Raw genomic sequence first — 50,467 nt, forward strand, 5'->3', positions numbered from 1 at the left:
GGAGAAAACTCGGAACTTGACCAAGGCCTGACCAGCCCAACATCGTCAAAGCCGGGTCAGTTCTTGATGGAAATCCTGGGTCAGCTCTCAGTGGAAATCAACACCTTCGCGTTGATCCGGCTCGGCGATCTCTATCGCGACGGTACCGCTCTTGCTGCGGACGGCGCAAAGGCTCTCGGCTATTATGATCAGGCCGGCGAACGGGGTGAGGCCATGGCCTTCTTGCGCATCGCCGAGATGTACCGCGATGGCACTCGGGTAAAGCGCAACACTGCCCGCTCGATCGAGAATTACGAAAAGGCCGCAGCTGCAGGCATGGTGCGGGCGCGCGTGCTGCTCGGAGAGAATTTCGCTTATGGTCGCTACGGCGGTCGTTCCAACCGGAGCCGTGGCTTTCATTTGGTCGACGAGGCCGCCAAGGGGGGCGAGACCACCGCGATCCCGTCGCTGGCCAATCTCTATCTGTCGGGCGCCGGCACCAAGCGCGATCCCGCTCGCGCTGTCGATCTCCTCCGTCAGGCGGCTAGGGATGGCAATGCCCAGGCTGCCACGACGCTCATCTCCTATTACCGCGACGGGCGGGGCTCTGCCGTTCCCCGCAGCGCAAAGCTCGCCCGCAGGGCGTTCTCGAACTATGGACATGTCATCGCCCCGGCGGAGCGCAAACGACAGGAACTCCTGCTGGATGTCAGCACCGCGGGAAGCACGACCGCCTATGCCGAGGTGGCCCGTGGGCTGGCCGGTATACCCGATGCGCAATGGGTGCAGACGATCAACGACATGCGCGCGGCCAACCCCAACGCCTATGTCTACGTGCTCCAGACGAAGCTGGCGGAGAAGGGCCTCTACAAGGGCTCGGCGAACGGCCTCTTGGGCGCGGGCACGAGCCGCGCCCTCGCATCCCTCTGCCGTCAGACCGGTGCGGCCTTGCGGTGTGCCTATGGTCCCTTAAGCAGTCAGACGACGAAATTCATCGCGCCCTTCCTGCGTTGAGCGTGGGTGCTTCGAAGTGGTGATGAAGCGGGCGTGGTCGTGGAAGATACCGCCAGGACGGCTGATCCGGGATTGTAATGAGTGCGATCCGCTCAAGCATCGACGAAATAGGCGACTCCCTCGTAGCGGAAGAGCGACAGGGTGCTTTCGATCGTCGCCTTCTCGGTGGTGCTGGTCGTGTAGAAGTGGGTTCCCGTCGTCGTCTGCAGGAAGCGATGAACGGCAAGATGCTCGCCGCCGGCGCCGGCGCCGGCATCGGCATAGGCCTTGAAGGCCGCACCCTCGTATTTCCAAGGAGATGCCTCGGCCTGCACCTTGTCGCGCTCTGCGGTGCTGGCGGTGTAGAAATGGGTGTTGGTCGAGCTGTCGAAGAAGCGGAAGACGCTCAAGGCAGCGTCCTTGGCGCCTTCGCCCGGCACCTTGAAGGCGGTTCCTTCGAAGAGCAGCTTCGACGGCGAGGCGAGGATCTGATCCCGCTCGATCGCCGAGTTCGTATAGAAATGAAGCTTGGTCTCGGTGTTGTAGAAGCGGAAGACGTCGCTTGGCGCGCTTGCCGCGACGCTTGACGTGACCGCCGGATGGGCGGCGCCGTAGATCTCCCGGACATGGGCGATGTCGTCGGCCGAAAGGGCCGCGACATTGGTCTGGTAGGCGTACATGATCGAGGAGCGTTCCTCGACATGGGCGAGGCCGATCGCGTGGCCGATCTCATGGACGGCGGTGGCGAAGAAATTGGCGGTGCCGCCACCACCCGATTGGGGTTGCCAGCGGTCGTGGAGATCGAAGCGGATCTCGGCCTCGGTGATCTCCGTGCCCACATAGCGCCAGTTGGCGGTGGCGAGCGTCGCGCCGGCCTGATCGATATAGGACCAGCCGAGCCGGATGCCGTTGGCGAGACTGTCGGCGGCTTCGACGAAATCGATGTCGGCGACGCTCTCCCAGGTGGCGAAGGCCTTGCGGACCGCGCTCTGATAGGCTGGGTCGGCGATCGAGGATGCGAAGGCGATGAGCTCGCCCGGCAGGGTCGCAAAGCTCCAAGTCACGCGCGGCGTGCCGCCGGTGCCCCAGTGGGAGCCCGTATAGGGGGATGTGGCCATCGCTTCCACCTCGTCGCCGTCGAAGCCGTTCTGCCGGACGGCCCGGACCTTTCCGAAAGACCCTACGGGATCAAAGGTTAAGGGCCGGCGACGCCAATGCCTCGACTTGATGGCGAAGGCGAGGCGTCAGCCGATCTTCGACCAGTCGACGTCGAGGCTCTGGCCGAAGGCGAAGCCGCCGCCGAAGGCCGGCTCGGCGGGCGCGGTCGCGGCGGCGACCTCGGCGCTGCGGCGGCGCTCGGCCTCGTCGCGGGCGGCGCGGGCATGGGCTTCGGCGAGCTCGCCGAGCTTCGTGAAATGGCCGGTGGAGAGCATCTGCGCATAGACGAGGGCGAGGACGCCGCTGCGGCGCAGGCGCGAAAAGGCCGCGTCGTCCAGCGCGCCGAGCTTCTCCTCGCCGATGCGGTGAAGCCCCTCGACATTGCGCGTCGCCTCGCCGTCCTTCAATGCGATCGGCCAGGGCTCGATGAGGCCCGCTTCGGCGATGAGCGCCGAGGCCGCGGAGAGCTGCGCCTCGCCCTTGGCGACTTCGAGCAGGAAGGACCAGATGCCGGCGAGCGAGGCGCCGATTTCGCCGCCGTCCGTGAAGAACGGCTCGCCGCCGCCCTCGACGAGAAGCCCGCTCGCCTCGTCGATGCAGAGAACGGCCTCCTCCGTGCCGGCGGGGCGCCCGATGCGGAACGGGTAGGAGCGCAGCGTCGCCGGCGTATAGCCGCCGAGCCAGCGCCCGTCGGGGGCGACGAAGAGATTCTGCCCGGGTTCGAGGCCGAGCACTGCCCCGAGCTTCCAGGCGCCGTTCTCGGGATAGAAGGCAAGCGGCAGGTGGAGCGCGGCCTTGGTCACCTCCGGGGCGGCGAGCGAGGCGAGCGCGACCGGGCGGGCGAAGCCGTAATGGGTGAAGCGCTGCCAGCCCATGCCCTTGTGGCGCTCGCGCGACAGGGGATGGATCGCGGTGGTGGTGCTCATCGCGGAGTGCTCGCTCTCTTCAGGACGGGCGGGAACGGAAACCTTCGATCCCGCCGCCGATCAGGATTCCCATTCGGGACCGAGGCTCCGGGCCAAGACGTCGGGTCAGAGCTCCGGGCCGGACTCTGGCCCGGATTTTAACCCCGGATTCTGGGAAGACCGGTCAGAGCCCGCCGGAACGATCGTCGGCCGACGTCATGGACTGGCGGATGGGGGCGATGTCGATAATTTCGAGGCTGCGCCCAACGGGCAGGACCAGGGTGCCGTCGTCATTGCGATCGAGTTCGCCGAGGCTCTGATGGCCGGAGGCGGGCGCCAGGGCGGCCGCGATCATCCGGTCCCGCTCGCCATCCTCCACATCGGTCTCGGCGGCCAGGGCGGAGCCTGCCGCACGCGGGCCCCGGACGAGCGGAGCGGAGGCCGGCGCGCTCACCAGAGTCGCGCCCCGCGGGGCGGGGGATGCTGCGCCCGAGGGAGCGGCGGGCGGCAGCGGCAGGGCGCCTCCGGTCCGCGCGGCCTCCGGCGCTGGCGGCAGCGGCTCCACGGCGACGAGCCCCGGCGCGCTCGCGAGAACGCCCGGCTGTGGGTTGGCATATCCGAAGAGATCCTCCGGTCCGCTCAGGGTCGAACAGCCCGAGAGGAGCGCGGTCGCGGCGAGAATGAAGGCGAGGCGTCGGATCATCGGGCTCTTTCGAAACGGCGGCGGCGCGAAGTCTAACGCGGCGCTCCCTGCGCATTCGTTACGGATGCGCCAGGGACGCCTTGGAATCAAGGGCTTCCGGTTCAGGGCTCGTGCGGGAGGCAATTTGAATAAGGGATGTTTGAATCGATTCATCCAATTCAAACAGAAGGAGTGATGCCGTCTCCGCTGCCGCAAATGCTGAATACTCTTTGCAGCATTGCCCTAAAAAACAAAATCGATGTCAGAAAGCGCAGACGCAAGTTCAGAGCATTTCTTCCTGCCCCCGCATAACCAAACAGCACTCTAGAATCCGATGAAATGCTAGAGAAATGGCAATATCTTTTGATATTTCCTTTGCGACTATCTCAAGACTCTGGTGCATGTGAGGCATTCGCAATGCCTTACAAGGTCGGACACATCAGTGTCTTCGGCCGTTGACATTCACAATCATGGCTCCCGCAATAGAAATTGCGGGAGCCATGAAGCTTTGTGACTTAAGCGGACTTGAGGAGTCTGATTAAGATATTAGATCAGCATCAGACCAGAGTGATGACACCACCGGCGATCGTGGAGGTCGACAGATCAAAGGTTCCAACGAGTTCGATCACTGTGTCCGCACCATTCTGGAACGTCGCTGCTGCAGATGTGTCTTCAACGATGTAGGTGTTGCCGCCAAATTGGAACCACTTGATGATTGTGTTAGCGGTGTTGCCATCGCCAGCAGTTGTCGCATCAAGGTAGTTCGCAAAATTGGATGCACCTCCCAAGGTGACCTTGGCTCCCATAGTGGTCTGTGCGGAAACAGCTGCAGCTGTGCCAATGACTGCAGACAGGTTGACGACGTCGCCCGCCGTCATTCCGGTCACGGAGGTGTAGTAACCCGAAGCCGTCTGGATGCCGTCGAGAATGACGGTGTCCGTACCTGTACCCACATTGACTGTATTCAGTCCAGCCGCTGCGCCGATACGGACGACGTCATTTCCAGCGCCTGCAACGATGGCGTTGCTGCCGGTGCCGACGGTAATGGTGTCCACACCCGCACCACCCGTGATGGTGTTGTTGCCGGCGCCGGTGCTTGTGAAGCTGTTGGCTCCGTCACCGAGGCTGACGACATTGTTCAGCCCGTTGGAGCCCGTGATGACGTCGGCACCGGTACCGCCCGTGTAGGTCACGAAAGTACCGGCTGTGTTGGCGGCCGAGAAGATCACGGTGTTGGTGCCCGCGGCCGAGCCCTTGATGTCCGACGAAGCGGCCAGCGCACCGGCCGTCCAGGTCAGACCGCCGAAAGCACCGGCAGCGGTCAGGCCGGAAGCATCCAGCGACGTCAGAGTGGTGTGGGTCAGGCCACCGATGAAGCTGATCCCCATATTGCCGGCAACCGTCACAGCCGAAGCAGACGTAGCGGTCAAGGGAGTCACGATCACAGCGGTCTGCGCCGTGGTGTCGGCGTCCGTCGTGGTGATGGTCAGACGCTCGACATTGGCAATGGTGAATGCGGCGCTGCTGGTGAAGCCGTCAGCTGCCGAATAAACGAGATTGACGTTGTCGGACGTGCCGACATCGGATGCCAAGGAAACGCTCGAGGCAGATGACGTCAAGGCGCGCTGGGTCAGCGTGAAGTTGGCTGCCGCATTGGTCACCGCCAAGGCGCCGACGGTGGCACCGGCGATGGACAGGCTGTTGATGCCATCGGCATTGGCCATGTTGATGGCAGCCGCAGCACCGGTGGCTGCCGAGAAACGCAGAACCTCGAGGTTGGACACCGTGCCCGCGAAGGTCGCGGAGCCCGTGGCCGTCACGGCCTGGGCCGCCGTCATCGTCAGGGTGTCGATGCCCTCGCCGCCGTCGAGGGAGCCGCCGGCTCCCAATGCGCCGGCATAGGTGATCGCATCGTTGCCTGCGCCTGTTGCGACGGCCTTCGTGCCTGTGGCCGACAGAGTGATGGTGTCGACGCCGGTACCGCCCGTGTAGGACTGGCCTGCCAGAAGCGCGCCCGTGACGGTGACAGCGCCGGTGCTCGTGCTGGTGATGGCTGCGGCGGCGTCCAAGGTGTGCGCGGCGATAACGACAGCGGAATCACCGGAAATCGCGACCTTGGTCGCCAAGCCTGCGGTCAAGGCATCGAGCTGTAGGTTCTCGTCCGCTGCGATGGTGACGGTCGTCGCCTTCGCGGCATTCAGCGTGACGTCCCAAGACGCGCCGCCGGTGGACGAGACAGCAACGGACGTGGCTTCGCCGTCCACGAAGGTGATGGTGCCGCCCGTGGCTGCGCCATCGGCCGAGTCGTCGACGCGATTCAGGATCAGATCGAGCGTGTGAGCTTTGTCCAGGTCGACATTTGTGATCGACACGCCGGCTGTGACCAGATTGGCGGCGGTGATCGACGTGACGCCGCCGCCAGAAATATCGACGCTACCCGTATTGCCGTCGATCGACACGGACTTCAGCTTGGTGCCGTCGTTCTGAGCCGTCGTGGCATTGTCATGAATTTCGATCGTCGTGCCACCGACGAAGACCGCGCTCGTGTAAGCGTTCGCGACGGCGGTCGCGCCCACTTGAATAGAGCCGGCCCCCGTCGTCACAGAAAGGGATTCGCCGCCGCCGACGATGTCGACATCGCTGGCGCCCGTCGCGGACAGCGTAATATCCGTTGTCGCGGCGGTTGTCAGAGTAACTTGACCTGCCGTAGCACCCGTCACATTCAGCGCGGTGAGACCGGTGTAGCCGGTGGTGTTGATGGCGTAGCCCGCACCACTCGTGTTGACGTTCAGAGTTTCCAGCCCTGTCACGCTTAGGCCATTGGGAGCGGTGGTTTTATCCGTCAGCACCGTCATGGTGTCGACGCCTGCACCCGCACCGATGACATCGAAGGCACTGAAGGAATTGAGAATTCCACCGTTGATGGTGTCGTTGCCCGAAGTGCCCTTTATCGCGTCCGCACCGATCGTGAGCGCGAAGGTCGAACCCGTCGACGGTGTGCCGCCGCTCGTGCCGCCATTGATGAACGGGCCGGTGATCGGCGTCACGACGCCGCCGGCGCCCGTGACGAAGCCGGTGCGGCCCTCGAACTGGCCGAAGAGGACATAGTGCTGGTAGGCCGTCATCTGGCCTGCCGTGACCGCGGCTCCGACGTCCGTGTAGAGATCGGTATAGGCCTTGGCGTTGAAATCGTTGGCGATGTTGTCGTTGTTGACGTCGACCGTGCCGTCGATGTTGGAATTGGGCAGGCGGCCTTCTTTGGCGCCGTTGGCCAGGAAGTGGTCGAGCGGGTTGATGCGGGCATTGCGAACATCCGCATAGCGCAGGAGATATTCCGTCGTGTTGAAATACTGGTTGGGGTTGCGCTGCTCCTGCCAGCCGAAGCGGTTGAAGTGCTCCAGGGCCGTGATCTGGCCGCGTAGAACGGCGCTGAGGACGTCCGGATAGGTCGTGAGGTAGAAGGTTTCGTTGAACGCGAGGTTCGACATCGGGAAATCTCCATGGGCTTCAACCAAGGACGGCACCCGCCGTCCTCGTTGGCTTCGCGAATTCTCGGCCGCCATGTCACGGTTTCGCGCAGCCGCGCCGCCAAACCGTCACAAGGGGGTCGCCTGTCCCGCGCGGGTCATGCCCGGCGAAAGGTCTTTGGCCCGGTATCGTCCATCATGAACAGACGATTCCCAGGGACCGAAGAAATGTCTCCGACGGAACCAGACTTCGATCGTCAGACATGCTTCTCGATGAAGCTGCAAACCTTCAATGATCTCTTGATATTTGCTCGATGATTCCCCGATCAGACTGCCGATCGGCAGTCCGCAGCCGTAAAGCAATCGCTATACCATTGTGCAGGGGTGTCCTATGGCGCTGCGTCCGGCTTTATATGCGGAGCGTCCGACGCAGGGTTCGCGCCATCTTCGCCGGAGGGCTGTTGTCGAAGTGCGACATTGGAAGGCCGAAGCGGGCCCCGGGGCCTTCTCTCCAAGGTGGGGGCCTTCTCTCCAGGGTGGAATGGGCCGGTGGCCTCAGCTCAGTGCCTGGACCCAATCGGCGAAGGGAGAGCCGGGCGCGGGCGTCGAAGCCGGCGCCGCCATGAGCCGGCGCCGGAACTGGCCCGGCGGCAGGCCGAACGTCTCGCGGAAGGCGCGGATGGCGTGGCTCTCGTCGCGCAGGCCCGCCATGTGCGAGATCTCCGCGATCGTCCGGTGGGCCTGGTCCTCGTGCCGCAGCAACCGGCGGAACAGGAGGAGACGCCGCTGCTGGAGATAGCGGGCGACTCCGCCCTGCGGCTTGAACAGCTCGTAGAGCCGGCTGCGCGAGACTCCCGCCTGCTGGGCGATCAGCTCCGGCGTCAGGTCCGGCAGGGCGAGCCCCGCCTCGATCACCAGCTGCGCGCGCAGGAGCGCGTCGTTCGACGCCTGGGCGGCGAAGGGCTCGGCATCGAGGGCGAGCGCCAGCAGCTCGCGGAAGATGCGCACCTGCCGCTCGCCCTGCGCCGCGCCGATCGCCCCGGCATGCTGGACCATGCTCCCCATCGTATCGCCGAGCAGCGCCGCCGAGCCCGAGGAGAGAACCAGCCCATGCAGGCCATGTCCCAGCGGACGCGCCGCCTCCACCAGCTCGCGGGCGACGGAAAAGGTGAGGATATGGGCGCCTCTCGCCTCGATGCGCTGGGGATGGCGCGTGTCGAAGAGCACGATCTCGCCCGGGCGCACGGTTCCGGAACCGAACGGCGTGCGGAACGCCAACTCGCCTTCGCGATTGGCGAGGATCGTGAAATGTTCGAACCCGTCGCGATGCACGCGCTCGGACGTCCGCTCATGCGCGACATCGTTCAGGTGCCGCTCGAGCATCGCGACCTGCGGAAGCGCGTGCCCCTGGAACCGGGCGCGAAACGCCGGTCCGATCGTCTCCACGTCGCACCCGGCGGAATGGAGGTCCCGATAGGATCCGAACGCTTCGCCCGCGTGCAGCTTCAGGCTGTCGAAGCTGAAGTGAGCCGATTCCATATCGTCGTCTGCCGTATGATGTCACCAATCGCCTGCCGTAGAGGCATCCAAAGGTTGTATTTCATAGAGCAGTTTCTGTATGCGACGGGTTTGTACTTATGAGCTGGACGCTCATGCTGCAGTCGTGGATTCCTATCTCTTGACTATCGAGAATATAGAAATAAAACGATAATATAGATGAGGATTAACTCTATTCTTATAGTGGATGCCCGCGGCATGACGATGCCCCCGCCATATCGAGGCGGACCGCGAAACAGGCGGGCGGACGAGGGTCCGTCGAGCGGTCACGGGGATCGAGAGCGCCGCGGACGGACTCCCGCCATCTCCAGGAAAGAACCGGCGGCCCGACGCTCTCCGATCAGGCGACCTGGAGGCTCTTCAGCACGGGCAGGATCTTCTCGGCGAAGCTCTCCGCGCGCTGGTTCAGCTCCGCGAGGTTTTCCTCGGGCGTGGCGAGGGGCTTGCCGTCCTTGACGATGGCCTGGTTCTGGGCACGCAGCACGTCCCAGGCGAAGGCGGCCCAGTCCTTCGGACCTTTCCGGTCGGCGGAAAGGGCGAGAAGGAAGAGTTGGGAAAAGCGGTCCACCGCGATGCCGCCGCCGGTGACGGGCGAGGCGAGGAAACCGAGATCGGCCCCGTCCTCGGCCCGCGCGCAGACCGCCGCGTTGAAGGCGCGCGTCGCCTTGGCGCGCTTGGCCTCGTCCTTGGGGGGAAGGCAGGGCTGGAGATGGCCAGCGCCGACGAGAACGGTCAGCGCCTGCGTCAGCTTCGCCCAACCGAGCGCATCCACGGCCTTGTCCGAAACGAGCGCGCGCAGTGTCTTCGGCCCGCTCGCGAAACCGTCGAGGATCGGCCCGTAGACGTCGGCCTGGAGGCTCGCCTCGCCGAGCGCGCCCTTGACGGTGAGGGGCACGTCGCCGCGCGGCACGGACAGGGCGAAGCGCTGGTCCAGCCACGCTTCGCGAAGCTGGCGCTGGGGCAGCGCCAGCGGTCCCTTGACGAAGACGTCCCTCCGGAACTGCTGGTTGATCATGTAGTCCTTGACCGTCTCGCGCTGCGAGGCATCGCCGATCTCGGACAGGATCGCGCCCTGCGCCGGCGTGAGGTTCACCGCGTCGACGCTTTCGAGCAGCGCGGCCGAGCCGAGGAAGCCGAGCTTGGCGCTGGAGAGATCGGCTGCGACGTCGGCGTGGTAAAAGGGGGTCCAGTCGCGGTTGAAATATTCGTGCGCGAGATAGTTGCGGTTCTGGCCCTTGATGCGGTCGAACCGCTCGGACTGCCCGGGATTGGCCCGGAAATAGGCGGCGCCTGCTTCCTTCAGCCGATCCACGAAGCCGAGCGCGCCCTCGATCCGGGCGCCGAGCGGCCCGCTGGCGACGCTCGCCCGGTCGACGAAGAGCCGGCGCAGCGGCATGCCCGCGGACCATCCGGGCAAAGCGTTGTAGGAGATGTAGACGAGCCCGCCGACCTTCAGCTTCCGAGCGATGAAGTCGACGATGGCGGCACGGTTCTCCGCGCTGATCCAGGAATAGATGCCGTGGAGCGCGATGACGTCGAAGCTCTCGGGCAGTGCCGGCTCATCGGCGAACGCCGCGAAGGGCGTGTCGAAGAACTGGATGTTGGAGAGCCCCGCCTCGGCCGCGAGCGCCCGAGCGCCTGCGATCTGGGACGGGTTGAAGTCGGTGGCGAAGAACTGCCCCTGCGGGTTGGCCGCGGCGAGGAGATTCATGGAAAAGCCCTGTCCGCAACCGAGCTCGCAGAACCGGAAGGGAGCCTTGCCGTCGAACGGGGCCATGGACGCGCCGAGCGCCACGAAGGACAAGAGCTGCGGCGTCAACTCGCGATAGAAGCCATGGGTGTAGCCGATGTCGGCGACATAGCCCGCCGTCCAGTTCTCGTTCGCGACCATGGGACTCCCGTTTCGTCGAAGAGCGCGGCCATCGCCGGATCGACGGCTCGATATGTCTTGCGACCTATCAACTGGGCGTGGGAGCGGCAATGGCAAAGGAAAGCCGCACGGCGTCCGTCAGGGACACCCTGCCTGTCCCGGATCGCCCGCCCTTGCGCTTTCAGGTCGTCGCGGACGCTGCGCTGTGATGCGTCACGACGAGGGGATCGATGAGAACGCCGACGAGCCGCACCAGGCCCGTGTCGGCATCGCCGAGCAGGAGGTCGTTGCCGTCCTGCGAAGCCTTGGACGAAAGGCGGTCGCCCGCACCCTCCCCGAAGGACAGGATATCCTCGCCGAATACGAAGCCTTCGATCGTGAGTTTCGAGCCGAGCGTATAGTGGATCGTATCGATCCGTCCCGCGACGAGCTTGCCGAGATGACCGTCGGCATCGACATGGAGGTCCGCGGATGCCGCCACGCTCGCCGGCGCGACGGGCTTCGGAATCGAGTCGAGATCCTTGGCCGCGTCTTTCACGGGGTCCTTGGCCGCGCCGATTTCCAGCGAGATCCCGATGCCGGGCTTGTCCGGAAGGCCTGCCTTCTCCCCCGTTCCGATCTTCGTGTCGCCCAGGTCGGTGGAGGCCGCCACGGTGGTCTTGCCAGCGGTTCCGACGGTGCTGTCCGTGACGTCGATCTTCGTGACGTCGGTTTTGGTGGCGTCGGTCTTGGTGCTGGGGGTGATAGAGGTCTTCGCCGCGGCATCGGCTACGGCCGCGCCGAGCTTCAGGGTCGTGTCGATCGCGAGCGTGCTCTTCTTGACGAGTTGGGAGACCACCCAGCCGAGATCGATGCCGTCGGCCGCCGTTTCCTTGGCGGACGTCGCAACCGTCGGCGCCATTGTGGCCGAGGCGGGGGATGCGGGCGTTGTGGAGATCGGTGCCGTCGTCGAAGCCGGAGCCGAGGCCGTCGCGGAACTCGTCGGCGCAGGCGCCGTCGCGGAAGCGCTCTGCGCGGCGGTGTCGGTGCCGTGGGATGCGACCGCGGCGGACGAGGCGGATGCGACTTCGCCGCTGGAGCTCGCGGGCGCGGCGGGCGAAGACATGGGAGCCGACGTCGCGGGTGCCGGCAGGCTCTTGTCCGGCAGGACGGCGGACCTGTGCAGTTCGGTCGTCGCGAAGACCATCACCTCCGGCGTGACCTCGGCCGCGGCCTTCACGCTGAACGCATGCGCAAGTTCCTCGCCCGTGAGGCTCGGAGCGTCGATGCGCGCGGTCAGTGCGGGATCGCTTCCGCCGACATCGGACGTGCCGGTCGCGAGCGCGAAATCCGAGGCATCACCGCCCGCGGAGGCCTGCGTCTCCCGGATCTGCGGAGCCTCGCCCGAAACGAAGGCGGTGAAGAGGGCGGAAACCTCGCTGCCGAAGCCGGTGCCGCCTTGTCCCCCGGCCTCTTCGTTGGCGAAGACGCGCAGGAGCTCTGCGGCAAACATGCCCGCCGTCAGGGCGAAGCTTGCCCCGCTGCCCGGCAGGTCCACCACATAGCCGCCATGTCCGCTGCCGGCGGACGCAACGGATGCGTTCAGCTGAACCGCAGTGCTGGGAGCGCCGGAGGCTTGCGAGACAGGACCTTCCTTGCCGAGCCGACGATGAGCCGTGCCGTCGCCCTCGCCCTGCGCGGCCTCGCTCGGCTCGCCCGCCGGCTCCGGTGCCCCAGGTCCATGAGGCCCGGCGCCGTCCATGCCGTGGATCGACGCGTCGTGCCCGATGCCATGCGCATGCACCGGTGCGTCGCCGCCCTCGGCGGCCTCCGCCCGGCCATGCTGGATCAGGTCCACCAGCATGATCGCCGCCGCCACGAAAGCGGTCAGGAAGGCGCTGGGGTGAAGGACGACGTTCGACGAGCGATGAAGCCGGTTGCCGAGCGCCAGCGGGGCATCTTCCAGCATCCGGTCCGAGACGTCTCGAAAGCTCTTGCCGACATAGGCATGGCCGGTGACGCAGTTGATGACGTGGATCTCGTCATCGATGCGGGCGATGTGAACGACGACATTGTCCGTTCCAGCCTGCTGGTAGACGAACCAGGGATCGCCCTCGTCCGTGACGCCACCTTCGACCTCGACATCGAGACCCGCGGCGCAGAGACGGTCGCGCACCCGGTAGAGCTCGGCGAGATCCTGGTTCTGCCAGGGCATCTTCGAGGGCAGGGGTATCGATTGGGAATTGCGACGACCGAACGAGAGGATTGCTGCTGTCACGATACCGACCCGCTTTTGCCACCCGCCTCGTCATAACCCACGACTGCGCAAGCGCAGAAGGCGTCCCGAGCCGAGCATATCAATGGCTGTGCCTCGCGCGATGCGCAAGGGAACGAACGGTTATGTCTTCGACGGATCGCCGAAGAGGATTTCATAGGTCGTGGGCTCGTAATAGGCCATGATCCGGCGCACGAAGTCCCGCGCGTCCATGTCCAGTGCGCTGGCCCAGATGCTGTAGCGCTCCGAAGGGATGCGGCCGCGACCGGCCTCGATCTGGGAGACGAACGTGTAGTACCCGACCTCGACGCGCTCGGCGAGTTCGCGCTGCGACAGACCCGCGGCTTCGCGACGCTGCCGAAGCCATGCGCCGCCTTCCTTGCGCAGGCGCAGGCGCACCATATCGTCAGCCAGGACTGTCTGCGTCGCCATTACTCGACCCTTTGCCCGCTCATTCCGTGAGCCGGCGGCGATGTGAAACCGAACCTTCGGCACCACACCATCGCCAGACCGCAATGTACGGGAAAGCCGATCTATTTTCCAGAGATCACAAGCGGTTCCCGCTGGGTGCGTCGAAAAAAGTACAGCAAGCACTTTATCTCAAACGTGCTCAGTTGCGCGGAACTCGCTTATCCAGATGGAGAGCAAGGCTTTTCAGCGTCTGGACCGCCGCCTCGCGTCCGAGAGTCATGTCGAGAAGGTCGGCATAGGCCGTCGATGCCGCGCTGATCACTTCGGTGAAGGGCGCCTTGGCGCGGGCCTCCTCGACAGCCTTCTGCAGGGCGGGAACGAAGACGTTCTTCGTCAGGTCCATCACCCGTTCCGTGTTCTCCGGCGGCAGCTTGAATTCGGTCGTGTTGCTCATCGTCGTCTCCATGGTCGCCAAGCCTGGTTACTGCTCGTTCATGCCCCGCATGATCTGGTCGGTGAGCGGCTTGGTCAGGTAGTTCATCAAGGTGCGTTCCTGCGTCTGGATCAGCACCTCAGCCGGCATGCCCGCCTGGAGCGGACGCCCCTGAAGCTTGGCCATTTCCTCGGGCGGCGTCTCGACCTGGACACGGAAATACGGCGCGCGGTTGTTCTGCTCGATCCGGTCGCCCGAACGCGAGATCACCTTGCCCATCACGACCGGCGTCGTGCGCAGGTCGAGCGCGGAAAAGCGCACCTCCGCCGGCTGGCCGAGCGTGACGCTGTCGATGTCGAGCGGCGAGACCTGCGCCTCGACCAGGAAATCGCCGTCCTTCGGCGCGATCTCCATCAGGATCTCGCCCGGCGCGATGACGCCGCCGATGGTGCTGACGACGAGGTTCTGCACGGTCCCGCTCTGCGGCGCGAGGATGTCGAGCCGCTTGGAGATGTCGTCGGCGACGAGAAGCTGCTGGCGCAGATCGGCCGCGCGCGACTCCGCGTTGCGCAGCTGGGCCACGACGTCCTCGCGGAACTGCTGGCGCGTCTGAATGATCTGCATCTCCGCTTCGGAGATCTGCTGCTGCGAGCGCCCGATCTGCGCGCTGATCTCGCCGATCTCGCCGCCGAGCTGCGCGGAGCCGCGCTGGAGCTCGAGGACGCGCGACTTGTTCGTCAGGCCCTTGCGAAGCAGGCTTTCCAGCGAGTCGAGCTCCTCTCGGATCAACGTGACCTGCTGTTCCTTCGATCTCTTCTGCGCGCCCAATCCGTCGATCGTCTGCTTGAGCTGGGTGATCTTCTGGTTGAGAAGATCGACCGTGCCGACCAGCGTCTTCTGCCGCTCGTCGAATTCCTGGCGCTGACCGGCCAGGATCTCCTCGACCTTGGTATCCGTTGCGCGATCGAGAAGTTCGGGCGGAAACTCGACCGCCTCGGCGCCGCTCTGCTCGCCGCTGAGGCGGGCTTCGAGCGCGAGCTGGGTGTCGAGCTGGGTGCGCAGCCGATTGACGGTGGCGCGCGCCTGCGTCTCGTCGAGCGTGATGAGCACGTCGCCGACCTGCACCTCCTGACCCTCCCGGACGTGAAGCTTGGCGATGATGCCGCCCTCCAGATGCTGGATGGCCCGGCGCTTGCCCGCGAAGATCACCGTGCCGGGGGCGGCGACCGCGCTCGCCAGCGGCGCGGTCGCCGCCCAGACGCCGGCGCCGAAGAAGGTGACGAGGACGATGACGAGGCCCGTCACGATCGAGCCGCGTGCCGACACCGGCGCGCGGGTGACGTCGGGCTCCTGGAGTTCGCGGATCTCGTCCAGCTGCGCCTTGCTCTTCAGCGCGTTGGGCATGAGCTTGGCGATCTGCGTCCGGGGCGCAGGGGTGCCGATGGCTTCATCGCTCATAATGTCTGCCTTTCCTTCGTCGCGCCGTGCAGAGGGGCCCGGGATGACGATCCGGAACGAACCGGACCGGTCGCGTGCCGCGTCAGCTGCTCGCCCGCGACATGTGCGTGACCTGGCCCATGGGCTGCGGCGCGGGCACGGCGGTCGCCGGCGTCGCGGTCGCGCGGGGATTGAGGCGCTCCATCACCTCGCGGGTCGGGCCGTACATCGTCAGCGTTCCGCCCGTGAAGACGGCGAGCTTGTCGACCTCATTGAGGAGGGACGCGCGGTGGCTGATGACGAGAATGGTGCGTCCCTCGCTCTTGGCCGTCCTGAGAGCCTGGGCGAGGGCGGCCTCGCCATGGCTGTCCAGGCTGGAATTGGGCTCGTCGAGGATGATGATCTTCGGGTCGCCGTAGAGCGCGCGCGCCAGCCCGATCCGCTGGCGCTGGCCGCCGGACAGGGAGCGGCCACCCTCGCCGATCTTGGTGTTGAAGCCTTCCGGCAATTGCAGGATCATCTCGTGGACGCCCGCCTTCTGCGCGGCCTTCACGACCTCGTCGGGGTCGACCGTCGCAAAGCGCGAGATGTTCTCCGCGATCGTGCCGGAGAAGAGCTCCACGTCCTGCGGCAGGTATCCCATATGCGGGCCGAGCAGCTCGGAATGCCAGTTGTCGATATCGGCGCCGTCGAGGCGAACATGCCCCGACAGGGGGGGCCACACGCCGGTCAGGGCCCGGGCGAAGGTCGATTTGCCGGCGCCGGAGGGACCGATGACGCCGATCACCTCGCCCGGCTGGATCTGCATGTTGACGCTCTTCAGCGTGGCGACGCGCGAGCCGGGAGGGGCGACGATCAGCTGTTCGAGGCTGATTGCGCCCGTCGGCGCGGGAAGCGGCATGCGCTCGGGCTCGGACGCGTTGTCCTGGAAGAGCTTGGACAACCGGTCATAGGCGCCCCGGGTCGCGACGAAGCCCTTCCACTGGGCGACGGCGCCTTCGACCGGTGCCAGCGCGCGGCCCATCATGATCGAGGAGGCGATCATGGCACCGCCGGTGACCTCCGATTCCAGAACGAGATAGGCGCCGACGCCGAGGATCGCGATCTGCAGCACCGTGCGCACGAACTTCGAGACGGCGAGGATCGATCCCGCGCGGTCGCTGGCCTTGGCCTGGAGACCGAGCGCCCGGTCGTGGAGCTGCTCCCAGCGATGGCTGATGGAGCCCATCATGCCGAGCGCATGGATGATCTCGGCATTGCGCAGCGTCGTCGAGACATATTGGTTCGCGCCGATCGAGGCCGCGGAAGCGTCCTTCAGGTGCCGGCGCGTCATCAGCTCGTTGGCGAGCGCGAGGGCGAAGATCGTGATCGCGCCGATCGTCGCCACGACCCCGATCCAGAAATGGATCATGTAGCAGACGGTCAGGAAGATCGGCATCCAGGGCGCGTCGCAGAAGGTGATGATGCCGCCGCCGGTCAGGAACTCGCGCACCGTATCGAGATCCCGGATCGGCTGCGAATAGCCGCCGCCGGGCGAGCGCAGATGGCCGCGGAACGAGGTCTTGAAGACCGTCTGGCCGATGAACTTGTCGAAACGTGCGCCGGTTCTGACGAGGATGCGCGAGCGGATGGATTCCAGGGCCGCGTAGACGACCAGGAGAGCCACGGCCAGGATCGTCACCATGACGAGCGTGACTTCGTTCCGGCTGGCGAGGACCCGGTCGTAGACCTGGATCATGTAGAGGGGGCTGACGAACAGCAGGAGGTTGATGAAGAAGCTGAAAAGAACGACGAAAAGAAAATTGCTTTTGCAGACGGCGAAGGCTCTTCGCAGCATCGGCTGCTTCAGCGTATCGGATGCCATAATGGATTCCCTGCCCCGATTGAAACGGAAGGCTTTTGCTTCGAGACGTGTGGAACGCTATCGGGCGAGAAGCTGCGGTGCCGACGGCATGTCCACAGGTTTCAGAGGTCTGAGCTGCCGTTCACGCCGTGTGAATCCCAAAGGGATCATGATCTCATCGCTTTCCTCTTTCGCGTTTCGCACCCGATGGGTCTGCAACGCGAACGACGTTGGTTAAGGCGCTTACCACAAGAAGGCCTCCGTCAGGAAGTGAGCCGCCGGGGATACCCGGGCCGGTCTCGGCTCCGATCAGGCCGACGACGCATGGCAGCCAAGGGATTTCCGACGTCGTCGCCGTGCCTGCCCCTTAAATTCTGTCTTAAAAAAGACGATGGCCTCCTTTCCAGGAAACATTTCCGGTCGCCTACCAAGAGGAACCGGGCAGAACCTCAAGTCTCGGCACCGCACGGTGCTTCGACATCTACCGCGCCGACCCTCGAACGGTGCTCGATGGTGGCTCGGTCTTCATCCCGCGGATGATTGATGTTAAGCGACCGCGCGCCCTCGACGGCCTCGACCGCCATCCTGCGATCGAGGCCGGCGCTTTCCGGCGGGCCAGGAGCCGCCGGATCCTGTCTGGAGTCATCGACGCATGTTCCAATTCATCGCGTCCGCTTGGATCAATCGGGCGCTGATCCTGCGCTTGGCCAGGCGGGAAGTGGAAGCGCGCTACAAGGGCTCGATGCTCGGCCTTTTCTGGGCGGCGCTCCTGCCGCTGATCATGATCGGCATCTACTCCTTCGTCTTCAGCTCGGTGATGAAGAGCCGCTGGGTGATGGCGCCGACGCAGACGGAGATGCCCTACAATTTCGCGATGCTCCTCTTCGCCGGCTTCATCCTGTTCACGCTGTTCTCGGAAACGGTGAGCCGGGCGCCAGGCCTCATGCTGGAGAACCCGGCCTACATCAAGAAGATCCTGTTCCCCCTGGACACCCTACCCTGGATCGCGGCGATCGGCGCCTTGATCAGCGCCGGCATCTCGTTCTGCGTCTTCATGGTTCTTTATCTCGCCCTCTACGGGTTCCCCCCCGCGACGATCCTGCTGCTGCCCCTGATCGTCGTGCCGATCTTCTTCCTGACGCTCGGCACGACCTACATCCTCGCCGCGCTCGGCGTCTTCCTGCGCGATCTCCGGCAGCTGACCCCGCTCGTCACGACGGCCATGCTCTTCCTGTCGCCGGTGCTCTATCCGCTCGAGGCGGTGCCGGAGGCCTACCGCAGCCTCATCAATCTCAATCCGATGACCATCGGCGTGGTGCAGGCCCGGCAGGTAATCTTCTGGGGCGAAGTCCCGAATTTGGGCATTCTCGCCGTCTACACCCTGTGCACCTTCGCCCTCGCCTCGATCGGCTGCATGTTCTTCAACCGCGTGAAGAAGGCTTTCGCCGATGTCGTCTGATCTCACGATCGAAACCGCCGGCCTCGGCAAGGCCTATCTCATCTACGACAGGCCCGAGGACCGCCTGAAGCAGATGATCTGGCGCAAGCGCAAAAAGTTCTTCCAGGAATATTGGGCTTTCCAGAACATCGACCTCTCGATCGCCCGCAAGGAAGCCGTCGGCATCATCGGCCGAAACGGATCGGGCAAGTCGACGCTCCTGCAGGTGCTGGCGGGAACGCTGCATCCCTCGACTGGCACGGTGAACGTCCGGGGCCGGATCGCGCCGCTGCTGGAGCTCGGCGCGGGCTTCAATCCCGAATTCACCGGGCGCGAGAACGTCCGCCTCGCCGCCTCGCTCCTCGGGCTTCAGAAGCACGAGATCGAGGAGCGCTTCGAGGACATCCTCGCCTTCGCCGGCATCGGCGACTTCGTCGACCAGCCGGTCAAGACCTATTCCTCCGGCATGTATGCGCGCCTCGCCTTCGCGGTCTGCGCCCATGTCGACGCCGACATCCTGATCGTCGACGAGATCCTGTCGGTCGGCGACGCCGCCTTCCATCAGAAATGCATGCGCTTCGTCCACCAGTTCAAGGAGAAGGGCACCCTCCTCTTCGTCTCGCACGACACGGCCGCGGTGAACGCCATCTGCGACCGCGCCGTCTGGATGGACAAGGGACAGATGCGCGCCGACGGTTCGACCGAGGAGGTCGGCTTCGCCTATCAGGCGGCCCTGCGCGAGGAGCTCGACGGCGGCGGCTTCCAGATCACGGGGCGGCGGCGCCAGGAAAAGCGCCAGATCGAAAGCGTCCGGGATTTCCGGCACGAGATCATCGCACAGTCCGACAAGCGCAACACGCTCGAGGTCTTCGCCTTCGACAAGGATGCCCCGGCTTACGGCGTGCGCGGCGGCGAAGTGGTGGATGTCAACTTCCGCGGTGGTGACGGCGAGAAGCTCCCGGTCATGGAAGGCGGGGAGCACGTGACGCTGGAGGTGCGCTGCCGCGCGTCGTCCACCCTCACCTCGCCGATCATCGGCTTCTTCGTCCGCGACCGCCTGGGACAGAACCTCTTCGGCGACAACACCTATCTGACCTATGCCGACCGGCCTCTCGTCATGCAGCCCGGCACCGAGTTCACCGGCCTCTTCAAGTTCCGCATGCCCTATCTCCCCGCGGGCGACTTCTCGGTCACGGTGGCGCTGGCGGAGGGCAGCCAGAGCGAGCACGTCCAGCATCACTGGGTCGACGAGGCGCTCATCTTCCATTGTTCGGGCAGCCATCTCGCCGGCGGCCTGATCGGCCTTCCCATGGAAGACATCCGGATCGCATGAGCATCCAGCGTCCCGGCGGATGGCCGCCCGGCTTCGGGCCGTCGGCCACGGCCCGGTCTCGACAGGGCACTATGCGCCTTTTATCAACCCCACGAACCCGAGGGGAACCGCTCCGCCCATGACGACCGACCATTCTTCGCCAGACATGAGCCTGGCATCATCCCTCGGTGCGATCGACGTGGATCCCCTGTTCTGGGTCCCGACGCGGCTCGGGCAGATGAGCGCCTGGTGGGGCCATGTGCCCTTCGCGCACTGGCTGGTCGCGACGACGAAGCCCGACATGATCGTCGAGCTCGGCACCCACAACGGCGTGTCCTACTCGGCCTTCTGCGAGGCGGCGCAGCGCACCGGCGCGGCGAGCCGCGCCTATGCCGTCGACACCTGGCAGGGCGACGAGCATGCCGGCCTCTACGACGACAGCGTCTTCCAGAACTTCAGCGCCTTCAACAAGACACACTATGCGAGCTTTTCCGAGCTGATGCGCATGACGTTCGACGAGGCCGCCCTGTATTTCGCGGACGGCTCGATCGACCTCCTCCACATCGACGGGCTCCACACCTACGAGGCGGTCCGGCACGATTTCGAGACTTGGCGTCCCAAGATGTCGACGCGGGGCGTCGTGCTCTTTCACGATGTCGGCGTCCGCGAGCGGGATTTCGGCGTCTGGAAGCTCTGGGAAGAGCTGCAGGAAACTTATCCGGGCTTCGAATTCACCCATTCCTCCGGTCTCGGCGTGCTCGCTTTGGGCACCGAGGCGCCGAAGGCCGTCCTTGATCTCTGCGCCTTGAAGGATCCGGCCGTCAGCGCCCTGCGCGAGCGGATCGCGCAGATCGGCGCGCGCTGGATCGTCGCCGAACGGGAACGCGATCTCGGACAACACGCGCAGAACCTCGTGGCGCAGATCGAACCCCTGCAGGCCCATATCGCCCATCTCGAGGCGTCGGGAGCCGATATGGGGCAGCACATCCGCAATCTCGAAGCGCAGGCCGCCGACTTCGTGGCGGACCAAGGCCGGTTTCTCGAACGGATCAAGGCGCAGGAGACGCAGGAAGCCGATCTTCGAGACCAGAATACAGAGCTTTCGGACGAACTGGACTCCGAGCGCCTGAAGGCGGAGAAGGCCGCCGAGACGGCCCGGCTGGAGGTCGCGGCGCTCCACACGCGGATCGACGGTCTCCACGCCCATATCGAGGGTCAGCGCGTGCACATCGAGGCCATCCGCACCTCGGCGTCCTGGCGCCTGACGGCGCCTTATCGCGTGGTGCGGCGCTTCCTGGCGCGAAAGCATCCCTTCCGGCGCTCCGGGGCGCTCAACGGCCTGATCTCGAAGAGCACACGGGGCGCCCGGCACATCGCCGCTCGCGTTCCCCCTTCGTGGCGCAACACGGCGCCCTATCGCGTGGCGCGATCGGCCTTCGGCCGGATCGAGGAGCGCGACCATCGCCTCGCAACGGAACGGCTCGTCTATCCGACGGAAGGGCTGCGCAGCGATCGCGAGACCGTGCTCGTCATCATCCACGAGGCGACCCGCACCGGCGGCTCGATCCTCGGCTACAACATCGTCCTCGAACTCGCGCGCAGCAAGAACGTCGTGGTCCTTCTGAGACGCGACGGGGAGATCCGTCCCGCGATCGAAGCCGTGGCCAGCGCCCTCGTCGTCCTCCCCGACAGCTTCGTCTACAGCGCCGACAATCTCCGGGAACTGGCGCAGAGATGCGGCACGATCTACGCGCCCCTCTACGTCGTCGCCAACACGTCCGAAGCCCGCTATTTCGTTCCGGCCCTCGAGGAAAACGGCATTCCCGTCGTATCCCTGCTGCATGAGTTCTCGTCCAACGTCATGCCGGTCGGAACGCTCTATCCGCTATTTGCCGAGACCGCTCGGATCGTCTTCTCCGCTCCGATCGTCGCCGCCTCCTACGAACAGGACTACCGCATCCTCGAGGCCCGGGCTTACCGGATCCTTCCGCAAGGCGTCTGCCAACTGCCGGAAGCGGCTCCAGGCGATGCCACGATCGCCAGCGACGCGACACAAAAGCTTCGAACCATTCCGGACGACGCCTTTCTGGTGGTCGGGATCGGCACCATCAACATCCGCAAGGGTGTCGAGTTCTTCATCGCAGCCGCGGCGCGCATCCACGCCGAGAAGCCCTCGCGCCGGGTCGTCTTCGCCTGGGTCGGCAAGCATTACACCTTCGACGCGGTCTACCACGCCTATTGCAAGGAGCAGGTCGAGCGTTCGAACCTCGGCGACGACTTCGTGTTTCTCGGTGAGACCACCGATCTGGAAAGCGTCTACCAACGGGCGGATGCCTGTTTCCTGTCGTCGCGCCTTGATCCCTTGCCCAACATCACGATCGACGCGGCAGCGCATGGCATTCCCGTGATCTGCTTCGACCAGGCCAGCGGCATGGCCGAACTCCTGTCGGCTTCGGAGGAAACGCGGGATCTCGTTGTTCCGCATCTCGATGCCGCCGCCGCCGCCGCGATCATCCTCGACCTCAGCCGCGATCCGGCCCGCCATGCGGCGCTCTCGCAAGCGATGCGAGCTCTTGCCGAACGAAATTTCGACATGACCGCCTATGTGGCGGAGATCGACGCACTCGGACATCAGGCCGCCCGCGAGCAAGCGCAGATCGAGAGCCAGCGGGAAGGTCTCGCCACGCCCGAAACCTTCAACGCCAAGCTCTATCTCGGTTTCGACAGCCACCTGTCGCGCGAGGAGGCCATCGAGAGATACCTGTCGACTTCCAACCGCGCCGCGCCGCGGGCCCGCACCGGCGCCGGTCTCCTCGTCCGGCGTCCGCTGGAGGGTTTCCATCCCCTGGTCTACGCGGAAGCCTGCGAGGCCTTCGACGAGAGCACCGGCGAGGACCCGCTCGTGCATTTCCTGCGCACGGGAAAGCCTGAGGGACGCTGGTCGCATCCCGTGATCACGCCCCGCTCGGCGGCACCCAGGCGGGCTTCGGATCTGCGCGTCGCCGTCCACGCGCATTTCCACTACACGGACCTCCTCGAGCCTTTCCTCGAGCGGCTCAAGTACAACCGGACGCCCGTCGATCTCTTCCTCACCGCGACCAACGAAGCTGGCGCGGACGAATTGCGGACCATCCTGCGCAAGACGCGCCAGACGGCCCGGATCGACTGCTTTCCCAATCGCGGCCGCGATTTCGGCCCGATGCTGACGGGCCTCGGTCTCGAAGCCTTCGAGGGCTACGACATCGTCGGGCACTTCCACGGCAAGCGAAGCCCGCATGTGAACGCGGCCGTCGGCGAGGGATGGCGGGAGTTCCTTTGGAACCATCTCGTCGGAGGCGAACACCCGATGATGGACCACGTCCTCGCCGCCTTCTCGCGCGACGAGCGCCTCGGCCTCGTCTTCGCGGAGGATCCCCATCTGAACGGCTGGGACACCAACCGCCGGTTCGCTGAGGATCTCGCCCGGCGAATGAACATCGACGCGGCCTTTCCCCATCATTTCGATTTTCCGATCGGCACGATGTTCTGGGCGCGCGTCGACGCACTGAAGCCCATGCTGGCGATCGATCTCGACTGGGACGACTATCCCGCCGAGCCCCTGCCGATTGACGGAACGATGCTTCACGCACTGGAGCGGCTGATCCCCTTTGCGGTGGCCCATCAGGGCTTTCACTACGCCACGACCTATGTCGAGAATTCCGTTCGATGACGTCCCACGTCGTCTTCGGCGGTCGCGGCTTCATCGGCCGCCACCTGGTGCGCCGGCTCATCGAAGACGGCGACGACGTCGTCAGCGTGGACCGCCATCCCTTCGCCTTCGAGGAAGTCGCCGTCGAAAGCCGTATCCTCGACCTCTCGACGGCCTCGCCCGATGCCTTCGACCGGGCGATCGGCGCCGCCGACATCGTCCATCACCTCGCCTGGACCACGATTCCGGCCCGGGCCAATGCCGATCCGCTGGCGGATGCCACGGAGAACCTGCACGGCACGATCAACATCCTGGAGGCCCTGCGGCGGCGGGGCGGCGGGCGGCTGATCTTCGCCTCCTCGGGCGGTACGGTCTACGGCAAGCCCGGCCTCGTTCCGATCCCGGAAAGCCATGCCCTCAATCCGCTGACCGCCTATGGCGTGTCCAAGGTCGCGGCGGAGAAGTACTGCCAACTCTACCGGAGCCTCCACGGCCTCGACACGCGCGTCCTGCGGATCTCCAATCCCTACGGCGCGGGACAGAACCCCCTCCGCCAGCAAGGCGCCATCACCACCTTCGCCTACAAGGCGATCGCCGGGGAACCGATCACCATCTGGGGTGATGGCCTGAACGCGCGGGACTTCATCTACATTTCCGATCTCGTGGAGGCTTTCCTGCGCTGCAGCGGCACCGAGATCGCCGAGGACGACGCGTTTCCCCTCTTCAACATCGGAAGCGGCGAGGGCTCGACCCTCAAGGACATCATCGCGGTCATCGAGAGGACGACCCAGCGGACGCTCCCGGTGAGTTGGGAAGCTGCGCGAGGCTTCGATGTCCGCTCCAACATCCTCGACATCGCAGCCGCGGCCCAGCGGCTTTCCTGGCGCCCCCGGATCGCTCTCGATGCCGGCATCGCCCAAGTGATGGCCGACCTGCGGGAACGGCCCGGCCGCGCCTTTTCCTCCGACCTCTGAGGGCCCAAACCGAAACTCGGACGGGCCGGGCTCTACTTGTAGAGGCCGAGAAAGAGGTCTCCCATGGCACGGCGCATGAGATAGGTGATCCGCCGCCGGCGCAGATGCTCGGGCCGATCGTGGATGAGATGGCAACGCTGGCAGAGCGCGGCGAGATTGCCGGCGGAATTGTCCGAAACGTCGTGATTGAGATGGGCACAAGCGATGGCGACCTTCGTCCAACCCTGCCCGAAGCCGTCCGGCAGACGGTCGGGCGGCGGCAGGTTGGTCGACAGGCGGCGCCCTCGTCCATCGCGCCAGCGCGCCTTTTCCCCGTCGTACCAGCGCCCGTCGGTCAGGGTACAGACACGCTGACCGTGTGGTCGCCCGCAATGCTCGCATCTTCCGCCGGCGCGGCGAAAGCGGATGGATCGGGAAAGCTCGGCCCAGTCGAGCGGGTAGAAACCGCGCAGCTCAGGCTTGATCGGCATGCCTCGACGCCTCTCTCGTCCCGGTGGAGCGCCGTTCCCGTCGAGATAGCCAAGCGTCGGAACCGGAAAAACGCATGAGATCCTTCGAACCCTCATCGGACAACAGACCAGGCCATCGCCTCATCGGCTTCTTATACTACAACGCGATGCCGGCAAGAACAGAATAGACGAGGAACACGGCGACAAAACCGAATGCCAGACTGGATTTGACGGGGCTCGAAGCTCTGTCCGACCTCTTCTTGAGTTGCCGATACAAATAATTGTCGAGCATTCCGAACGGAATGGAACTCGCGAAGGAAACGACGACGACCAACCAGAAGAGAAACCGAGGATCCTGGCCGTCGGATTGGACATAGACCATCCGGATGATCGGAACATGGATGAGGTAGAGCGCATAGGTATAGCTTCCGCCGCGGTCCCCGATGCGATCGAGGATGCGTTGGCCGGGCAGGTTTCCGTCGTATTGCCAGGAAGCCAGGCTGAGAACGATCAAGCCTGCGCCGATGCCGATGCCCCAGCGCACGGGCACGGTGCCGAAATGGGCGCCGATGTAGAACGTGTTGAGGCCGATGAGGATCGCGATCACGGGATGGGGAACGTGCGTCTTCAGAACGAGGGGAAGCAACATTCCCGCGGCAAAGGCGACGTTCAACGACACGAACGGCAGACCGAAGGGATGGAAGAGATTGATGCTGGGATCGTCGGGGCGATAAACGTTGTGAAGGTTCATGACGAGGAGCCACGCGATCAGGACCGTGATCGCTGATCCCTGCTTCTTGAAGAGAATCAACAAGCCGACGAAAACGTAGAACATCATCTCGAAAACGAGAGTCCATTCGACTCCGAGCGCGTAGGACGCCGGACCGGACGGCATCAGGGTCCAGGAGCGCCAGTCCCAGATCGGCGACAAGCCGGCGATGGTGCCGAGACCGAGAAAGAGGATCGTCGCCAGAAAAAACGTCGGATAGATCCGGATGATCCGATGCAGGATGAAATCCTGGAAGCTCGTGGTCGTCATGATGCGGGACATCAGATAACCCGACAGGGCGAAGAACAGACCGACGCCGACGGCACCGAACCAGCCGGGGACGAGCTCGGTTCCCCAAGTGCTCCCCTTCATGATCTGGAGATAGACGGCGGCATGGTAGAGAACGACCATGGCGGCCGCGACAAGTCTCAGCCATTGCAGGCTGACCGCCCGATCGCGAGGTAAAGGGGCAGAACGCAAAACCGCGGCCTCATCCATGTTGCGCTTTCGCCCAACCGATGGTCCGAGGCATCCAGATCGGAGCGCCTGGACATGGCGCATCTATTGGCCGCGTGTCCGTCGACACCAGCCTGCCCTACATCGAACTTTTCCAATCCCCAAGTAGAAAAGCCAAATTGATTATCACTTAATCAGATTTTCAGTTCGAGCTGCGGCCTCCCGTCGACGGAGGGCGGCGGCGGCGGTGCCTCCTGCACGACGCGGGCATCGGTCTCGGCCTGGTTGGCATAGGCGACCACGTAGCTGTAGCGCCGCGACTTGCGGCGGCCGACGCCGATCTCCTCGACCGAATAGGAGGACAGGCCACTGGCGCGCACCATGTCCTCGAACGCCTTCTTCGTTTCACGACGGAACTGGCCGCGCGTCAGCTTGTCTTCCCCTTCGTCCCAGAGGTCGCGCCCCGCCAGGGCCGCCAGAACGTCCTCGTCGACGTAATGATGGTTGTTCATGCTGTCGATGTAGGGCCAGAAGGTCTTGGCATAGTCGGATTTCAGCTCGAACTGGACGTCGGCATTCAGGCTGACCAGCTTGGCGCGATGCATCATGGCAGCCGACCAGTCGCCGTAGCGGATCACCACCTCGCTATCGAGTTCGAGGCCATTCCACTCGATGCTCTCGATCAGCGAGCCCATGCCGCCCTTGCCCTGCCGTCCGAGGCTCGCGAGATCGCCCTTGCGATAGGCGTCGACGATCGCCTTGTGGTCGCCCTCGAAGATCGTGAAGACCACCTTCTTGATGTCCTCGAAGACATCCATCAGCGTCATCAGGTTGTTGGTGTGGGCTGTGCGGCCCATGGCGGTGAGGAGGCCGCGCCAGGTCGTCTGGGTCTCGTAGATCGTGCTCCAGGGTAATCCGTGGCTTGGACGGTTCACGGTCTGGGTCCGGTGCGGCAGGCGGAACAGGGCATAGATCGTATCCCGGTGCTGCGTTCCCAGCTCGCGACCCGAGACCTTGATCACGGATTGACCCGGCACGACGTAGAGGCGTTCGAACTTGCTGTCCGTGATCAACCGGGTCTTCTTCGGCGCGAAGGCCGAGGTTCGCGCAAGGCGTGCGGGGATCTTGGCGGGGTTCTTGCGCCCGCGCGTGTTCTTGAACTTCTCGAGGCGCTTGCGCTCCGCCTCGCTGAGCTGACGATCTCTCACGTGCGTCAAAACTCTCTAACCGATTGATATTCCAGATAGGCTGATGGGAATCCTGCTCAACCTTCAGACCTCTTCGAGATGAAACAGGCTGATCCAGCGCCTCGTGAACGCTGGCTTTCGAACGACAACAGGAGCGTCACAAAAATCTTCGTAAATCATTGTTTTTCATGAAGATAGAGTGGAATAGTGCTCAACCTTTGGCCTCCTGCATCGAGGTCGTTTGGAAAAGACAGGGCGGTTTCGACCGGCAGGATCGGAATCGTGCTCAACCTTTCGGGAATCACACTCAACCTTGACCTCGATTTTGTCCATCAAAATCGGGAATCGCACTCAACCTAAGCGGTTTCGATGCAACAGGTCCTGAAGAAGTCGGCTGTTTGCTTTTTGGAAAGCTGCTCAACCTTTTGGGAAAGCCACTCATCCTAATGGGAATCCTGCTCATCCTAATGGGAATCCTGCTCATCCGAATCGGATTTTTCATCCGCGATTTGAAAGGCTTGGATCCTCTAGAGACTCTTAGAGACTCTTAGAGACTCTAAGAGACCCCCGATTTGGGCAGAAACGCATCGACAGCGCCGCTCCACGAGCTCTGGACAAGGAGGCAGAAGGCATGCTGATCCTGGTTGGCACTGGACGACGTCAAGCCATCTCGCAGGGAAGCCGTGCTGCCGGTTCCCGTTTGGAAAGGGAGCCGATCCCCTGTATGCGAACCCGTGACGAACGGCATCCGATGCCAGGGAACAGGTCGCAGTGCCGCAACATGCCCAGAGCCGTCTCGCCGTCGGCATCACGATCTACCAACCCGATCTGGAGCTCCTGAAGCAGCTTCTTTCCAAGGTCCGGCTGATGGCGCCGACCATCCTCCTCCATATCGACGGTCCCGTGGGGACCGCGATCACCGAGGAAGGCCTCGCCGTCCTGCAAGGCGAAGCAGCAGCAGGCTCGCTCTCCATCACGCAGTCACAGGTCAACGAAGGCATTGCCGTCGCCTTGAACCGGCTGGCGGCCGAAGCCTCGAAACGCGGCTGCCGGTCCATCCTGTATTTCGATCAGGATTCCGATCCCGCCACCGATCTCGCCGATCGATTGACGGAAACACTGGCGTCCCTCAAGGCACGCGATCGACGACCCGCCGTCGTCGGCCCCAGACCTGTCGCACGCGAAGCCGCATCAAAGCCGCCCCATTATCGGACACGAGGGAAGAGGGATCCCGTGACGGGCTGCCAGCCCGTGGACTATGTCATCACCTCGGGCAGCCTGTTCGAACTCGAAATCTTTCGGACGCTCGGTCTGTTCCGGGAAGAATACCGCATCGATGCGGTGGACACCGAATGGTGCTTCCGGGCGTGGTCGCGGGGTGCTTCGGTCTGGATGGCGCCGAACGCCCTGATGCCGCACCGCATCGGCCACGGTCTCGTGCGCTTCGGGCCTCTTGCCTTTCCCCGGCAGTCGGAAGCGCGCATGGAGACCTATATTTGCAACCAGGCGCGCATGCTCCGCCTGTCTTACGTTCCCCTGCGTTGGAAGCTGCGCACCGTCCTCTACGTTCCCCTGCAGGGCGTGATCCATGCCGCGCTCGTATCGAAGGCCCATGGGAGCGCCGCCCGACGGTTCTGGAGGGCCGCGCTGACGGGATGGCGCGTCCCGATCGCTGACTGGACGATCCTTCGATCATGACCCGCATCGAACCGAAGCCTGCCCTGTCTCTAAGCGAGACCGAGATCCCGACAAAGCCCTTCGCCGTCTTCGTGCATGTCTTCTATCCCGACGTGTGGGCAAGGATCGTGGAGCGCCTGGAGGCGACGGTGGAGGATCCCTTCCACCTCGTCGTGACAGCACCCCATGCCTTGGCCCCGAACCTGCCGCTGCCCGCGGAGCGGTTGCTCGTCTCGTCGACGATCATCCCCTGCGACAATCGGGGCCGCGACGTCCGGCCCTTCTGCGAGGCTCTGCGTTTGGCGATCGATGTCGATGTCGGGCTGAAGCTCCACACCAAGCGATCGCTTCACCGCCTGGACGGCGGGGATTGGGGCCAGACGCTGGTGGAGGCCCTTCTGCCCGGCGAAGGCGATGTCCGGCGGTTGCACCAGTCGATGACGCGCGACCGACGACTCGTCCTGGCGGCACCGGACGGGATGCTCGTCTCGCAGCGCGATTGGATGCAGGGCAACCGCGCCTCGATGCAGGTGCTGGGGACGCGCTTCGCCCTCGATCTCGATCCGTCCCTGCAGCAGACTCCGGTCTTTGCCGCGGGAACCATGTTCTGGTTCCGCAAGGAGGCCCTGCGGCTTTTGATCGACGTTCCCCTGGACGATCTCTTCGAGGCGGAAGCCGGTCAGGTCGACGGGACGGCGGCGCATGCCCTGGAGCGCTGGATCGCACCGATCGCGGAACGCGGCGGAGGCATCGCGACGACGGTTTCGGGCGTGTTGGAAAGCCGCCGGGACATGCCGGACGACGTCTTGCGCCGAAGCGCTCGACGCTTGGCCGACCAGCCCAATCCGTTTCTCGTGCGGCCCGGCTTCTTCGGCAGGCTGCTTGCGGCGAGCCCTCTCCTCAGAAGCGCCTATCTCGGCTTGCCGCTCGCCTGGCGCCGGCAACTGAAGCGCTTGCTGCTTTCCCGGACGGGAAGCCGTCGAAGCTGAAGCCTGCTCCAGGCGAGGCGAACGTCGCGGGGGACTGGCAGGGAATGCGGCAAAGCCGATGGCTGCCGCTTCAACGAAAAACGCCCACCGGGGGAGGACCGGTGGGCGTCATGACATGTCCGACGGCTTTGGGAGGAGGATGCCGTGGACGGATCCGCTTCGACCTATGGGAGGAGATCGGTCGAAGCGAAAGGGAAATTCAGCGGATTGCCTGACGGGCGACGGCGGGAATGTCGGTCCGGGCGATGCCGAGATCGGCAAGTTCGCGCTGCGAGAGGCTGTTCAGCTCGGACACGGTGTTGCGGTACTGGCGCCAAGTGCGCAGGGTGCGGGAAAGGTTCATCGGGATCATCCTTTAGCGCTCCTCGTCGGTGGGAGCGGCTCGTTTCGTCTGTCGTTGTCGACACGCACTAGATACGAAATCCCGTGTGCCGACAGTAGCGCCCAAAGCGCATGGCTGCCCCACGCTTCTTCGCTATGTCCCTGGGTTCTATGAGGCTTGCACGACAGGAATGGATGCTGGGAGCCGCTCTTGCGCTCGACCGCGTGGGAAAGCCGTGTCGGCGCTCCAATGGAAACGGCCTCTTTCGAGGCCGCTTCGTCATGTCGTCTGGCGAAAGGTCGCTGGGCGGTTCAGTTGGCGGGAGCCGCTGCCGGCGGCGTGACGGTGACCGTCGGAACCTCGATCGTCTTGGTTTCGGTGCCGACATTCACGTCCGCCGCGTCGACATCGACCTTGGGCATGCTGCCGCCCGTGACGGAGACGTTGGGCAGCGAGCCTTCCTGCGTCTGCGTCACCGTGAAGAAGCCCATCGCATAGCCGACGATGCCGACCACGACCACGACGGCGACGAGAATGCCGAGAACTCTACCCATACTCACACCCATGAACTCAGGCGGGCCAATCCCCGCGTGGCCGCAGAACATCGGGATGCCGGGAAGGTTCCCAAGCTCGACTGAAGAAAGTGGATCGAACGCCTGCCAGACTGTCTTGTCAGGCCGATGCGGGCCAGGCTGCCTGCGATGGACGGAGCAGCCATTGCCGGATCGGTTCCACGTCGAAGGCGCGGGTCGTGTCCACCTCGATCATCTCCGTCAAACCGAGGGGCCGAGCGCGTTCGGCGAGGGCGACGAGCTCCGGCACGTACTCCACCCCGGGATGGCCGGGCGGCCTCAGCCTCGCACGTCGCCCGTAGCGCTCGCCGATGAGGACGGGCGGCGCGGTGCACCAGATCTCGGCGGCGGCGTCGACGCCCGCCTCGGCGAGGAGCGCATCGATCAGCTCCCGCGGCTGAAAGCCGAACCAGGCATCGAGGATGAAACGCGTGCCCGCGGGCGCGTCCCGGACGATGGCGAACATCGCTTTCAGGCTCGCTCGCCCGAGCTTTCGGTTGAAGGGACGGTCGACGGCCTCGATCTCCTCCAGAAACGGGTTCTTGATCGTGTCGAGGGTGATCACGGGCCATCCCAGGGCGTGTCCGAGGCTCGCGGCAACGCCGCTCTTGCCGCTGGCGGGAACGCCATTCACGAGGACGATCCGCTTGGAGCCCGATCGCTCGGGCATGGCGGCACGGGCGGCACGGGCGGCGCCAATGACGCCGGCATCGTCGCCGAGCCGGGCCGGGGAGACCGGAGCCTCGTACCAGGACGGATCCGTCGGCTGGCTGGCCAGAGCGGCCGCCGCCGCGTGTCCGAGCCCGCCGCCCAGCACCACGATCTCGGGATCGAGCGATGCCACGAGACTGTCGATCGCGATCCGCAGGGGCATGGCCCAGGCGGACAGAACGGAGGTCGCGACGGGTTCGCCCGCCTCCTGCCGTGCGAGAAGTTCGGCGGCCGTCGTCTCGGCGGGAAGACCCGCATCCTTGATGTGGCGGCCGAGCGCGGTGCCCGAGCTGACCGTCTCGACGCAGCCGCGCTTGCCGCAGACGCAGTGCAGGCCCTTCGGGTCGATCGAGACATGCCCGAGCTGGCCGGCAGTGCCGCGGGCGCGTACGAGCCGACCGCCTTCGAGGATCGCGCCGCCGATGCCGGTGCCGATGGTCAGCATCACGACGTGCCGCGCACCGCGCGCCGCGCCGACGGCCGCTTCGCCGAGAAGCGCCATGCTGGCATCGTTGTCGATCACGACGGGATGCTTGAAGCGCGCCTCCAGCCGTTCGGCGAGGGGTGTTGCGGAGAGATCCACGTAACCGCCCGAGAGAACCCGTCGGGCCTCGAAATCCACCCGTCCGGGAACGCCAATGCCGATGCCTGCAACCGAGGCGTCGTCGATCTCGGCCACAAGCGCTTCGATCCGATCGAGAACCACGGCGGGATCGGGCGAGCTCGCCGCCCGGGCACGGGCCAGGATCCTCCCCTCCCCGTCCACGCGCGCGGCCCGCAGATGGGTTCCCCCGATGTCGATGCCGATCGAGGACGGCTCGCCGCTCATGCGACCTTCGCGGCCTGCGTTCGATGCCGCGCGATCACGGCCTGGATCTCGCGCAGGCGCGGCACGGCGATGGTCTCGAGACGCTGGCGCGTGATGGCGCGATCGAGCGAGATGCAGTCCTTCCAGAGAGAGCGGCCCGCGATGACGCCCGAGGCGCCGTTGGCCATGGCGATCTCGACCTGGCCGAGAAAGGTCTCGTGATCGACGCCCGCCGACAGGATGGCCCAGGGCACGTCGCCCGACAGAGCCGTGACGGCTGCGCAGGACTCCGGCGAGCCGGGATAGGGAAGCTTCAGGACCTTGGAGCCGAGGTCGAGGCAGATGCGCGTGCCGCCCTGGATCAGCTCCGGGATCCTGGCTTTGTAGGCCTCCGGACTTTCGCCCTCCAGCGCATAGGTCAGGAACTCCACGACGAGCAAGAGATCTTCCTCAGCGAAGTCGGCGATCACCTGTTCCAGGATGGCGATGTTGTGGGTGTTGGCCGCCGGCGTGTCGGAGCGCAGATAGACCATGATCTTGCCGCCGGTGCCGCCGAGCGCGCGGACCTGGCGCGCGCCGACGCCGTCGACGAGCTTGGACAGGCGATAGCCCTCGGGCGACGTGTCCCAGCCCGAAGCATCGAGGCCGATCAGGAGGGCGGTGTCGCGGGCGATGACGGCGTCGTCGACGAGGTGGGGCACCGCGCAGATCGGATCGACGAGGACGCAGCTCGCTTCGGAGGCGAGATGCCGTGTGATGTCGGCCTTCGTCAGCCCGAGAACGTCGTTGCCGATCCGGGCCTGTTCGGCGGGATCGCTGGCCAGCAGCGTGCGCATGCCGCCGCGTTGGTCGCAGGCGATCACCATCATCGCGCCGTCCCGGCCGCAGATCTGGTGGTATCCGCGCAATTCTGCCGTGGTCATGCGGGCCATGCGTCGTTCCTTTCGCTCCGGAAGGCGGCCTTCCTGTTCGGAGACCGCCGTGTCGGTCGCAATGCATCGAGAAGGGTCTGCGAACCACAAAGGATCGCCTTTCCCTCTGTAACATATTTCTGAAAGGAATTGCAATCGAGTGCCAATGGCTTTGATGGATCGTGTTTTCCACCGATCCGCGTGTTGAAGCGAAAGTTCTTTCTTCGTGTGATGGTGATCGCTGCCTTTTCCAAGCGCAGCCAGGACGAGAGCAATGGTTGGCTCTCCCCTTCTAGCCCTGGCGTCGATCAGGCCCCCTGCCGTTCCGCTCGTTCACAGCCTTCGGCCTTTTCCCCGTGTCTCGATCGAGGGAAATCATCGTCATCCCTGATTGAAATTGCTTTCAGAAAATATTTGCACTTGACGGTTCCCGTGACGCAGGGAGATCATGCAGCCCTTGAGCGCTAGATCCGCGGGAGCGGATCGCCTCTGGTGAACATGTGTGGGAGCGCATGTGGAGGCCGCTCGTCCGAGGGAGGAAACCATGAAGCGTCGTTCGATCTTGAAGGCGATGACGGGACTGGCCGTCGCCGCATCCATCGGCCTCGTCGCCGTTCCCGGCCACGCCCAGGAAGGCAAGAAGTACACCATCGCCCTCATTCCGGGCCTCACGACCGATGCCTTCTACATCACCATGCGCAAGGGCGCGCAGGCCGCCGCCGATGCGCTCGGCGTGGAACTCGTGTTCCAGGGCGGCCCCGAATTCAATCCCGTGGTCCAGGTTCCCGTGCTCGACGCGACGATCGCCCGCAAGCCGGACGCGATCCTGATCGCCCCGACGGACGTGACGCAGCTCGTCGAACCGCTGCGCAAGGCGCATGACGCCGGAATCGCGGTGATCACCGTCGACACGTTCATCGGCACCGGGAAATACCAGACCGGCGCCGGCGAGGCGGATTTCCCGCTCGCCTACATCGCCTCCGACAACGTGCTGGGCGGCCGCATGGCGGCCCGTGCCCTCGCCCAAGCGATCGGCGACGAGGGCGGCAAGGTCTACGTCTCCAACGTGAAGCCCGGCATTTCCACGACCGACCAGCGCGAAGAGGGCTTCAAGGCCGAAATGGCCGAGAACTTCCCGAAGATCACCGTGCTCGACACGCAGTACAACGAGAACGACGCGAACAAGGCCGCCAGCCAGCTCCAGGCCGTCTATGCCCGCAACTCGGACCTCAAGGGCGTCTTCGGCGCGAACCTCTTCTCGGCCATCGGCGCGGGCAACGGCGTGCAGCAGGCGGGCCAGACCGGAGCTGTGAAGGTCATCGCCTTCGACGCGCCGGGTTCGATCGTCGACAACATCACCTCCGGCCTCGTCGATGCCGCGATCGCCCAGCACCCCGCCGAGATCGGCTATTACGGCGTCATGTCCGCCTATGCCCACCTCACCGGCCAATCCATTCCGGTCTCGATCGGCACGGGCTTCACGATCATCGACAAGACCAACGTCACCGATCCGAACGTGGCGAAGTACGTCTATTCCGAATAGTCCGGCCTGACGACGAAATCGGTTCGAAGGGTCGGTGCGAGGCACCCCCTCCGGCTTGCCATCGATCTTCCCCTGGAGGGGCGATCGATGGCTTCGGCGACGCCGACGAGACGGATCTCCCCCTTGAGAGGAGATGTCCGGCAGGACAGAGGGGCGCGCCTCGCGCTGCCCGCGACCGGGTGACCCACAGATCGCGACACGAGAAGGCGGCTTTCCCGCCGGGCAGGTGAAACCATGACCGCATCCCTATCGGACGCGCCGCACGCCGGGCATCCGCCGTCGGAAAGTCCGCATGTCAAACCGCAGGCCGACCACGCCGATACGGCGCGCACGATCGTCCAGCGCATCGCCGACCTCCGGGCCTGGCTCTTCCTCGCCGCGCTGATCGTCGGCTTCGAGATCTGGTCGCGATCCTCCTTCGGCGGGACCTTCATCCTCAACAGCTTCAACATCCAGTCCATCGCGATCTTCGCGGTCGCGCCGCTGCTGCTGGCGACCGGGCAGACCTTCGTCATCATCTCCGGCGGCATCGATCTGTCGATGGGCTTCGTGATGGGGCTGGCCGCCGTCGTCGCGGCCCATGCGATCAACTGGGCGACGCCGGGCATGGGCCTGCCGATGGCGGTGCTCTTTGGAACGCTCGTCGCGGTCGCCGCGGCCGCCATTCCAGGCGCGGTCAACGGGCTCCTGATCTCGCGGCTGCGCGTCCCCCCCTTCATCGGCACGCTCGGCATGTTCGGCGTCGCGCGCGGAGTCGCCTTCCTCCTGGCCAACGGCACGACCGTTCCGATCAAGAACACGGTCTTCGCGGCGATCGGCAACGGACGCATCTTCAGCGTGCCTTACATCGTGATCATCACGGCCATCTTCGTGCTGGTGATGCACTATCTTCTCAGCCAGACCCGCTTCGGGCAGCACAATTATGCCATCGGCGCCAACGTCCAGGCGGCCCGCCGCTCGGGCATCGACATCAAGTGGCATCTCCTCCGGCTCTACATCCTTTCGGCGGCCTGCGCGGGTCTTGCCGGCGTCGTCTATTCCGCGCGCTTCAACGCGGGCGCAGCGCAGGCCGGCGAGCCGCTGCTTCTGGATTGCGTGGCCGCGGTCGTCATCGGCGGCGCCAGCCTCTTCGGCGGGTCCGGCACCATTCTCGGCACGGTGGCGGGCGCCTTCGTCATCGCCGTCATCCAGTACGGCCTCGTCTTCGTGAACGTCGAGCCGTTCTGGCAGTTCATCAGCGTCGGCGTCGTGATCATCATCTCGGTTCTGATCGACCAGGCCCAGCGCCGGTTCAGCGGAGGTCGCATCGATGAGTAACGCCGCTCAGCCGATCCTCGAAGTCACCAACCTGTCCAAGCATTTCGGCGCCGTGCGCGCGCTGAACGACTTCTCCATGACGATCCGTCCGGGCGAGGTGGTGGCGCTCGCCGGCGACAACGGCGCGGGCAAGACGACGCTGATCAAGGCGATCTCGGGCGTCTTCCGCCCGACCTCCGGCACGGTGAAGCTCGACGGCAAGCCCGTCTCCTTCGCCACCCCGCAGGAGGCGCGCGACAGCGGCATCGAGACGATCTACCAGGATCTCGCGCTCGCCGACAACCTGACGATCGGCGGCAACATCTTCCTCGGCCGCGAACCGATGACGAGGAAGTTCGGTTTCCTGCCGGTCCTCGACCGCAAGAAGATGGCGCAGGCCGCGCGCGACACGATGGCGCTTCTCGACTTCCACGTCTCGCGCACCGATGCCCCGGTCTCGAACTTCTCGGGCGGCCAGCGCCAGGCCGTGGCGATCGGGCGCGCGGTTTACTGGAACGCGCGCATCCTCATCATGGACGAGCCGACGGCCGCGCTCGGCGTTCCGGAGCAGCGCAAGGTGATCTCGCTGATCCACCAGCTGAAAGCCCAGGGGCGCGGCGTCATCTTCATCTCGCACAACCTCCAGGACATTTTCGCCGTCTCCGACCGCATCGTCGTGCTGCGCCGCGGCGTCGAGGCCGGCGAGCGCCGGATCTCCGAGACGACGCATGACGAGGTGGTGAAGCTGATGGTGGGCGGCTGAGTACCTTGAGGACCGTGCGTCCCTTTGGACGTACGGCGAAGGCTCCCGACTTCGGATCACGGCATCGTCCTGCAATGGAACGCCGATTTCCAGGACGATGCATAGGTCGCGGTGCGGCGTGATCGATCGCGTTTCGACGCAATCAAAAGCACCAAAACGCATCTGAACGCATTTAAACGCAACAAGACGCTATTTATAACACTTGAACGCAATATGTAGCGACGGGTTGGTTGTGGTCGCTTCCGGTGGCGTGTTAACCCTTCCTGAAGCATCGGCGGGCAATTTGAAGCAAGCAGGTGCGGGCTGGCGCCACACACGGCGTTCGGACGCTGCTGCAGGCATTCGAACGTGATCGAACGCCTTGCCTTGATGCCACGCTGAACGAGATCGAAGGAGCGGACGATGCAGGTGATCGCGGTCGCAAACCCGAAGGGCGGGGCAGGCAAGTCCACGACGGCGCTGGTTCTCGCCACGACCCTCGCCGATGCCGGCGCTGCCGTCGTCATTCTCGACTGCGATCCGAACAAGCCGATCGCGGAATGGCGCCGGGGCGATTCCGCCAATTCCGTCGAGGTCCATGGGGACGTCACGGAAGGCACCATCTACAGCCGGATCGAGGGGTTTCGCGGCAAGACGAAGTTCCTGATCATCGATCTCGAGGGAACGGCGAGCCGGATGACCTCGCGCGCCCTGCAGCGGGCCCATCTCGTTCTCATCCCGATCCAGCCGAGCACGGTGGACGCCAATCAGGCGGCCCGCGCGATCCAGCTCATCCGCGAGGAGGAAGAGGGCCTGGGGCGCACGATTCCCTACCGCGCCGTCTTCACGCGCACGGCCGCCCTGATCGAGTCCCGGATCGAGAAGGAAATCGCGCAGGACCTGCGCAACGCCCATGTGCCGTGCCTCAACACCAAGCTCTGCGAGCGCGTGGCCTTCAAGGCCATGTTCACCCTGAAGCGGGCGCTGTCCGAGATGTCGGCGCCGAGCGTCGCGGGGGTTCCGAAGGCGATCGAGAACGCCGAGCATTTCACCCGGGAGGTCGTGACGATCCTCAGCGACAACGCGAAGGCAGCGGCATGAGTGGCTTGAAGGACCTGATCTCGAACGTGCCCGAGGGCCGGCGGATCGACGAACCCGCGTCGCGCCGCGACGCCGCGCCGGGCCGGGACGCCGCGGCGGAACGGCTGGGCTTCACCTCGCGCGAGCCCGAGGAGCGCGTCTTCCGACGCGAGCGCGACGGCGAGCCCAGCGTCAGCCTGAACATGCGCGTGAAGCTCTCGGTCTCCAACGCCTTCGTCAAATATTGCCAGGAGAACAACCTGTCCTACCCGCAGGCCCTGACGAAGATGATGCGCGACCTCGGCATCCACGATCCCAAGGGCTGAGAGCCCCCGGCGCATTCGGGAGGTGAATCTATGGGGAAAGCCGGCACGAGCGCCGGCTTTTTCGTCAGCGAAAGAGAGCGAGGATGCTCTCGGTCCGCAGGCTCGGCGCGGGAAGCACCGCGAGCGCGGGACGGGCGGTGCGGCTGATGTCCTGGTTCATGACCATCGTCCTCTTTGAAGGGTGCAGCGGACGCTGCGACGCATTCCCTGGGAGGGGTTGGCTCCCCTCCGCCCCGCCGATGTCCGGCTTCGATGGACACAGGATGGCCCCTTGGCGATGAACGAAGTGCCGCCAAAGATGATGAACGTTTTCAGCGTGATAGAGTGGTGAATGAAACGGGATCGACGGCCTTTGCCGTTCGGATCTCGTGAAGCATGTCGCTTCGGACATGAAGAACCCTCCGGCACGGGGAGCACCGGAGGGCATCTGGTAAGCCGTCGAGCGGCGTGGCGACGGGGAGACGCTAGGGCTCGCCCGGTGCGGCTTACTGGAAGAGGCGCAGGATGTTCTGCGAGGCGGCGTTGCCGATCGAGAGAGCCTGATAGGCGAGAGCCTGCTGGGTCTGAAGAGCGGAAATCTTGGCGTTCTCCTCTGTTAGATCGGCATCGACGAGGTTGCTCAGCGCGGTCTCACGAACGGACTTCATCGCCGTCTGGAAATCCTGCTGGATGCCGAGGGATTCGGAGAAGGTGGACAGTGTGCCTTGATAGCCACTCAGGGTATCGACCAGTGTCGTGATAAGTCCGCTGAGAGTTCCAAATTCAGCGACGGTCGTCGTGGCAGCACCAGTGACGGCAGTATAACTAGCAGCAAGGCTGATATCAATTGTCGAGACAGCAACGGTTGCGGGCGCGCCAGAATTAATACCGATGGTCGTTGTTTTGGTGGCAGTGGCGGTGTTCAGCCAGTTGTCTCCGTCGAAGCCAGCTCCGCTCAGAACAGAAGCGATCTGTGCCTCCAGTGCGGTCACCTTATTCGTAGCGACGGTTATGCCGGCTGCGTCCGCGTTCGAGGTCGTAACACCATCGGCGACTTCCTTGATCTTTCCGACTAGTGTGACAATGCTATCGATGGCCTTGATCGCTGCGTCGGCGCGTCCTTTGGAGCGGGCAATGCCGGTGGCAAGGTTGCTCTGGGCTTTCATGTCGGATCGGATCGTCTGTGCCATCTTCCAGGCGGAGGCATCGTCGGCAGCGGAATTGACACGCTTGCCAGTGCCGATGCGCATCTGCGAGGTCGCGATGTCGTTGTTGATCTGGCGGAGGTTGGCGAGAACTGCAGAGTTGGCAGTAGAGTTGATCGAGACCATTGTTCTTTTCCCCGTTTCAAGCAACACCTCGTTGCTTGCAGGGATATTGATAGGGTCTGAGCTCCAAAGGACTGCATTCTGGAATTCAGACAATTTGATGCAATCCTGTATTTGGCAATATCTCGATCAATTGTAGAAAATGATCTTGAAATCGGATCGATCGATTTGTCGGGTGTGTGATGAGATCTTGTTCACCATGCGGGATCGCGCGGTTTGAAAACGCATGGAGAATTCGGGCCGCACGGGGCGAAGGCCCGCCTCGCGGCCATCCGAGACCCGGATTCGCCGCAGGAGCGGGCGATCCCTGCCGGTGACCACCGCTTCGACCGCTGCGCAGACACGAGCGGGCCGGTTCGTGAGACGGGCATCCCAAATGGCATCGAGGCGGCGAACGGTTCCGTTCGCCGCCTCGATCGGAGATCGTGCGATGACGCTGACCAAGATCTCGGTCCGGCGTTTCGAGAGGATGTCGGTGGTTTGGGGGAGTCCCCCGTCAGCACTTGCCCCAGGTCGTGCACCGGTTCTGCGTTTCCGACCAGGTTCGGTATTGGGAATTGGTCGTGGCGCCGATGCCGAAGCGGGTGTCGCGGGTGGAGCGGACCTTGTCCTGGCCCTTGAAGGCCGCGCGCGCCTTGTCCCAGCGGTGGAGCTTGTGGTTGGCCCAGCCGCGCAGCATCTCCGCGTCATAGGCCTTGCCGCGCTTGGCCTCGCGCCGGTCGAGCGCGGCAAGCGAGCCCTCGTAGTCGCCGGCCTGGAAGAGCCGGTTCGCCTCGCGCATCAACTTGTCGCCGCCACCGCCGCCACCGGATGTCTTGCTGGCCCTGCGAACGGCCGCCTTGCCGGAGCCCTGCTTCCGGGGCTCGCCGGCGCTCGGCTTGGCGGAGGCCGTTCGGGTCTCGACCTGCGAGATCTCGGCCAAGGCCGGGAAGTCCGCTCCGTATTCGGCGCGGATGCGCTTGAGCGCGGCTCCGTCCTTCAGGCGCGCGGCCGCGACGGCAAGGCCGACGACGCCTTCCTCCGTCGGCTTCCAGGCAACCGATCGCTCGAACCAGGCCCGTGCGTCCTTCGCCTTCTCCTCGGCGATCGGCGATCGGCGATCGGAGATCAGCGACCAGCCGAGCGCCTGGGCGCCGAGGGGCGACTTCGTGTCGACGACGACGCGCTCGAAGCGGGCGCGCATGTCCGGCGTCACCTCGGCCTCGCCCCTGCCCGTTTCCCGCATGTCCAGCGCGTCTGTGTCCGCTTCGCCCGAACGGGCTTCGTGCGAACTGGGCTCGTCCGTCAGCGCCTCCGAGATCATCTCGACATAGACCTTCGCGATGTCGGGCGAGAGGCGGTAGGTGCGAAAGCCGAGGCGCTCGGCATCCGCGAAGGCGCCGCCGTTGCGCAGCGCCAGGAGATAGCCTTCCGTGCTCTTGGCATCGCCGCCCGCATCCAGGCTCGCGCGGAACCATTGCCCGGCGCGATCCCAGTTCTGCTGGCCGAAGAAATACCAGCCGATCTGGCTCATGTCGGAAGCCGAGCGCGAGGCGCGCACGAAATCGGCATAGGCCGCGAGCTCCTGCGATGCCGCGAGCGGCGCGCCGCTCTCGGCCGCCTCCGCCATCTGCCGGCGCAGACCGTCGAAGCGCAGGCTGTCGAACTCGCCGCGCCCGTCCGGCCCCGTGCGGCCCAGGGCGACGAGGGCGCTGACGCCCTCCGGCGGCAGCAGGGCGGCCGCCTTCTGGAAGGTCGCCTGGCGCTCCGCCGGCACCTCGCAGGTGTCGAGGACATAAGCGTAGAGATCATAAGCCTTCGCCATGTTCCGCAGGCGCGCGAAGCTCTCGCCGACGGTCCAGAGAACGTCCATGTTGGAGCAGACGAGGAGGCCCGGCCGCGCTTCTGCAGCCGAGATGGCGCCGGTCCAATCGCCCCGCGAGGCGGCCTGCTGGACGCTCTGGCGCGTCTCGGCATCCGCCAGCTTCGCCATGAGGTCGCTTGAGGCGACATAGGTCGGCGCTTCCACCTTCAGCCGCTCGATGCCGCGGCGCACCTCGGCATAGGCGCCCTTGGCGTAGAGGTCCCAGAGCGGTTGCTCGTCGACCGTGTTCACCGGCGCGAAGAGATCGCGCGGCGGCTGCCATCCGCCATGGAGCGATTTCAGGCGCCGGATCTCCGCGCCGACGCGAACGAGGTCGCGCTGCGAGGCGTAATAGCGCAGCGCGGTCTCATCGACCGGCTTGACGCCGCCTTCGCCGCCGCCGGAGGCCGGCTTGGGCTCCTCGAGCGAGAAGGGCGCGCCGGACGGGGCCGGGGACGCCGCGGGTTCTGCCGGCAGCGCGAAGGGATTGGCGACGGCGGCGGTCTGGACCGTGCCTTGACGCGGCGCGGCCGCGGCGAAGGGATTGGCGCCGGCCCGTCCGTCCGAGATCGGGCGCGGCTGTGGGGTCGTGGCAGGCACCGTGCCGAAGATGTCCGGCGGCGGCATCATGGCCGCGGGGATCGTGGCGGCCCGTGCCGGCGTCGGCGCGCCGAGGTCGACGTTCAGGGGATCGACGAAACCTGTCGTGCCGGCCCCATTGGAAGCCGGTGCTGCGAAGGGGTCCTCGGCTTCCGACGGGGCCACCGCGATCCGCGTCGAATGGCCGAGCGGCTGGGCGAGGGCGGCGGACACGCTGAGCGCCGCGATCGAGACAAGGAAAAGCGATTTCCTCAGAGGCATTGCGGATACCTTTCGGAAAGAGCCATCAGGCTCAGGAGATGAAGCGTGCTGGGGTAATAGGTCGTGGGCTCGAAGCGCTTGGCCGCATCCACGGTCTCGGTCCGCTGGAGGCTGCAGGCCAGGAGATCGGACAGAGCGAGGTAGCCCGGCCCCGTCATGGCGCCGACACCGGCGCCGGTCTCGACCTCGATCGCCTTCGGCTGGATCGCGCCGGCCTCGATCCAGGCCTTGGCGAACGGCTCCACGAGGGCGTCGTCGCGTCCGTACCAGGCGAGATAGAGCGGAATGCGAACCGCGTTGTAGGCATATTGCGGCGGGAAGTTCGCGGCGGGCTTCGGCGCCTCCGCGCCGCCGAGCCCGATCCAATCGCTCGGGATCTGGGCCGGGCCGAAGCGCGCCGCCTCGATCAGCGCCAGGCCGCTGTCGATCAGCCGGGCGGCGGCGAGCTTGGCCGAGATCGGTTCGAGTTCGGCGATCGCCGGCAGCACCCAATAGGACAGGTTGACCACCGGTGCGTCCGGCTGCGCGGTCTTCGAGAACCCCTCGACGGCGGGCAGAAGGATCCGGCCATAGCGGCTGTCGGCGGTGGCGAGGTCGGCGAGGTCGTCGACGATCCGCTTGGCTTCGTCGCGGTAGGCCGCGACCTTCCAGCGTTCGGAGGCTCTGAGCAGCGCCCAGGCGATCAGGAGATCCCCATCGGTCGCATCGTTGCGGTCGGTGACATGGGGCGTCGCCCGCGGATCCCAGCGCCAGGCCGCCAGCGCATCCTCCCGCACCATCAGTTCGCGCTGGGTCCAGGTCCAGAGTCGCTCGAACGTCGCACGGTCGTCGGCGGAAACCGCGATCAGCATGCCGTAGCCCTGGCCTTCGCTGTGGCTGATCATGCCGTTGTCGTCGTCGGTGACGCGACCGTCCTCGGTGACGAAACGGGCCCGGTAGAGCTCCCAGGAGCCGATCAGGTAATCCTCGGTCGAAACGGCAGCCTCCGGCGCCTGCGTGGCTCGGCCTTCGGGAATCTGGGCGAGGAAGGCCAGCACGAGGGCACCCGCCAGGACCGCGATCCGCTTCATCGACGACCCTCCCCGATGTTGCGCAGGAGCAGGAAGGTGCTGACGCCCAGGAAGAGGCAGGCGACGAGCAGCGCCACGGCATAGCTCTCGAAATGCCGGGAGAACCAGCCTGCCACCACGAGGCGGGTGTTGAAGAGGCTGAAGGGCTGGGTTTCGTAGAGACGCTCCTCGCCGGCGGCGATCGAGCGCAAAGCGGCGTCGCTGCCCTCGAGGGTCGACACGGCTCCGCCGATCGCGGCCCAGCGGTCGGAGCGCGTCAGGAGATCGACGCCGGCATCGAGCGTGGCGGCATCGGCGGCCGCGACGACGGTCCAGGCACCGCTCTTGGCGATCGGCGCGGCGCCTTGCGCGATCACGAGCCGGGTGTCCTTGCCGGGCTGGAAGAGGCGGGTCGAGGTCAGATCCTTGGAAGCCTCGCCGCCGAACCCGGTGAGCGCGAGAAGGCCGTCGGTGAGCCGGCTGCCGAGATCGCCGACACCCTCCATCAACGCGCCGGCGGTCGGCAGAGCGGCGGCGAAGCCGCCTGCCGCCTCCGGCGCGGCTCCTGCCGCAGGTTCCAAGCCTGCTGCATCCTCCTCCTTCGCCCCGAACACCGTCTGCCAGGGCGCGACGATGCCGGCAGCCTTCGCCTGGCCGACGAGGAGCGAGGGCGCCTCCGCGTCGCCCAGATTCTGGCCGGGGACAGCGAGGCGCACCGCCGAGAGAAGCTCCGGCGGCAGCTCGGAATAGCTGCCGAAGCCGATGAGGTGCCGCGTTTCGTCGAAGGGCATGGTCGTGACGACGTCGGGGCGGAAATACGTGTCGGCCGAGGCGGCGAGCTTGGCGATGAACGTGCCGGCGGTGGCGAGGCGCGCCGGGTCGAGCTTGGGAAGATAGACCGTCAGGTCGTGGTCGCGGCCCTTGCCGCCGCCCGAGATCGTCGTCGACAGGTCCGGCACGTGCCCGACGCGGGCAAGGTCGGGCAGCGTCAGGACCGACGTGTCGGACAACAGGAAGCGCGTCGCGGGCGATGCCTGCTCCGCCGGATCGCAGGCGGCGTCGGAGGCATTGGGAAGGTTCGCCTCGAAGCTGAGGACGTTCGTTCCCGGTCGCAGCGTGCCGAGCGGCAGGCGCAGCCTCTGGTTCTCGATGAGGCCGCGCTTGCTCGAGCTCAGCGGGATCGTGGCCACGACGAGACCATTGGCGCGCACGATCAGCTGCGCGCCGCTGGACAGGCCCGCGGCATAGCCGGCGTTGAGCGACAACGAGGCATCGGCATAATCGGCCGGGTAGAAGTCGGACGGCAGGCGAAAGGCCACGCTGTCGCGGAAGAAGCGACCGGCAAAGGGCCGGCTTTCCATGCCGAGGTCGCCAAGGGTCGCCGACGAGCCGCTGGTGAGGTCGATGCCTCTCGCTTGGCGTGACGCCCTCTGGCCGGCCTCGCTGCCGGTCATGGCAGTCTGGCGGGCTTGCATCGCGAAGTCGGCCAGGTTGCGGTCCAGCTCGGCACCTGTCGCGCCGGTAACGACGAGACGCGCAGGACCCGCCGGTGAGGACGGTTCGAAGGCAACGAAGGGCAGGCTGGTATTGCCGGTCGAGCCGCCGGACGCCGCTGGCGATCCGAGGGCGATATCGAGCGCGACGCCGGTCGCGGGCCCATCGACGGACAGTTTGGGGGAGGGGAAGCCGCCCTTCAGGACGACGGATTGAACGAGGCCGAGCATGCGCTCGGTGTCCTTGGCCGTCGTGCCCTTCGGCAATGTGCCGCGGATCGTCGTGACGCCGCCGCCGAAGAGGCGCGACAGCGCGGGCAGGTCGTCCAGCGTCGCGACCTTGGACGGTCCGTTCGGGAAGGACAGGCCGCTTTTCTCGGGATCGATGGCGGTCCAGAGCTCATAGGTGCCGGCGATGGAGCAGTCGACGCGGTGGTGCTGGTCGAGGACGATCCGGATCTGGTTCAGTCCGGGCACGAGGAGGCCGGGCGCCAGATCCAGGGACAGAAGGTCGGTTTCTCCCGTGCCCAGATGCGTCTCGCCCGCCGGCTGGTCGTTGACGAAGACCCGCAGAAGCGAGGTTTCCGGCATGACCGACACCGCGCTCTCCAGCGCCAGGACGAGCTTGGCGGGTTGAGCCGTCTCGTCGGCGAGAACGGTGACGGCGAACTGCCGTGATCCGGACTCGCCGGTGAAGGTCAATTGCTCGGCGGTGGCCGGCAGGGCCGCGAGCGAGGCCGGACTGGTCGTGGCGGCAGGGTTTGCGCGAGTCGCGCCGATGCCGAAGGCCGCCGGCGCGTCGGCCCGCGAACCCGGCGCGAAAGCGAGGACGCACAATCCCGCGATCCCCGCGCGAAGAAGCATGGTCGATCGGATCATGATCGGTCTCCGGTTCAAGCCGAGGCGCGCGCGGTGTCGGACGCGCCGTGCGCGTCGCGGCTGCCGCTGCGGGTGAAGAAGAGGTGGTGGCAGGCGAGGAAGGGGTAGACGGCCGCCCATTTCAGGAAGGCCAGCGTTCCGGTGACGATGGAGCGCCGTGCCTGGCGGTTTTCGCGATGGCTGCGCAGATCGCTGATATCGGCCAGCATGAGCTCTGCGATCAGCGGATAGTGGCGGATGCTGGCCTTGAATCGCACGCCGTAGGCGATGCCGCCTTCGCCGCTCGTGGAAGCCTTCAGCGAGACCGGGATCGAGCCGAGATGGTGCGGATCGCCGGCGACGGAGACGAGGAGGCGGGCCTCGGTCGTCCCGACGATCGTCGGCAATGCGCCCGTGGGCAGGAGGCGGGCGCCGCCGAGCGAGACGTCCTCCGTGACGACGGGATAGAGGATGTCATCGACGCAGAGTTCGGCCCTGCGCTTCAATCCGAGCCGCGGCGCGGTGCGTCGCTCGCGCTGCTCGATCACCACGCCGAGCGCGGCGGAGGCGACCATGAGGTTGAGAAGATTCCAGGCGCCGACGACGAGGAGGAGGCCGCCGACCTCGGGCTCGGTCTGGTAGCGATAGACCGAGACGGCGAAGGTGAAGAGAAGCACCGCCACGATCGCGAAGAAGGGGCGGGCGAGCTCCGACAAGGCCGTTTCCTGCAGCGTCTCGCCCTTGGCCGTGACGTTGAAGGTCGGCCGACGCGGATTGACGAGAACGCTGACGATGGCGCGGACGAGATAGACCGACTGGACGTATTCGTAGAGTTCGGAGATCCACGGCCAGCGGACCTGCCCGTAGAGATAGTTCCGCAGGATCTCGCCGATGATCAGGTAGGTGATCGTATAGGCGGTGAACTCCTGGACCGAGGCATTGTAGACCTTGAGATCGAAGAGGATGAAGAGCAGCGGCGCGGCCATGAAGACCATCCGCATGAAGGGAAAGAACCAGAACAGGGCGCTGGAGAGGTAGCAGATGCGCTGGGCAAGCGAGAGGCCGCTGCGAAGGGCGGGATTCTTCAGGAGCAGGATCTGGATCATGCCGCGGCACCAGCGCGAACGCTGCCCGATGAAGCTCGCGAACGTGTCGGGCTGGAGCCCGGAAATCATCGGGCGATCGACATAGAGGCTGTTCCAGCCGCGCGAGTGGAGATCGAGCGCGGTCTCGCAATCCTCGGTGATCGAGACGCCGGAAAAGCCGCCGACCTCTTCGAGCGCCGCACGCCGGAGCACCGCGGCCGAGCCGCAGAAGAAGGCCGCGTTCCATTTGTCGAGGCCCTTCTGGATGGTGCCGTAGAACATCTCGTTCTCGGACGGCATCGCCTTGAAGGTGCCGAGATTGCGCTCGAGCGGATCGGGATTGGAGAAGAAGTGCGGCGTCTGCACGAGGAAAAGGCGGGGATCGTCGTGGAAGTGCCCGACCGTCTCGCGCAGGAACTCGCGCGCCGGAGCATGATCGGCATCGAAGACGACGACGAGATCGCCCTGCGTTGCCGCAAGACCACTGTTGAGATTGCCGGCCTTGGCGCGGAGATTGGCGGGGCGGGTGCGATAATGGACGCCGAGTTCGGCGCAGAGCGCCTGCAATTCGACATGTCGGTGCTGGGCGGCCGCTGCGGTGACCGGATCGCCCGATCCCCGCTTCTGGTCGGTGCCGCCGTCGTCCAGCAGGAAGACGTTGAGCTTGTCAGCCGGATAATCCATCGCCTTCGCGGCCGAGAGCGTCAGCGACAGGATATCGGCACCCTCGTTGTAGGATGGCACGAAGACGTCGACGGTCGGAAGTTCACCCTCATCGAGCTCACGCGCTCTCTTCCTCTCGATCGGATCCGATACGACGAAGAGGCTCATCGCCAACATCAGCAGACAATACATCTCGGCGATGTAGAGGACGATCGCGGGTATGAAATTCGTGAGATGATCAGCGGATGGCAGCGTCGCAGTTGTTCGCCAGTAGGCGTATCGCAAGATGACGGCGGTTGCCGTTGCTAGGAAGACATATCGCCAGACGCCTTGAAGTCGCAGAAGGTAAATGGTGAGGCAAATCGCGATTCCCGTGATGGAAACACAGAGCTGAGCCTGCACACTGATGGGCTGCGTGATCAATCCGATCGCAATGACCGTCGAAATTGACCAAAAAATAAACAACAAGAACAGCCGCATGTGCCAACTCGTTAAAATTAGAGAGAAAGACCAGCAATCTTCATTCTGTAAGCATACCTTTATTCATCAATGTTGGCTTATTGCAATGCAGCACATCGAAATGCGGTTAATGTGAAAACTTGGAAGCACGAAATTTTGATAGAAAAACTGATATTTGCATTCAAAATCGGCAATGAGCTATTTGCGCGGCACTAGAAAGTTTGGGATTGGCGCCAAATCGTGCGCTTCCCGTCGAGGAGCGAGCGCGAGCTGCAAAGGCTCATCGGCGATACGATGGAACTTGTTCCAAAATGGTATACCAATATGGGACAATCGGCTGGAGCGCTTTCGATTGCCCCGTAGCGGTCTTATTTTAGTTTTGGTACGGAAGGCCGGTTTCAGCCACCCTTTTGGTACGATCGGAGCGTTTTGAGATGGCCCGGTTCGGCTATGCCCGAGTTTCCTCCGCCGATCAGGATCTCGCCATTCAACTCGGCAAGCTCCAGGCGGCGGGGTGTACCGTCGTGCGATCGGAAAAGGCGTCGGGAAAGTCCGTGGACGATCGTCCGGAGTTGGCCACTCTCATGCAGTTCCTGCGGGAGGGCGACGAACTCGTCGTCGCCCGGCTCGATCGCCTCGGGCGCTCGACGCGCGACGTGCTCAACCTCGTTCACGATCTCGAGGTGAAGGGCGCATCCCTCCGCGTCCTGGAACCGGAACTGACGACGGGCGGCGATGTCGGCCGGATCGTCGTCACGGTTCTCGGCATGGTGGCCGAGATGGAGCGCAAGTTCATCCTCGAGCGACAGCGCGCCGGGATCGAGGCCGCGAAGGCGCGGGGGGTCTATGCCGGGGTCGGGCGGGTGAAGTCGGTTCCCGACGACGAGATCCGTCGCCGGCATGACGCAGGGGAAGGAGCGACGCAGATCGCCCGCGCTCTCGGGATCGGACGCACCAGCGTCTACCGGGCGCTGGCGGGGAACCGGGAACTGACCTCTCGATGACGCTCACTCGTGCCGGAGAGTACGTTTGTTCGATCCGATCGCTGGGCCTGTTTCGGTGCAGTCGAGACGCGGAGCTATGCCGCGTTGTCCGAGAACGTCGCGCAACCCTTCACCGGGGAACTCTTCGACGAAATCCTAGTGCCAATGTGCGGCGGCGCTTGGAATTTTCGATGGAGGATCGGGTGTGCCCCCGCTCCTCGAACGTCTACCATCTTGGTGGGCTCGACGATGCAGGTCAGGGGAAGACGGAGTTCACGCAGACCAAGCCCGAGCTTCCTCTGGGTAATAATCTGTTACGATAATCACAACCCGCAGAGGTCGCCCGTCTATTGGCGACAGGCGTCAAAACATTGGTAATCTTATATTACAAGCAGCGGATTGACGTTGCGTCATAAAACACGTCATGTTAGGACAATATAGAATTCTGAGGCAAATAAGGAGTAAAGATGCGCCTGCTAGCAAAAATGGCCTTGGCATTGGCTGCGAACATTGCCGTTTCCTCGGTGGCGTTTGCTCAGGCTGCTCCTCCGACCGAGGCGGATGTCGTCGCCGCCTGCAAAACCGCCGATTGTACCGTCATTATGGCAGCTTATATCGCCAGCCTCGCCGCTCTGACCCCGGCTCTGAAGGATGCCGCCATTGCTTCTGTTATGTCGACATTGGCAGATGATCCCGCAGTGCCGGCGGCGCGCGTGACCGCTGTCAAGGAGATTGCAAAGGCAGAGATTAGCAGCCAGGACGTGAAAGACAACGTGGATACCGTTGTCGCGTCCAAAGAGGCTTCTGAATCAGACGACGGTCTTACGGAAACTGCCGCCAGCTCCGGATAAGTGTTTAGACGCTAGGGCTTTGCTTTGAAGGCGGCGGGTTCTTGGCCGCCCTCATTCATCGAGCGGCTCACGATTTTGACGTTGGTGACGCGCTTTCGATCGGGTCAGTTTCTGATCCATCGACGCGGGTTTTCGGATGCCATGGCAATCCAAGTGTAGCTGGTGTTCTGGCGGCGCGTGATCGTCTTTTTGATGCTGTCGAGCACCAGCTCGCCGCGATCGGTCTTCACGACGAGGACGGCATGGCCTTCGCCGCGGCTTGTGCGGACCGCCGCCACTCGAAGGGCGGAGGGGGAAAGGCCGAGGCGGATGAGCTGCTTGCGCTTGGTCAGGACGTAGTCCTCACAATCGCCGCTTCGGACGCTGGCCTTCCAGACATCCCGACCGTCCTTCTTGTAGCGAATTTGGCGGTTGACCGACTGGTTCACCGCGTTGAGCTTCGACAGGAGACCGGACGTATAGCGCACTTGGCGTTCGCCGCCCTGCCGGCAGTCTCCAGGATTGTTCAGGCAGAAGATCGCATAGCCGAGGGGCGGCGGCGTCGCGCTGAAACTCTTCGGCGTGAGATGGCGCAGGATGGAGCCCGCCGGCATGACGTGAGCCGCCGGACCCGTCCCGAAAGAAATCACGAGGGTCGCCGCAGCCATCAGCTTCGTGAAAACGGTCATCATTGTTGATTTCCACTGAGAGCTGACCCAGGCAGCTTCGGTTTTTCCATCGAGAATTGACCCATGTTTGAACTCGTCTCCACGCCATCGGTGCGGGGACATCGGAGT

At 64.8% G+C, this 50,467-nt stretch carries 39 protein-coding genes; 14 read left to right on the top strand and 25 right to left on the bottom strand.

Annotated elements, in window-relative coordinates; genetic code table 11:
• Window positions 1-993: tetratricopeptide repeat protein (locus ASG43_RS08130; RefSeq protein ID WP_210168271.1), on the top strand; the 993-nt coding region annotated here is incomplete at its 5' end.
• Between the two features lie 92 nt (window positions 994-1,085).
• On the opposite strand, the gene ASG43_RS08135 is transcribed toward ASG43_RS08130, so the two are convergent.
• From ASG43_RS08135 to ASG43_RS08185, 11 genes are all read right to left on the bottom strand, one after another.
• Window positions 1,086-2,090 carry a matrixin family metalloprotease gene (locus ASG43_RS08135; RefSeq protein ID WP_056502930.1) on the bottom strand — a complete coding sequence of 335 codons (1,005 nt, stop codon included), beginning with the start codon at window positions 2,088-2,090 and terminating at the stop codon, window positions 1,086-1,088.
• 126 nt (window positions 2,091-2,216) lie between these two features.
• The gene (locus ASG43_RS08140) at window positions 2,217-3,056 is read right to left on the bottom strand and encodes a SapC family protein (RefSeq protein ID WP_056502932.1); all 840 of its coding nucleotides are present in this window, start codon (window positions 3,054-3,056) and stop codon (window positions 2,217-2,219) included.
• Between the two features lie 163 nt (window positions 3,057-3,219).
• On the bottom strand, window positions 3,220-3,738 hold the full coding sequence (locus tag ASG43_RS08145; RefSeq protein ID WP_056502935.1) for a hypothetical protein: 519 nt from the start codon (window positions 3,736-3,738) through the stop codon (window positions 3,220-3,222).
• A gap of 536 nt (window positions 3,739-4,274) precedes the next feature.
• The gene (locus ASG43_RS08150) at window positions 4,275-7,205 is read right to left on the bottom strand and encodes a hypothetical protein (RefSeq protein ID WP_056502939.1); all 2,931 of its coding nucleotides are present in this window, start codon (window positions 7,203-7,205) and stop codon (window positions 4,275-4,277) included.
• Window positions 7,206-7,739: 534 nt separating this feature from the next.
• Window positions 7,740-8,723, bottom strand: coding sequence for a helix-turn-helix domain-containing protein (locus tag ASG43_RS08155; RefSeq protein WP_056502941.1), 984 nt, complete (start codon window positions 8,721-8,723; stop codon window positions 7,740-7,742).
• 358 nt (window positions 8,724-9,081) lie between these two features.
• A complete protein-coding gene (locus tag ASG43_RS08160) occupies window positions 9,082-10,632 on the bottom strand; it encodes a methyltransferase regulatory domain-containing protein (RefSeq protein ID WP_056502944.1) in 1,551 nt (516 codons plus the stop codon).
• Between the two features lie 160 nt (window positions 10,633-10,792).
• Window positions 10,793-12,868, bottom strand: coding sequence for a hypothetical protein (locus tag ASG43_RS08165; RefSeq protein WP_156386587.1), 2,076 nt, complete (start codon window positions 12,866-12,868; stop codon window positions 10,793-10,795).
• A gap of 120 nt (window positions 12,869-12,988) precedes the next feature.
• A complete protein-coding gene (locus ASG43_RS08170) occupies window positions 12,989-13,297 on the bottom strand; it encodes a helix-turn-helix transcriptional regulator (RefSeq protein ID WP_056502950.1) in 309 nt (102 codons plus the stop codon).
• 178 nt (window positions 13,298-13,475) lie between these two features.
• Complete coding sequence (locus ASG43_RS08175; protein ID WP_156386588.1) at window positions 13,476-13,730, bottom strand: hypothetical protein; 255 nt, start codon at window positions 13,728-13,730, stop codon at window positions 13,476-13,478.
• A gap of 27 nt (window positions 13,731-13,757) precedes the next feature.
• Complete coding sequence (locus tag ASG43_RS08180; protein ID WP_056502955.1) at window positions 13,758-15,167, bottom strand: HlyD family type I secretion periplasmic adaptor subunit; 1,410 nt, start codon at window positions 15,165-15,167, stop codon at window positions 13,758-13,760.
• 82 nt (window positions 15,168-15,249) lie between these two features.
• Window positions 15,250-17,010, bottom strand: a complete 1,761-nt coding sequence (locus ASG43_RS08185) for a type I secretion system permease/ATPase (RefSeq protein WP_244488028.1) — start codon at window positions 17,008-17,010, stop codon at window positions 15,250-15,252.
• A gap of 631 nt (window positions 17,011-17,641) precedes the next feature.
• On the opposite strand from ASG43_RS08185, the gene ASG43_RS08190 reads away from it, so the two are divergent.
• From ASG43_RS08190 to ASG43_RS08205, 4 genes are all read left to right on the top strand, one after another.
• Window positions 17,642-18,448 (top strand): ABC transporter permease, encoded by an 807-nt coding sequence (locus ASG43_RS08190; protein ID WP_056502960.1) that lies wholly within the window; start codon window positions 17,642-17,644, stop codon window positions 18,446-18,448.
• Window positions 18,438-19,760: an ABC transporter ATP-binding protein gene (locus tag ASG43_RS08195; RefSeq protein WP_056502962.1), complete on the top strand. Its 1,323-nt coding sequence runs from the start codon at window positions 18,438-18,440 to the stop codon at window positions 19,758-19,760. Before ASG43_RS08190 ends, ASG43_RS08195 begins: the two co-directional genes overlap by 11 nt.
• Window positions 19,761-19,905: 145 nt before the next feature.
• Window positions 19,906-23,448 carry a rhamnan synthesis F family protein gene (locus tag ASG43_RS08200; protein WP_156386589.1) on the top strand — a complete coding sequence of 1,181 codons (3,543 nt, stop codon included), beginning with the start codon at window positions 19,906-19,908 and terminating at the stop codon, window positions 23,446-23,448.
• Complete coding sequence (locus ASG43_RS08205; RefSeq protein WP_056502968.1) at window positions 23,445-24,401, top strand: NAD-dependent epimerase/dehydratase family protein; 957 nt, start codon at window positions 23,445-23,447, stop codon at window positions 24,399-24,401. Before ASG43_RS08200 ends, ASG43_RS08205 begins: the two co-directional genes overlap by 4 nt.
• Before the next feature lie 32 nt (window positions 24,402-24,433).
• Here ASG43_RS08205 and ASG43_RS08210 read toward each other — a convergent pair whose 3' ends face one another.
• The 3 genes from ASG43_RS08210 to ASG43_RS08220 all read right to left on the bottom strand — a co-directional run bounded on the left by ASG43_RS08210 (window position 24,434) and on the right by ASG43_RS08220 (window position 27,283).
• A complete protein-coding gene (locus ASG43_RS08210) occupies window positions 24,434-24,871 on the bottom strand; it encodes a hypothetical protein (protein ID WP_056502971.1) in 438 nt (145 codons plus the stop codon).
• A 136-nt stretch (window positions 24,872-25,007) separates the two neighbouring features.
• Window positions 25,008-26,180: an acyltransferase gene (locus ASG43_RS08215; RefSeq protein ID WP_082490752.1), complete on the bottom strand. Its 1,173-nt coding sequence runs from the start codon at window positions 26,178-26,180 to the stop codon at window positions 25,008-25,010.
• A gap of 89 nt (window positions 26,181-26,269) precedes the next feature.
• Window positions 26,270-27,283 (bottom strand): hypothetical protein, encoded by a 1,014-nt coding sequence (locus ASG43_RS08220; RefSeq protein ID WP_156386590.1) that lies wholly within the window; start codon window positions 27,281-27,283, stop codon window positions 26,270-26,272.
• Between the two features lie 750 nt (window positions 27,284-28,033).
• On the opposite strand from ASG43_RS08220, the gene ASG43_RS08225 reads away from it, so the two are divergent.
• Together ASG43_RS08225 and ASG43_RS08230 are read left to right on the top strand one after the other, a co-directional pair.
• The gene (locus ASG43_RS08225; RefSeq protein ID WP_056502981.1) at window positions 28,034-28,960 is read left to right on the top strand and encodes a hypothetical protein; all 927 of its coding nucleotides are present in this window, start codon (window positions 28,034-28,036) and stop codon (window positions 28,958-28,960) included.
• Window positions 28,957-29,928, top strand: coding sequence for a rhamnan synthesis F family protein (locus tag ASG43_RS08230; protein ID WP_056502985.1), 972 nt, complete (start codon window positions 28,957-28,959; stop codon window positions 29,926-29,928). Before ASG43_RS08225 ends, ASG43_RS08230 begins: the two co-directional genes overlap by 4 nt.
• Before the next feature lie 199 nt (window positions 29,929-30,127).
• On the opposite strand, the gene ASG43_RS22125 is transcribed toward ASG43_RS08230, so the two are convergent.
• The 4 genes from ASG43_RS22125 to ASG43_RS08245 all read right to left on the bottom strand — a co-directional run bounded on the left by ASG43_RS22125 (window position 30,128) and on the right by ASG43_RS08245 (window position 33,273).
• A complete protein-coding gene (locus ASG43_RS22125; protein ID WP_082490754.1) occupies window positions 30,128-30,271 on the bottom strand; it encodes a DUF1127 domain-containing protein in 144 nt (47 codons plus the stop codon).
• 290 nt (window positions 30,272-30,561) lie between these two features.
• Window positions 30,562-30,804 (bottom strand): hypothetical protein, encoded by a 243-nt coding sequence (locus ASG43_RS08235; protein WP_056502988.1) that lies wholly within the window; start codon window positions 30,802-30,804, stop codon window positions 30,562-30,564.
• 118 nt (window positions 30,805-30,922) lie between these two features.
• The gene (locus ASG43_RS08240; protein ID WP_056502990.1) at window positions 30,923-32,362 is read right to left on the bottom strand and encodes an ROK family protein; all 1,440 of its coding nucleotides are present in this window, start codon (window positions 32,360-32,362) and stop codon (window positions 30,923-30,925) included.
• Entirely contained in the window at window positions 32,359-33,273 is a 915-nt protein-coding gene (locus tag ASG43_RS08245; protein ID WP_056502993.1) for a tagatose-bisphosphate aldolase, read from the bottom strand. Before ASG43_RS08245 ends, ASG43_RS08240 begins: the two co-directional genes overlap by 4 nt.
• 523 nt (window positions 33,274-33,796) lie before the next feature.
• Between ASG43_RS08245 and ASG43_RS08250 the strand changes: the two genes are divergently transcribed.
• The 5 genes from ASG43_RS08250 to ASG43_RS08270 all read left to right on the top strand — a co-directional run bounded on the left by ASG43_RS08250 (window position 33,797) and on the right by ASG43_RS08270 (window position 38,239).
• Complete coding sequence (locus ASG43_RS08250; RefSeq protein ID WP_056502996.1) at window positions 33,797-34,795, top strand: ABC transporter substrate-binding protein; 999 nt, start codon at window positions 33,797-33,799, stop codon at window positions 34,793-34,795.
• Window positions 34,796-35,029: 234 nt separating this feature from the next.
• Window positions 35,030-36,112, top strand: a complete 1,083-nt coding sequence (locus ASG43_RS08255) for a ribose ABC transporter (protein WP_056502999.1) — start codon at window positions 35,030-35,032, stop codon at window positions 36,110-36,112.
• Entirely contained in the window at window positions 36,105-36,854 is a 750-nt protein-coding gene (locus ASG43_RS08260) for an ATP-binding cassette domain-containing protein (RefSeq protein ID WP_056503002.1), read from the top strand. The genes ASG43_RS08255 and ASG43_RS08260 overlap by 8 nt, the downstream gene beginning before the upstream one ends.
• A 402-nt stretch (window positions 36,855-37,256) precedes the next feature.
• Complete coding sequence (locus ASG43_RS08265) at window positions 37,257-37,934, top strand: ParA family protein (RefSeq protein WP_056503005.1); 678 nt, start codon at window positions 37,257-37,259, stop codon at window positions 37,932-37,934.
• A complete protein-coding gene (locus ASG43_RS08270; RefSeq protein WP_056503006.1) occupies window positions 37,931-38,239 on the top strand; it encodes a hypothetical protein in 309 nt (102 codons plus the stop codon). The genes ASG43_RS08265 and ASG43_RS08270 overlap by 4 nt, the downstream gene beginning before the upstream one ends.
• Window positions 38,240-38,724: 485 nt before the next feature.
• On the opposite strand, the gene ASG43_RS08275 is transcribed toward ASG43_RS08270, so the two are convergent.
• The 6 genes from ASG43_RS08275 to bcsA are packed head-to-tail and all read right to left on the bottom strand — an operon-like array spanning window position 38,725 to window position 47,878.
• Window positions 38,725-39,642 carry a flagellin gene (locus ASG43_RS08275; protein ID WP_156386591.1) on the bottom strand — a complete coding sequence of 306 codons (918 nt, stop codon included), beginning with the start codon at window positions 39,640-39,642 and terminating at the stop codon, window positions 38,725-38,727.
• A gap of 33 nt (window positions 39,643-39,675) precedes the next feature.
• Entirely contained in the window at window positions 39,676-39,990 is a 315-nt protein-coding gene (locus ASG43_RS08280) for a hypothetical protein (RefSeq protein ID WP_056503012.1), read from the bottom strand.
• A 52-nt stretch (window positions 39,991-40,042) separates the two neighbouring features.
• Window positions 40,043-42,250 carry a hypothetical protein gene (locus tag ASG43_RS08285; RefSeq protein WP_056503016.1) on the bottom strand — a complete coding sequence of 736 codons (2,208 nt, stop codon included), beginning with the start codon at window positions 42,248-42,250 and terminating at the stop codon, window positions 40,043-40,045.
• Complete coding sequence (locus tag ASG43_RS08290) at window positions 42,241-43,320, bottom strand: glycosyl hydrolase family 8 (protein WP_056503019.1); 1,080 nt, start codon at window positions 43,318-43,320, stop codon at window positions 42,241-42,243. The genes ASG43_RS08285 and ASG43_RS08290 overlap by 10 nt, the downstream gene beginning before the upstream one ends.
• Window positions 43,317-45,671: a cellulose biosynthesis cyclic di-GMP-binding regulatory protein BcsB gene (locus ASG43_RS08295; protein ID WP_056503021.1), complete on the bottom strand. Its 2,355-nt coding sequence runs from the start codon at window positions 45,669-45,671 to the stop codon at window positions 43,317-43,319. The genes ASG43_RS08290 and ASG43_RS08295 overlap by 4 nt, the downstream gene beginning before the upstream one ends.
• 14 nt (window positions 45,672-45,685) lie before the next feature.
• Window positions 45,686-47,878 (bottom strand): UDP-forming cellulose synthase catalytic subunit, encoded by a 2,193-nt coding sequence (bcsA, locus tag ASG43_RS08300; RefSeq protein WP_056503025.1) that lies wholly within the window; start codon window positions 47,876-47,878, stop codon window positions 45,686-45,688.
• 413 nt (window positions 47,879-48,291) lie between these two features.
• On the opposite strand from bcsA, the gene ASG43_RS08305 reads away from it, so the two are divergent.
• Together ASG43_RS08305 and ASG43_RS08310 are read left to right on the top strand one after the other, a co-directional pair.
• On the top strand, window positions 48,292-48,861 hold the full coding sequence (locus ASG43_RS08305) for a recombinase family protein (protein WP_056503028.1): 570 nt from the start codon (window positions 48,292-48,294) through the stop codon (window positions 48,859-48,861).
• 446 nt (window positions 48,862-49,307) lie between these two features.
• Window positions 49,308-49,691: a hypothetical protein gene (locus tag ASG43_RS08310; protein ID WP_056503033.1), complete on the top strand. Its 384-nt coding sequence runs from the start codon at window positions 49,308-49,310 to the stop codon at window positions 49,689-49,691.
• Window positions 49,692-49,795: 104 nt separating this feature from the next.
• On the opposite strand, the gene ASG43_RS08315 is transcribed toward ASG43_RS08310, so the two are convergent.
• Window positions 49,796-50,467 (bottom strand): transglutaminase-like cysteine peptidase (locus ASG43_RS08315; protein WP_156386593.1); only part of this gene is annotated, 672 nt, incomplete at its 5' end.

The sequence above is a fragment of the Aureimonas sp. Leaf454 genome (assembly GCF_001424685.1).
GTDB lineage: Bacteria > Pseudomonadota > Alphaproteobacteria > Rhizobiales > Rhizobiaceae > Plantimonas.

Coding starts and splice junctions, on each gene's coding strand:
- ASG43_RS08270 (WP_056503006.1), top strand. CDS start 37,931: ATGAGTGGCTTGAAGGACCTGATCTCGAACGTGCCCGAGGGCCGGCGG.
- ASG43_RS08160 (WP_056502944.1), bottom strand. CDS start 10,632: ATGGTCGCGAACGAGAACTGGACGGCGGGCTATGTCGCCGACATCGGC.
- ASG43_RS08310 (WP_056503033.1), top strand. CDS start 49,308: ATGCGCCTGCTAGCAAAAATGGCCTTGGCATTGGCTGCGAACATTGCC.
- ASG43_RS08190 (WP_056502960.1), top strand. CDS start 17,642: ATGTTCCAATTCATCGCGTCCGCTTGGATCAATCGGGCGCTGATCCTG.
- ASG43_RS08250 (WP_056502996.1), top strand. CDS start 33,797: ATGAAGCGTCGTTCGATCTTGAAGGCGATGACGGGACTGGCCGTCGCC.
- ASG43_RS08245 (WP_056502993.1), bottom strand. CDS start 33,273: ATGGCCCGCATGACCACGGCAGAATTGCGCGGATACCACCAGATCTGC.
- ASG43_RS08285 (WP_056503016.1), bottom strand. CDS start 42,250: ATGCCTCTGAGGAAATCGCTTTTCCTTGTCTCGATCGCGGCGCTCAGC.
- ASG43_RS08195 (WP_056502962.1), top strand. CDS start 18,438: ATGTCGTCTGATCTCACGATCGAAACCGCCGGCCTCGGCAAGGCCTAT.
- ASG43_RS08240 (WP_056502990.1), bottom strand. CDS start 32,362: ATGAGCGGCGAGCCGTCCTCGATCGGCATCGACATCGGGGGAACCCAT.
- ASG43_RS08215 (WP_082490752.1), bottom strand. CDS start 26,180: ATGCGCCATGTCCAGGCGCTCCGATCTGGATGCCTCGGACCATCGGTT.
- ASG43_RS08155 (WP_056502941.1), bottom strand. CDS start 8,723: ATGGAATCGGCTCACTTCAGCTTCGACAGCCTGAAGCTGCACGCGGGC.
- ASG43_RS08185 (WP_244488028.1), bottom strand. CDS start 17,010: ATGGCATCCGATACGCTGAAGCAGCCGATGCTGCGAAGAGCCTTCGCC.
- ASG43_RS08260 (WP_056503002.1), top strand. CDS start 36,105: ATGAGTAACGCCGCTCAGCCGATCCTCGAAGTCACCAACCTGTCCAAG.
- ASG43_RS08175 (WP_156386588.1), bottom strand. CDS start 13,730: ATGAGCAACACGACCGAATTCAAGCTGCCGCCGGAGAACACGGAACGG.
- ASG43_RS08230 (WP_056502985.1), top strand. CDS start 28,957: ATGACCCGCATCGAACCGAAGCCTGCCCTGTCTCTAAGCGAGACCGAG.
- ASG43_RS08145 (WP_056502935.1), bottom strand. CDS start 3,738: ATGATCCGACGCCTCGCCTTCATTCTCGCCGCGACCGCGCTCCTCTCG.
- ASG43_RS08180 (WP_056502955.1), bottom strand. CDS start 15,167: ATGAGCGATGAAGCCATCGGCACCCCTGCGCCCCGGACGCAGATCGCC.
- ASG43_RS08170 (WP_056502950.1), bottom strand. CDS start 13,297: ATGGCGACGCAGACAGTCCTGGCTGACGATATGGTGCGCCTGCGCCTG.
- ASG43_RS08200 (WP_156386589.1), top strand. CDS start 19,906: ATGAGCCTGGCATCATCCCTCGGTGCGATCGACGTGGATCCCCTGTTC.
- ASG43_RS08290 (WP_056503019.1), bottom strand. CDS start 43,320: ATGAAGCGGATCGCGGTCCTGGCGGGTGCCCTCGTGCTGGCCTTCCTC.
- ASG43_RS08210 (WP_056502971.1), bottom strand. CDS start 24,871: ATGCCGATCAAGCCTGAGCTGCGCGGTTTCTACCCGCTCGACTGGGCC.
- ASG43_RS08295 (WP_056503021.1), bottom strand. CDS start 45,671: ATGATCCGATCGACCATGCTTCTTCGCGCGGGGATCGCGGGATTGTGC.
- ASG43_RS08305 (WP_056503028.1), top strand. CDS start 48,292: ATGGCCCGGTTCGGCTATGCCCGAGTTTCCTCCGCCGATCAGGATCTC.
- ASG43_RS08140 (WP_056502932.1), bottom strand. CDS start 3,056: ATGAGCACCACCACCGCGATCCATCCCCTGTCGCGCGAGCGCCACAAG.
- ASG43_RS08205 (WP_056502968.1), top strand. CDS start 23,445: ATGACGTCCCACGTCGTCTTCGGCGGTCGCGGCTTCATCGGCCGCCAC.
- ASG43_RS08235 (WP_056502988.1), bottom strand. CDS start 30,804: ATGGGTAGAGTTCTCGGCATTCTCGTCGCCGTCGTGGTCGTGGTCGGC.
- ASG43_RS08150 (WP_056502939.1), bottom strand. CDS start 7,205: ATGTCGAACCTCGCGTTCAACGAAACCTTCTACCTCACGACCTATCCG.
- ASG43_RS08265 (WP_056503005.1), top strand. CDS start 37,257: ATGCAGGTGATCGCGGTCGCAAACCCGAAGGGCGGGGCAGGCAAGTCC.
- ASG43_RS22125 (WP_082490754.1), bottom strand. CDS start 30,271: ATGAACCTTTCCCGCACCCTGCGCACTTGGCGCCAGTACCGCAACACC.
- bcsA (WP_056503025.1), bottom strand. CDS start 47,878: ATGCGGCTGTTCTTGTTGTTTATTTTTTGGTCAATTTCGACGGTCATT.
- ASG43_RS08255 (WP_056502999.1), top strand. CDS start 35,030: ATGACCGCATCCCTATCGGACGCGCCGCACGCCGGGCATCCGCCGTCG.
- ASG43_RS08135 (WP_056502930.1), bottom strand. CDS start 2,090: ATGGCCACATCCCCCTATACGGGCTCCCACTGGGGCACCGGCGGCACG.